Below are 57,671 nucleotides of genomic sequence, written 5' to 3'. Positions count from 1 at the left end.
TACGGCTGGGCGGCAGCGGGACTTCATCCGTGAACGGATCGGCGTGGCCTACGACATGGAGAAGGCCCGGGAGGTCGCTGCAGTGGCGATTAGGGAGGCCGTGCAGACCAAGGACAACCCGGCCGACCTGATCAACGTGGCGCTGGAGAAGCTGGTCAAGGCGAGGATGGAGCTGCCCGGCTACAGCACGCTGGACGAGATGGCCTCGGCGATCAGGACCGAGGCGAACGAGGACTTCTTCGCAGCGATCGTGTCGCGGATGGACGAGGTCGACCGCGCCCGGTTGCTGGGACTGCTGCGGGTGCCTGCGGGCGGTCGCACAGGTTCGACGAGCTGAATTGCCCGGCGAAGGCGCCGACGGTCTCCCACCTGCGCGAGCACCTTGCCCACCTGGACAGGCTGGAAGCGATGGGGGCGACGGCGACATGGCTTCAGGGGGTTCCGCCGGGGAAGGTGGAGCACTTCGCTGGGCAGGCGAAGGTGCTGGATGCCGCCGAGATGTCCAAGGTCGGCATGGTGAAGCGGTTTGCGCTGCTGGCGAGTCTGCTGCACATGGCGAAGGTGCGGGCCCGGGACGAGCTGGTGACGATGCTGTGCAAGCGCATGGGGTCGATCACGAAGAAGGCAAAGGAGGATCTGGAGAAGATCCGTGAGCGGCACCGGGCGGAGTCCGAGCGGCTGATCGCGGTGCTGGGTGAGGTGCTGGAGGCGGCCAGGGACGCGGTCGGCTTCGACGGGGAGTCGGTCACCGTCCCCACCAGTGTCCGCAAGCAGAAAGCGGTGCACGCCGAGTGCGGCAAGGCGGTGCTGGAGCGGCTGGAAAAGGCCGGCGGGCTGGCCAAGCTCTCGGAGGACCACGAACTGGTCTCCGCCCACCACGGCGACAACTACGCGTCGCTGATGCGGCGGCACTTCCGCAGCCACCGTAAGGTTCTGCTCGACCTGACCGAGACCTTGTCGATGGTCGCCACCTCCACCGACGACACGGTGCTCCAGGCGGTGGGGTTCTGCCAGGCCATGCGGCACCGCGGCAGCCAGTGGGTGCCGGTGACCTACACAGTCGCCCAGGAGGACGGCACTGAGCTTGTCTTTTAACCTCCGAGGCTGTCGCGTTCGATGATGCTCTCGGGTCGCCTGGTCGTTTTCCCGACGTCATAGCGGGTCGCGGGGCGGCGATTCTTGGAGCCGAGCGGCCTTCCTGGACCGGGTGTTGAGGGTTTCGGTGCACGGGCCGGACAGTGCAGGTGCGGGCGGAGGTTCCGAAACCCCCGGCGGACACGGGCCGGGCTGAGCCGTGCGGGCTCGGCCGGCCTCTCCCAGGGGCGGCGGAGATCCGCCACGGCTTCGCGGGTGAGCCGGAGCTGGGTGTGGGCAGCGATCACGAGCCACGTCCAGCGGTCTCCGGCCTCGGGGGTGCGGAGCTTCGGCCGGGTCCACCCCAGTGTCTGCTTCATCAGCCGGAAGGTGTGTTCCAGGTCGAAGCGCCGCAGGAACGCCTGCCAGCGCACGTCGACGTCCTCGCCACTCAGGCCGGTGGCCGACGACCACAGCCAGAGCGGCAGCGGGTCGTGGCCACCGGGCAGACGGTCGACCTGGAGACGAATCAACGTGCCTTCGATGACCGGGAGTTCGCCGGTGTGGTCGATCCACGCGGAGCGGGTGGTCAGGCGGGGGTGGATGCGGTCCCAGGCCATCGCTCGGGCGGTTCCGTGCCGGTCGGTGACCTGCACCGTGGCCGCGTCCGGATCACCCCAGGTCTCCGGCTTGGCGAAGCGGAACTCTTTGCCGTGCTTCGGCGGCCGCCCACCCTGCGGCGGGGAGATCCACGGAACCGGGACGGGCTTGCGCATCACCCGGTCCGTACGCATCCGGCCCAGGACTTCCACCGGCAGCCCGGCCAAGAGGTGGGCCATGCGCGGGGCGTCGTAGCCGGCGTCGAACACGATCAAGATGTCCCGGTCGCCAGGGTGCCAGCGGCCCATCTCGATCAGATCGACGACCACCCGGCGGACCTGGGCGGCGGTGACCTCGGCGGCGTCGTCGGCCGGGCCGAGACGCACGGCATCCAGCAGTTGGCACCAGGACGTCCGGCCCGATTCCAGGGCGGCGACGAACGAGTACGGCCAGCCGGGCACGAACTGGTCCGAGGACCGTCCGTTACGGCCGTAGACGTGGCAGAACAGGCGATCCGCGCTGGTGGGAGCGTTGGGACGGAGCCAGTTGCTGACGTCGACCGCGAGGACCAGGCGGCCGTCGCCGGCCTGCGGCATGGGCAGGCCGGCCAGCACCTGCCGCAGACGGGGCACGTCGACGTTCCCGCTGTTCAGGGCGTCATACATGGCGCCGTGCCCACGCCGGTGCTCAGCCACCAACGTCAGGTCCACCGGCGCCCTCACCGGCCCGTCCGCACACAGCAGCGCATCCGTGAGGTCGAACAATTCATCCCCGCGAGCGCTCAGACTGTCGAATAAGTCCTCCCGGAAGCGTGACGCTTTCGCGAACGCATCCCCTGGAATCTGATCAGGCAGCAGACTCACCTTCACGGCCTTCGTCGTGGTCACGTGCACCTTGGTCGGAGCACATGATCAGATGAAGGCCGCCTCAGCGTCCGGCGAACACCCAGGTGAGCGGCCTAGTTCGAGGAGCATTTCGACTCATCGATAGCCTGCATGACCATGATGCGCGCTTGGATCCTGCCGATGCTGCTTGTGCTCAGCGGCTCAGCCGTCGCGACTGGGCAGATCTTAAAGGGGAGCCCTGGCACAGCCGCAACACTCCTGCTGGCGTTCCTCGCGCTCGCCGGCGTCAACTCACCCCTGATCTTCCCAAGGCCGATCGGCGCGCTGGAGGCACAACGCCGCAGTGCGGTCGACGGCCGACCGGTCGTCTTCTGGCGGCCGGGCTGCAAGTACTGCATACGACTGCGCATACGGCTGGGCCGCAGCGCCCGTCAGTTGCACTGGGTCAACATCTGGCGCGACCCGGCAGGAGCCGCAGCGGTGAGAGCAGCCAACGACGGCAACGAGACCGTGCCGACCGTCGTCGTGGCGGGCCAGCCACACACCAACCCCGATCCCAAATGGGTGCGCGAACAGCTTTCCCCGTCCGCGTGATCAGAAACCGCGCCCCGCGGAGAAGCACCCGTAGACCCAAGCGGACAGAGGTTAAAAGACAAGCTGAGAAGACGAAGACGGTCTCGGCCGAGCCTCGCAGATGTGGCAGCGCATTCTGTTCGACAAGCACAAGCCGGGGAAGATCAACCGGCGGCACTTCGAGGTGTGCACGCTCTTCTACCTCACCCAGGAGCTGCGGACCGGAGACGTGGCGGTCATCGGCTCGGAATCGTACGCCAACCTGCACGACCAGCTGCTGTCCTGGCAGGCGTGCGAGCCGCTGGTTGCCGACTACTGCGAGCAGGCTGGGCTGCCCGCCACCGCCCCGGCGTTCACCGCGGCGCTGAAGCAGAAGCTCACCGCCACAGCCGCGAAGGTGGACGCCGGGTACCCGGATAACGCGGACCTGACCATCGACACCGCGTCGGGGAAGATCGTGCTCACCCCGCGCAAGGGCAAGGACCGCCGCAAGTCCGCGCAGGACCTGGAGGCGGAGATCCTGCGCCGGCTGCCGGAGTGGAGCCTGCTGGACGTGCTCGCCCGCACGGCGTACTGGATCCGGTGGTGGCGGCACTTCGGCCCGGCCTCCGGAAGCGATCCGAAGATCCGCGACAAACTCGCCCGCTATGTCCTGACGGTCTTCTGCTACGGGACGAACGCGGGGCCCGCGCAGGTCGCCCGGCACATGCGGCAGAAGGTCTCGGTGCACGAGCTGTCACTGGCGGGCAACCAGCACATCAGCGCGGAAAAGCTGAACGCCGCCTCGGCGGACGTGATCGACATGTTCATTCAGCTCGACCTGGCGCACGTGTGGGGCGATGTCGGCAAGGCCGGGATCGACGGCTCCCAGTACGACACCTGGGAGAACAACATGCTGGCCGAGTCCCACATCCGGTATGGGGGATTTGGCGGCATCTCGATGAGGCACGTGTCCGATACCTATATCGCGCTCTTCAGCCACTTCATCCCGTGTGGCGTGTGGGAGGCGGTGTATCTGTTCGAGGGCCTGTTGAAGAACCAGTCCGAGGTGACCGTGGACATCGTCCACGGAGACACGCAAGGCCAGTCGCTGCCTGTCTTCGGGCTCGCGCACATGCTCGGGGTGGAGCTGCTGCCGCGCATCCGCAACTGGAAGGACCTGACCTTCTACCGGCCCAGCGCCACGATGAAGTACCAGCACATCGACCCGCTGTTCGGCGACCCGCAGAAGGACGTCATCAACTGGCGGCTGATCGAGAACCACTGGCAGGACCTCATGCGCGTGGTGCTGTCGATCCGCGAGGGGCGGCTGTCCTCGGCCGCCCTGCTGCGCAGGCTGGGCAACGAGTCCAGGCGCAACCGCATCTACCAGGCGTACCGCGAGCTCGGCCGGGTCATGAGGACGATCGTGCTCCTCAGGTTCTTGTCGGAACCGGAACTGCGCGAGTCGATCCAGGCGATGACGAACAAGGTCGAGGCGTTCCACAAGTTCAGCAACTGGCTGATGTTCGCCTCCGACGTGCTCCAGGACAACGACCCGGACCACCAGGAGAAGACCATCAAGTTCAACGAGCTGCTGGCGAACTGCCTCATTTTTCATACCGCGGTGGACATTACGAAGGTGGCCAATGACCTCATCGACGAGGGGTGGGAGGTGGACCCGGTGGACTTGGCCACCGTCACCCCGTACATCACCAGCAAGACCCGCCGCTTCGGTACCTGGCACCTGGACATGGAGCCGCCCGAGAACGAAGCGGTAGGGCGGCTGCGGATGGCCGCGTGACGGTGTGGTCCATGCCATGAACTGCGCCAGTACAGCCGAAGGGGCACCCGAGTTCCAATGGCGCGCTCTGCAACCACCTTGTCGAAGACGGCCCGCAGCTTCGGCTCACTGTCGGCAGCTGCTTGTCGAAGACCCTATTGCTGGCCGGGGTGAGTCCGTGGCCATGGTGAGCGGTCTCGCTGACGTCCATCCCGAGGAAGACGCACACGTCGCCGATGTCGACATCGTGCTCCCAACTGCTTCGGTGTGGTACTGGCCAGGGAGCTGGAGACAGCTCTGGTGGCGAACTCCCGGCCATGGATGCACTCGGTCTTGATCAGCATGATCGCGGTCGGGACGGCCATCGGGCCTGGCAAAGTGCGCAGGCCGGTGATCACGCCTAACGTGGAAAGGGCGAATGGTGCAAGAGGCCCCAAACGGTGTTGGGTTGCGTGCCCTGCCGAAGGGAACCGACCTTCGCCCCCGAGGTCGGGTGCTCGCACTTCGGCCGCGCTCACGCCGACCCGTCCGACCGACGAAGTCTCGACGGCAGGGACGTTCCGATGGACATCGAAATCATGAAAGCCGCACAGCGCATCACAGCCGGCCAGGCGGTCCGCACGACAGGATCAGGCACCGTCACCCCTGCTATCAAGACGGATGAGTTGCATACCAGTCCGTTCTTCGGGGTTGCTCTGGAAACGGTGGATCCCCCACACAACGTCAAAGTCAGAGTTCAAATAAGTGGTGTATTCACCCTTCGCAGCCTGGGCCCCGATAAGCCCGGCGCGGTTGGCGCGGTTGGCATCGACAGTTCGGGACAGCTCGTCCGCGCTGCAAGTAAGAAATGCGTGAGCGCTCCGAACTGGATCGGCGACTGCGATGCTTCAGGCACGGTGACAATCCGCCCCCGCCGCGACACGCGCCTGAGCGTGCTCGACTTCGGAGCAGTGGGAAACGGCAAAACCGATGAAGGCGCCGACGACGCGGACGCGATCCAAAGTGCCCTGGACTGCGCGATGCGATTCGACACTACTGACGGCAGTGTCGTCTACCTCCCTCCGGGAGACTACCGTATTAAGAAGCCTCTCCGTATCTCGAACGGTTGCATTCTGGAGGGTGCCGGCCTTGCTTATCATGACGAAACCAGCCGCATACTCGCAGATGTCAAATCCGGAAATTTCAACCTCTCTGTCTCGACTAAAATCGGTGAAGTCGGCGGGGGGACAGCGCGGGAGACCGTTTATTGCGCAATTGCCCTGGTGGGCTATGAGACCGGATTGGCCATGACGCCCCCTCGCGGCCGTGCGGACTATGCTGTGCTTCGTCAGCTCGCCCTCCATTCGATCCCCGCTCAAGGGACGCCTGCCGCCAGCTTCCAGGCTCCGCAGATGGATGGCATACGGGTTATGGCGACCGGCGCATGCATTGAGAGAATGAGCGTTGTCAGTTTCAGGCGCAACGGGATAGAGATATCCTCAAGCGAGGTCGCACCGGTGGTTAACGCCAGCGGCGTGCAGATACGTGATTGCCGCCTTACCAGCAATGGCCAAAATGGGCTCGACATCGGCAGCCTGGGCAACGACAACGCCAGTACCATACTAGTTATGAACGTCGATGCCACATCAAATGGGCGTGATGGAATTTGCGACAATTCACGATTTGGCTCCACCTTCGTTTCATGTCACACTGCAGCAAACCGACGCCGAAACTATAGCTGTGACGGCAAATCGAGGCCCTCCGTGTACGTCGGCTGCTACGCCGAAGCCGATGCACCATCGGTATTCAAGAGTAGGAATACCGCTGTCATTGGAGGCGATATAGACACTACCTCCGACTCAGTGTTTTGGGGCTTCAACTCTCTCGGCAAGGGACCTTCTGCACTCCGCGTGGTAAATGACTATTCCAAAGTGCACAAGTATTGGATCGCCGATGCGGGGGTCGATATCGAGGAAGGCGAGGAGCAGACGCCCCAGAAGGGACCCGGGAACGGATACAAATATCGAGCAATTCACGCCGGGCATACTTATGGAGTGAACGGCCTACCTCGCGAAAAGAAGGGCATGCCCGACTTCAAGCCGGATACAGACCTGGTAGAGCTCGATGGTTTGGTGTGGAAGTGTGAGGGAAAAAATGAGCCTCAGGTCACAACGTCCAACACCCTCGGCAGCTATGGTGAGGATCCCACGATCATTCATGATTTTCAGATCGTGACGGTGGACGGCAAGTTGCAACCCGCGGGGGACTCCCTCTTCCGTACCCAAGTCCAGACAGGCCCCCCGGGTACCAAGGGCAGGGTTGAAGTGTCCCTTCTGAGTCATGGGTTGCCTTTCCATACTTACTATCAAACCGCGTACGAAAACGGTCCACTTCCCGGCAAACTGATGCTTCCGGAAGCGTGGATTGGAAAACCTGATGATGAGCGGCGAATCGGTGTTGTTTATAGCGGAACTCCCTTCGATACCTCTGTGGGTAGCTGCTACTTCTACAGCCCGGGTGATCTGATCCTCAATGCCCTCGATGATTCAACGCGCCGAGGCCCGATCGGGTGGGCGGTGCAGGCTGCGTGTGGAAGGTGGAAACTGGCTCTTCCCTGGACTCGGGGGACGCACTACCACATAGGGCAAACCGTCAGGCCGACGCACGCCAATCACTTCCTGTATCGGCTGACCGCCTACATCACCGATGGCCCGTTGGACCCGGGGCTCAATGTCTCCGGTGAGGAGGATCCCTGGCCCCACGACCAGGACCAGAGGGTTGGAAGCCTGACTAACGACAAACACCTAGTTTGGCAGACGATCTATGACTTGGATGATCCCGCAAACCAATGGTGCATTGAACCGCTTCCACAGCGCGCGGAAAAACAGACGAAGTCGAATGCGACTAGCATTGACCAGCTGAAGAATGATTTCAATGCACTTCTTGACAAGATGAGAAAGGCGAACCTGTTGGAATAGGCGGAGGCGCGGACGGAACTGATATCGGGCATGCCGCATCTCATCGAATCCGACAGTGGGTCAGCTGAGCGTGGTGAACGTTGACGACACAGCGGGCCGGTGGCGCTTCGAAGGCGGCGAGTGTTCCAGGATGAATCCCGTGTCGCCAACGCCACGCCAACCATTCATGGGAGCACACAGGGCGTCGTGACGGTATGACACGTGCAGGGTCGCATGAGCGGCGGTTCTGCTTACCGGACCTCCCGCGCCTGTTGGCTCGTCAGGGTGGTGCCGCGGTAAATACCGGATTTGCTGCGGCAGGGCCTCTACCGTGATCACCACGACCTGCGGCGGGGTGTTCCGGCCACCGGGGGAGGTGTACGCATTTACTGCGGCAGCGCTGAGTGGGGCGGGGCGGGCGTGACGATCGAACCAGTGACCGAACTCGGGGCCGGGGGCGTGCTTCGGTTGCCGCGCGCCCGGGTGGTGCCGCTGTCCGCCCCGCCGGCGTCGTACACCGCGGCGGTCGAGCGGTATGACGTGGGGGTGGATGTTCACCGGCGAACCCGCGCCGACCGGAGCCGCCCGCCGGGGCGCGAAGCCGCCCGTCTTCCTCGTCGCGGCGATCGACGACCCGGCGCTGCCGGAGGTGCTGGCCGAACTGGCGGCGGCGCGGGCGGACGAGATGGACGCCGATACCGTCAACCGGGAACTGTCCATCGCGCGCAAGGCGATCGGCTGGTGGCAGCGTCAGGGCTGGATTGAAGGCGATCCCACGATCGGCATCGAGCGGCGGCCGGCGCCGCCGGACCGCACCAAGGCCCTGGCGGACAATCAGATCGCTGCCCTGTGGCGCCTGGACGTCTCACTGCGTGAGAAGACGTTCTGGAAGATGCTCTACGAGTCCGCCGCACGGGCCGACGAGGTGCTGTGCCTGAACGTGGAGGACCTGTACCCGCAGGGCAAGCGCGGCAAGATCACCGCCAAGGGCGGCGCGACCGAGTGGATCCACTGGCAGTCCGGCACCGCCCAGCTCCTGCCCCGCCTGATCGCCGGCCGCACCCGCGGGCCCCTGTTCCTGACCGGTCGCAAGTCCCCAGCCGGAACCGCGACGCTGGACGTCTGCGAGGAGACCAGCCGGGCCCGGCTCTCCTACCGCCGGGGGTGGGAGATCTTCGAGGAGTCCACCCGGCTGCTGGCGAACCCGCTTGCCCGGCCCGAGGACGTCGAGGACCTGGCGGGATGGACATTGCACCGGCTCAGGCACAGTGCGTTGACGCACGACGCGGAGTACGGCACGTCCACGCAGATGCTGCTGGCCCGCTCCCGCCACGCCTCCGTACGGTCCCTGGAACGCTACGCTCGCCCCGGCGTCGACGCGGTCGCCCGGCACGTCGCTGACGCGACCCCGCCGCCCGCCGTCGGGGTTGACCCCTACGGCACGTTTCTGGCGTATTCCGGCCGCCCTCCGATGAGGTGCGCGATGGAATCCCTGTCATCCTGCCCTGCACGGAGAGAGGGGCCCGCGTGGCGGCGCCGGCCTAACGGACGATCACCTGGAACCAGCGGGCTCGCCGAGCGATCTTCACCCGTTTGGCCGGTTGACTCGAGCGCCCGGCTTGCCGATCAGCGTGAGCCGCGCGAACGCTGGAACGGAGGGAGGGGCATGAACGCCCGTCTGGGCGTGGGAGAGGAGAAGGATCACATGTCTGTTCGAAGCATGGCATCAGCACGGCTCACGGACGGCCGTCCGCAGCTGTTCGCGGGAAGCAGCCAAGGGGTGTTCACCAATTGGAAGGTAACCGAACTCCCGGACGCCGGCTGGACCGGCTGGCAGCCGTTCGACTTCGTCCACGGCCACGTGGTGTCGCTCGCCGCAGCCCCGCTCACGGACAATCGGCCGCAGATATTCGCCGTGACTGACGGCGGCGAGCTGTGGACCACCTGGAAGGTGACCACCGAACCGAGCGCCGCCTGGGCCGAATGGACGAAGTTCAACGGCCTGCCGGGATCGGCCCGCAGCGTGGGCGTGGCCACCCTCACGGACGGCCGTCCGCAGATCGTGGTCGGCACCGACACCGATGCGGTGTCCTCGTGGAAGGTGAGCACTGACCCCAACGCCGCCTGGTCCGACTGGTCCTCCTTCGACGGTCCGCCCGCCTGATCCCGAGACGCACAACGCCACCCGACCGTGAGGTGGCTGCCGATCGTCCCAGCGACCTCGGCGTGCGAGAGGTCTGCGTCCACCCAATCATCGGGCAGCGGACATCCGACGGCCACGGCGCCGGCAGGGAACACGCGTTGAGCCAGTCCGCGACCTGGTCGGGACACTTCGGTCCGCCGGTGAGCAGTCTGCTGTTCCCCCTGTACAGGCGCAGCGGGCCGGCCCGTCGTGAGGTGGGTGGGCGCGAAGCGATGAGAACCAGCCGGGCCAGGCGTGCCTGGGCGGGCCGGGTCGTCGAATGCCGCAGGTCCGAGGTCGGCATACCTGGCGGTCAAAGGGCCGTGGGCTGGGGCGTGTAGAGACGTTCAGGCACCTCGGCAGCGTGGCGCCGGACGGTACCGGGCCCTGTCGGGTGTCATGGCGGGGTGAGGAGCAACTCTGGTGCCTTCCCCGGGCGGCAGCGGCTTTTCCCCGGCCGCGCGCAGGGTGCCGTTCGTTCCGCTCACCGCGCTGCCCGGCCCGGACGCGGGCGCGCCGAGCGATGGCACCTTCGCCCTGGAGGCGCTCGGACGCGTCTTCCTGTACGCCCTGGTGCGTGGTCGCCCGGCCCTGACTCGACAAGGTGGCCCGTTTCCGACCCATGCGGCACCAGTTGTGACGACTCAGGCTTGCTGGCAAGAACCAGAGCAGGCTGCCGGGGCAGCAGGGCTTCGCGACGTAGAGCTGTGGCGTGTCGATGACGGCGTCCTGGTGTTGCCGCTCACCCGGCACCGGGAGACGATGGTCAGTGGGTCCCCGCCACACTGTCTCATCGCACACGCAGAGGCGCATCATGGGCATCTCCGACGAAGAAGTCGCCCGGGCCAAGAACATCAGCGTCGAGCAGGTGAAGTTGCTCCGCGAGACGCGGGGAACCACCAACGAGACCCTCGAGGGCCTGTCCACCGGGGCGATACGCAAAGCGCTGCGCCGGCTGGACTTCCCCGACTTGCCCAACGCGCGCGGGCTGTTCAGACTTCAACAGGAACGGGGTGACGACGGGCGGGTCCCCGCTCACCCCTGGGGCACGGCCCGCGAGCAGGCCCGGACCCGTCTCCACGCCGCCGCGCAGCCGGAGACGGCCGGTGTGCCGACCGGCCCCCATCCCGCGCCCGGCGAGCACGGCGTGACGCCCACGGCGGGGCTGGCGCTCGCCCGCTGGAAGTGGCTCGGCCCCGGGAACATCGGAGGCCGCACCCTCGGCATCGTGATCCACCCGGACCACCCGGAGCGGATGTGGGCCGCGAGCGCGGGCGGCGGGGTCTGGCACACCGGGGACGGAGGCAAGGCCTGGAGGCCCGTGGACGACTTCCTCGCCAACCTAGCCTGCGGGGCCCTCGCGGTGGACCCCTCCGACCCGGACACTCTGTACGCCGGCACCGGGGAGCTCCTCAACATCGACGCCCTGCGCGGCAACGGAGTCTTCCGCACCACCGACGGCGCCACCTGGAAACCCCTGGCGGCCACGCAGACGAACGACTTCCGCGCCGTGTCCGGGATCGCGGTGTCCGCGTCCGGCGAGGTCGTCCTCGCGGCCACCTCCACCGGCCTCTTCCGCAGCTCGGACCCGGCGCACGGCGACTGGACACGGGTCCTCGGCGTCCCCGTCGGCACGGTCGTCTTCGACCCCGCGGACAGCGGCCGGGCGGTCGCCGGAGCGCTGCGCGGCGCCAAGGCCTGGTTCACCGAAGACGGCGGCAAAACCTGGCAGGAGGCGGCCCACAGCACCTGGCAGGGCCGGGTGTCGGTGGCGTACGCGGCGAAGGACCCGGCGGTCGTATACGCCTCGGTGGAACTGGACGGCCTCGGCGGCATCTGGCGCTCCGACGACGGCGGGCGAACCTACCAGCCCCGGCGCGGCCGCGGCCCGGACGGCAAGCGGGCCGACTACCTAGGCGGCCAGGGCTGGTACGGCAACGCCGTCTGGGCCGGGGACCCCACGGACGAGGACCTGCTCGTGGTGGGCGGCATCAACCTGTGGCGCAGCACGGACGGCGGCGACCACCTGGCCGAGATCAGCACCTGGGAGGTCGCGCCGGAGTCGGCGCACGCAGACCAGCACGTCATCGTGTCGCATCCCGCCTACGACGGGGTGCACCACAGAACCGTGTTCTTCGGCACCGACGGCGGGGTGTTCATGGCGGACCTGGCCAAGGTGGGGACCGAGCCGAAGGCGCCGTTCGTGCGGGGCTGGACCGAACTGGTCAACAACTACGGCGTCACCCAGTTCTTCGGCGGCGCCGGGAACCCCGTCACCGGAAGGATCATCGGCGGCGCCCAGGACAACGGCTCCCTCGTCCTCGACCCGGAGGCCGGCACCGAGGGGTGGCAGGAGTTCTCCGGCGGGGACGGCGGCTGGTGCGCCTGCGAACCCGCCGACCCAGGCGTCTTCTACGGCGAGTACGTAAACCTGAACATCCACCGCAACACCGACGGCGGCGCCACCGAGGACGACCCGCACCGCTACATCAGCGGAATGTTCTTCAACGAGCAGAAGCACAAATGGGACTGGAAGCCGGAGCCGTTCCGGATCCCCGACGCAAAGGACGGCACGGCGCTCTTCATCGCGCCGTTCGTGCTGGACCCGGGCGAGCCCGAGCGGCTGCTCGCCGGCGGCCTGGACTTGTGGCGGACCGACAACGCCAAGGCGCCCAACACCCCCACCTCGGGGCCCGCCTGGCACTCGATCAAACCCAGGACCGGCCCCGACGCCGAGGGCAGCGCCCCGATCAGCGCCCTGGCGATCTCGCCTGCCGACTCCGATGTGGTCTGGGTGGGCCACAACGACGGCCAGGTCTTCCACTCCACCGACGGCACCACGGCCGCTCCGGCCTGGCGGCGCGTCGGGGTGGGTGGCCCGAACCCGCTGCGGCCGAAGCGCTATTGCGCCTGCATCACCGCCCACCCGACCGACCTGGACACCGCCTACGTCTGCTTCGGCGGCTTCGAACCGGACAACCTGTGGGTGACCCACGACGGCGGCGCGCGGTGGGCCGACCTCTCCGGCACGCTGCCCGACGCCCCCATCCGCGCGGTGACCGTGCATCCACGGCGCGACGTTCTCCTCTACTGCGGCACCGAGGTCGGTCTCTTCGCCAGCGAGGACAAGGGGGCGACCTGGTCGCCGACCAACGAGGGCCCGACCAACTGCTCGGTCGACGACCTGTTCTGGATGGACGAGACCCTGGTCTGTGTCACCCACGGCCGCGGAATGTTCGAGATCGACCTGTCCGCGGTGTGACGCGGCCGACCGAAGGCGAAGGTGACGACGATGATGCGGAACGTGCGCCTGCGCGGCCGGATCGAGGCTGTCCTGGCCGTCGTGAGCGGCCTGCTGTGCCTCCTCACCCTGTTCTCGCCCGACTGGATCGAGGAGGTCTTCGGGGTCGATCCCGACCAGCACAGCGGCGCCCTCGAATGGGCCATCGCCGTCGTCGCCCTGTGCGCCACGGCCGTCTTCTCCCTGCTGGCCCGCGCCGAGTTCCGCAGGGCACGTACGCCGGTCGGAGACCAGTAGCGCCGCGCACGGCGAAGGCCGCCTCGTGCAGTTCACGAGGCGGCCTTCGGGGTCACTGCTTGTGCGGAGTGCACCCCGGGGGATCGCAGCTGAGCGCGGCGAGGCGGGCTCTGCTCCAGGCGGGGTGCGCCATCCTCTGCGATTGAGCAGTGTTTGGCGGCTGAGGCGGCGTACGCCGGGTCGGATGCTCAGATAGTGCGGGTCAGCTCGTCTCTGAGAACCGGACTGATGTCGTCGACGTACGTGACGTCGCGCATCCACACCGTCGAACGCACCCTGGGCTGGCTGATGAACCACCGCCGACTGGCCCGCGACTACGAGGCCAAACCTCATCGCTCCGAAGCCATGGTCCACCTCGCGATGATCAACCTCATGACCCGCCGACTCGCTGCAGAATCCACCCCGAGCTGGCGCGGCACCTGAACCGCACCCAACCGGGCAATCCGGGATAAAACAGCGGGACAAAACGCCCTCTGAGGGTGCAGGTGAGCCCAGACGTGTTCCGGACGGCGGCGCACTGGGCGGTATCCAACCTCTGCCAGGCGACTCGCCGCCATGGTGGGCAACTGGGGGCTCCAGTGGTTGGTCGGGCGAGTTACGGCGACCTGTGACGGCACACCGAGAGAGCTCCGACCTGGGCGGAGCGCTGGAGAGGCCGGAATGCGCACACATGGGGCTCATCTGCGGATATTACATAGAGTCACAACTGTGATGCTTTGCGTGTACAGCAATAAGCGGGTAAGTGCGTCACTGAAGCGATGGCGGCGCCATGGCATCTGGTTGGGAGCAGCCGCGGCCGCGGGGATCGTTGTGATCCAAACGTGGGGAGAGAGGGATAACCCCGCCTCGGTCACAGCCGTTCTTGGCTTCGGAGTGTCCGTCGTCGGCCTGGCCGTGAACCTGTGGCGGGAAAGCGTTGCCAGAGAGCGAACCGAAGAGACCCTGTCGCAGGAGCGGCTGCAGAATCTGGCCAACCGGCTGGCCTCGGCGGTGCAGGAGCAGTGGCAAGCGGAGTGGAGGCTGCGGAGGCTCCAGGACCCGTCCCCGCTCCAGGTGCAGTGGGCGCCTGCTGAGGAGTGGCTCGCAGATGAATGGGACGGTGGGAGCCGAACCGCTGGGCCGGAGGGCGAGCTTGAAGGAGTCGCGGACGTTTTCGACACCGTGCCCTCGCGACGGATGGTGGTGCTCGGCGGTCCGGGCAGCGGCAAGACAGTCCTCGCGGTCCGCTTCACCTTGGACAAGCTCGCACAACGTGCCTCCGGTGATCCTGTCCCGGTGGTCTTCCCACTGGCCGGCTGGCAGCCCGATCGGGAGCGGCTACGGGACTGGATGTCAGCTCACATGCGCACCACTTACCCAGGGGCGCATTGGAGCCGGGACTTGTTGGAGGCCGGGCTCGTCCTGCCGGTCCTGGACGGGCTGGACGAGATGGCGGAGTCGTTGTGCGGTGCGGCGCTGCAGCGGCTGAACGCCGAACTCGATCCGGGGCAGAGTGTGCTGCTGACCTGCCGAACGCAGACGTATGTGAAGGCTGTGGAGAGCGGAAACGTGTTCGCCCAGGCTGCCGTCGTTGAGCTGCAGCCGCTGGCCTTCACCTCCGTCAGCGCCTATCTAGTGCGTACCGCCCGGCCGGTGCGTGGTGCGGGCGGGAAGCGGACCACGCGGTGGGATCCCATCTTTGCTTATCTGCGCGAGTTTGATGGTGGCGATGGCCCGGGCCGTTTACGGCGATGCGGGCCGGGACCCGGCCGGACTTCTCGAGAAGCGGTTCGCCGATCCGGCCGTGCTGGAGCAGCATCTGCTGGAGGCGTTCGTGCCGGCCGCCCTCGCCGACAGCCCATATGTCGAACGCGCGCCTGAATGGCTCCGTTACCTTGCCGGCATCATGCAGCGGCGCGGCACTCGACGGTTCGCCTGGTGGCAATTGCGCCTGGAGTTGCCGTGGCTCCTGCGCAGGCTGGGACCGCTCTTGGTGGTTGGCTGCGCGGCCATGGCCCTCAGCCTGCTGCTGGTCCCGGCACGCGGCCTGTTCGACACGTATGGACTCTGGACACTGCCTAGTAGGGCTTGGTCAGGTTGGTATCGGTTCTGGCATGTCGCGGTGAGAGGTGGGGCAGGCGCTGGTCCTGACCGCGAGGAGTAACTGCAGTTCGCGGGCGACTTGGTAGAGGCTCAGGCCGGCGCCGTCTCTTTTGGGGACCGGGTGATGCGCTGGAGGGTGCAGAAGGCTTGCGCGAGGGAGACGAGGGTGACGTGGTGGTGCCAGCCTCTCCAGGTGCGGCCTTCGAAGTGGGCCAGGCCCAGGGCTTGCTTCATCTCGCGGTAGTCGTGCTCGATGCGCCAGCGCAGTTTCGCGGTGCGCACGAGGGTGGCCAGCGGGGTGTCGGCGGGCAGGTTGGACAGCCAGAACTGGACGGGTTCGGGTTCGGTGGCGGGCCACTGGGCCAGCAGCCGGCGCGCCGGCAGTTCCGGGCCGTCGCAGGCTTTGCGGATCTCGCGTCCGGCGGGCCTGATCCGCAGGGCCACGAAGCGGGAGTACATGCGCTTGACGCCGCTGCGGCCGCTGCCCGGCCGGGAGCCTTCCCGCCACTGCACCGCCTTCGCGGCTCGCTTCCCGGCCGCGGTGACCAGCTTCTTCACCGTCTGGGCCGGCTCGGGGTAGGACGGGGCGGGCCTCGGACCACGACCGCTGTAGGGCGGGATGTGCGGCCGGGCTTCTTCCGGGTGGGCGGTGGTCGTGGTGGAGATGCCGACCGCGTAGCTGAGTTCGCGTTCTTCCAGGCCGAGGCGGAAGGCTGCGGTATCGCCGTAGCCGCCGTCGGCGACGACGAGCGGGACGTCGATGCCCCACGACCTGGTCTCGTCGATCATGTCCAGGGCCAGCTGCCACTTCTCGACGTGTCCGACGTCGGTGGGGATGCCGCACCTGGTGCGGCGGGCCACCTTGCCCGGATCGGCCTTGGGTGAGGCGGGATCCCAGCTCTCGGGCAGGAACAGACGCCAGTCGACAGCAGCCGACGCGTCGTCGGAGGCCAGGTGCAGTGACACCCCGGCCTGGCAGTTGGTGACCTTGCCCGCGGTGCCGGTGTACTGCCGGGCCACACACGCCGAGGCGTCCCCGTCCTTGAGGAAGCCTGTGTCATCCACGATCAGCGCGGTCGGTTTGATCACGTGCTGCATCCGCCAGGCGAGGCGGGCGCGGACATGCGTCGCGTCCCACGGGCTGGTGGTGATGAAGTTCGCCAGGGCCTGCCGGTTGCCGTCTTCGCCCAGGCGGGCGGCCATCGGTTCCACCGACTTGCGCCGCCCGTCCAGCAGCAGGCCCCGCAGATAGACCGTTCCCCACCGGCGTTGATCCGCCCGCGCGAACGGCTCGAACATCTCCGCCGCGAAGTCCTCCAGATCGCACCGGACCGCGGCCAGCTCCCCACCCATCACAACAGGTCAACGGAACAAGCGATCAAACGGACACGCCACCACCGAGTGAACCTGACCAGGCCCTACTAGGCGAGGGGTGATTTCTAGGCGCGGGCGTTGGTGTCAGTCGTCGCGACCCGATGTCATCTGCCGTGACCCGTCGCACCGGTCTCCGCGAGATTCGCTTCCGGCCCCGGGATGTCAGTGGCAGCCGGTACGGTGTTGTCCACGGGCCGCGCACCGGCCCAAGCTGGCCCCTTGCCCATGACTGGGAGCCCTGGGGCGAAGGTACGCGGGACCAACGGGTCCGGGCGCATCAGTGCGAAGAACACTGCCGCTTGGCGCAGTACCGATCACCGCAGTCATCTCTCATGCGCGTGTTCGGGTCATGGGTCCGTGCACGCCAGTCGAGGACTGTGATGGTCAGGAACCAGCGCAAGAAGAGCCGGGACAAGGCCCGCGCCGTACGCACCGGAGCCTCCCGGGCATCGGCCGCGACGGGGAACGTCCACCGCCACGACCCCGTCCCGGACATGACGATCCCTTCAGGGCCTGCCCCACTCAGCAGGCAACAAGCTCAACCTCGGCTTCGCCAGCCGCCTGGTGGCCGCGGCCAGGTCAGGGTGCGGCCCGTGCCAGAGTTCACTCACGGGCAAGATCGTCCAGGGCCACCGGGCAACCCTCTCGGCGCTCGCCGGAGCCGTCTACGGGATGGAGCTGAACGCGGGTGCCCAGCACTCGCCGAGCGTGTCGTCCGCGACCAGGTCGTGGTCGCCGCTCGCCCGGTCAGCCGCAGAGTCCGGCGACGGCACCGCGGCCTTCGCGGCCGTAGCACAAATGGAAGAGACGCAGGCCGCCGAGCTGCTGGACGACGCGCTCACCCACTGGGCCGCCGGAGGCGCCGGTCCGGACGTCTTCCAGTTCCTCGACCTGAAGACGGACCTGGACCCGCAGGGAAGCGCCTCCAAGTGGGTCGACGGGACCGGGCCCGGCTCGAGCCCCATCGGCAAGGCCGGTCTGCCGTCCGACCCCGACGGCGTCCCCGCCTACGCGGTCATGCTCGCCACCACCCACATGCCCGACGGGCGGCCGCTGCCCATGCTCATCCTGGAGTGCGAGACGGCGGGTGCCGGGCTTGCCGACCTGGCCCGCCGGACGGACTGGCAGGCCTGGGACGGGAGCCAGCTACCGCAGCCCGACTACAACTGGCGGCTGCGGGTGGACATCGCCACAAGGTCGCTGGAGTGCCTCGTCCAGATTGATCCCGACGGCTACGACGTGCTGCCGCACCTGTGGGACGCGAGCGAGACCGTGCCGCTGCCGGAACCGTTCTGGGACCTGCTCGACCGTGCCCAGCACGTACTGATCGCGGGACCGGTGAAGCACGGCGAGGACCAGGACGCGTTCCAGCGGGCCGCCGACACCGGCGAGCTCCTGGCCGTCGTCGCCCGCGTCCGCTTCATGTGACGGGGGCCCTCCATGAATCCCTCCCAGGTGAACCTCTCCCAGATCGCCCGGCTGGCCGGTGTCGGCCGTGTGGCGGTCGTCAACTGGCGCCGCCGCCACGGCGGTCTCGACGCCACCGGCGGGACCGAGGAGAGCCCGACCTTCTCCCGCGAGGCCGCCGAGCAGTGGCTGCGCGCCCTCTGCAGGCTCCCCCAGACCACCCCGGCCGAGCCCGCCACCCTGACCTTCGAAGGCGGCCAGACGATCACCGTGTACGCCCCGGACCTGCGCGTGCCCGCCCCCGGGAACCGGTACGACCGGTACGAGGAATTCGGCGGCTACATCCACGCCGAGGGCCGCGACGGCATCCCCTGGCCCCAGGCCACCGTCCGCATCGAGGCCCCCGGACAGACCCCGTACACGGTGACCGACGCGGACGTCGACATCAGCTACGCCACCAGCACCATGCAGTACCTGAGCCTGATCTGGCCCCCCGAGCGGCGCCAGTTGCAGGCCACCGCTCCCGCCCTGGCACCGGCGCAGACGGAGGAGGACCGATGACCGAGACCACCACGAAGACCACACAGCCGGCCGCCGAGGAGGGGTCGGCGCTGCCGGAGGAGCTGGGCGGCTGGCGGATCGCGGGCCTGCTGTCGCAGCGGCTGGGCATCGAGGTGACGATGGCATGTACGCGACGGCGACCGCGCTCACCCTCGACGAGAACCTGGTGCGCGCCGTGGTGTCCGAGCGGCTCGCGTGGGAGGCGGCGAGCCTGACGTGGGATGCGGCAGCCGAACGGATCGGCTGGCACTGGCGGGACATTGAGCGGATGGGCGCCGAGGGGCGCATCACCCAGGGCAAGGGCGGCCGCTACCTGGTCACTGACGTGGATGCGCTGGCCGCCGAGGCGGACGGCGAGCAGTACATCACCGCGCAGACCGCCGCCGAAGACGTGCTGGAGATTAGGCACCCGGCCGACTGGAAGTACGTCGAGGCCGCCGGATGGATCACTCCCGCGACCACCTACGAGCGCGAGGTCGGCCGGCACCGCACCGTCACCGTGGCGCTGTACCGGCTCGCCGACGTACGCGCCGTGCGGGACATGCCGGGCGTGGACTTCGAAGCGGTACGGGGCCCTGCCCAAGGGCGCCATCTCACCGCTGCGCGAGGACGCCGCCCTCGCCCCCACCCGGGCCGCCGTGGTGAAGGCATTCGCGCAAGGACTGGCCGACCGGCACGGTACGACGGTGTGGGCCTGGAACTCCCCGTACTCCGGGGGCTGGGAGCTGGACTGGGAGCGCGTCGACGGCGGCCCGACCGAGGATGAGGTCCGGCGGGAGTTGCTCGCCGACCCGGCGGCCGCCCCGTACGCCAGCGAGATCACCCTGTGCCCGGCGTGGGGCGAGGTGACCCGCATTGCGCGCGAACTCCTTCAGCCGGACGCCGCGGTCGTCATCGACACCGAGACGACCGATCTGCCCGGGCAGATCGTCGAGGTCGCCGCGATCGACGCAGCTACCGGCAAGAAGTTGCTGGACACTCTGGTCAGGCCGACCGAGCCGATCAGCGACGGCGCCCGTTGGGTCCACGGCATCACCGACGAGATGGTGGCCGACGCCCGGCCCTTCGAGAAGGTCCTCCCGCGGCTGCGCCAAGTCACCAAGGAACGGGTCATCTGCGCCTACAACGTCGACTTCGACAGGGGAGTCGTCCTCGGCGACGTCCGGCGGGCGGGGAAGAAGCCGATGCACCTGGAACCCGAGGACTCCTGGTTCTGCCTCATGGAGGCGTACAAGGACTGGGTCGGCTCTTTCCGGTGGCTGCGGCTCGGCGGCCGTCACCGCGCCCTCGGCGACTGCGAGTCCGCGCGGAAGGTACTGATCGGCATGTCCAAAAGCCGGGGCTCCACTTCACGCCGACCGCGCCCGCACCGGGCGACGCCGTCCCCGGACCACCTGCCGGGTCGGTCCTCGTGGCCACGGCCCTGACCACGGACGACAGTTAGCGAGTACGGAGATCTGGGCACAGGCCGAAGCCGTGGACCGTGCCTGGCAGGAGCTGGGAGTCCTGAAGCATTTGGCCGACCGGATCGGGCTGCCGGTGGTCTACGACACCAACATGTTCAACTACTGGAGCCAGCACGGCGACATCCCCTGGCGAAGGGTCCTCAAGAACCAAGGCGAGAGTGCGAAGCTGTGCCGCCTGATCGTTCCGCTGGCAGTCATCGACGAACTAGACCGCCAGAAGTACGGACAAGGCCAGCTCGCGAAGAGGGCCGCCACCGCGATCCGCTACCTCGAGCGCGCACTGAAGGACAACGGCCCGGGGGACCAGGTGCGGCTCCGCGAGGACGTGACGCTGGAGATGTGGGTCGACACCGACGAGCGTGGCGGCGATGCAGACTTGGCGATCCTCCGCTGCGCCTCCGACCTCGACAACCTCCATGCCCCCCAGATCCGGCTGATCTGGCACCCGCCAGAAGACCACCCCGCGCAGGGAGCCCGAGTCCTCACGGACGACTTCGGCATGCGGCTGCGCGCTCAGCAGATGGGGCTGACGGTGTTGAGGCTGCCCGAGGAGTACCGGAAGAAGGGCACTGCACTCGATGACGGTTCGAGGGCCTAAGTATTGTGACGGCATAGGGTCCATCCGAACCACACGGTCAAGACCCGCGAGCTGCACACCTACCTGCCCTGGCGCAACACCAAGTCCGCCGCCCCGGCGTCCTGGCGGGCAGCGAATGCGCGCTGCCTCGCCCGGTCGACCCGTGGGCAGTGCGTTGATTGGCCCGGAAGCGTGCCCGTCGCGCGCCCGAGTTCCAGCCCGACGGCGCCCCCGGTGCCGTAGCCGACGGTGGCGACCGGTTGGGGTCCATTCGGTGCGCAACACCTCGAGCTCCGCATGACCGATGCCCACATCCGTTCGGGATCAGCGAACAGCGGTAGGCGACTGCCAGCATCTCCTCGGGGTCGCCCATATAGCGGCTGCCGTGAAGTCGAAGGCCAGCGCTACGTATCCCAGCGTGGCCGGGGCGCGCGCACAGCGCCGCGTAGGCCACCACCTGAGCCCAGTGAGTGGGCGACGACGACCCTCGTGTCCGGGCCGATCTGGTCGGTGACCCGGGCGAGAACCCGCGCTCGTAGACCAGGGTCGGTGAAGTAGCGGCTGACTTGTTTCAGGTCGGACACCATCGCCTGCAGCGCGAGGCCGGCGAAGAACCGCGAGTTGGACAGTGCCCGCAGTGCGGCCTGAACGCGGGCCCGACTTCCGCCGTGCTGCCGTGCAGACGTACCGATCTTGTCGTCTTCTTACCGATTGCTCCCCTTCTTCTTTCAGTTCTTATAAAAATCTTAAAACGGTGCAGAGGGTGTGGTCGCAGGCTCAACTGCCTACTATCTTCGGCTCGAAGTGCATGAAGGCAGGCCAATTGGGACGACCGGGGGCTACTGCCGCGAGCAGCCCTTTAATGCTTCTTGGTGACTTACAGGGCAAGATTTGAATATCTGGCGGACTTTCAGTGGCCGAAATCTGACCCTCTTGTGAAGATCAGCTCCGTTTCTGTTGACTCCGCATTGCGGGGCGTAGGGGAGGTAGCTGATCGTGCGTCACAGACCCGTGGCCCATGGCAGATCTAGACGGGGCCGAGGGCGCCAGGCGCGACGGCTGCGGCAGATAGCCATCGGCGTCGTCATGCTGTTCGCGACCGAGGCAGCACTGGTATCGCAGGACACCGGCATCGCGTTCGCCACGCCGACTACCGATGTCTCGGCGGTGTCGTCCACCGAGTCGCCGGGTCCGGCGGAGGCGCAGGATGAGGCGTCGGCGGTGCTGATGGCCCGGTTGCAGGGCCGGAAGATTGAGGTGCTGTCGCAGCGGGCGGCGGACTCGACGACGTACGCGCTGCCCAGCGGGGAGCTGGAGACGGCGGCGTACGCGGGCCCGATCCGGGTGAAGCAGGCGGGGGTGTGGAAGGGCATCGACACCGCGCTGTCCGACACCGGTGCCGACCTCACCCCTACGGTGGCGGCTGCCGACATTGCGGTCTCGGACGGCGGCGACACCAATCTGGCGTCGGTGACCAAGGGCACGGAATCCTTCGGATTGGGCTGGCAGGACAAGCTGCCCACGCCGACGGTGAAGAACAGCACCGCCTCGTACGACCTGGGGAGCGGCCAGACGCTCTCGGTGACCGCGCTGGCGCAGGGCTTCTCCGAGAACATCAAGCTGGCCCAGCAGCCCGGTGGCGATGCTGTGTCTTATCGGATCCCGCTGGACCTGGACGGGCTGAAGCTGTCCCAGGCCGGCTCCGGGCACCTGCTGCTGAAGAACAGCGCAGGTGACCTGGTCGCCGAGGCGCCGGCGCCGATGATGTGGGACGCGTCCAAGGACCCGGCGTCCGGCGAGTCCGCCCACCAGGAGCAGGTAACAACCAAGGTCGAGACCGCGGACGACGGTGCACAGACCCTGGTGCTCACCCCGGACCATGATTTCCTGGCGAGTGCGACCTACCCGGTGACCGTCGACCCGACGTCCACGCTGGCGGTGACCACGGACACGTGGGTGCAGACCCCGGACTACACCGACTCGCAGGTCTCCTCGACCGAGCTGAAGTCGGGAACGTACGACAGCGGCAGCGACATCGCCCGCTCGTATCTCAAGTTCGACGTGTCGAAGTTCGCCGGCAAGCACATCACCGACACCAACCTGGCGCTGTACTCGTACTACTCCTCGACCTGCTCCACCTCGGGCGCAGGCACGCAGGTGCGCCGGATCACCTCCTCGTGGTCGTCGTCGGACGTCACCTGGGCCGTCCAGCCGTCGACCACGACCACCGGCGCGGTGACCAGCACCGTGGCCAAGGGCTACTCCAGCACCGACTGCCCCGGCGGCACGGTGAACTTCGACATCGACGCGATCGTGCAGGCGTGGGCAAGCGGGTCGGCCAACTACGGGCTCCAGGTCCGCGGTGCGGACGAGAGTGACTCGCTGACCTGGCGGCGCTTCCGCTCCGCGAACTACATATCCGGCGACAACTCCGTCGAGCCGCACCTCACGGTCACCTACAACTCCTACGCCACCACCAGTGCGCTCGCGATCTCGCCGAGCAGTGTGAACGCCTACAGCGGCAAGCGGTACGTGACCACCTACACGCCGACCCTGTCGGCGAAGGTCACCGACACGGACGGATCCTCGGTCAAGGCCCAGTTCGAGATCACCAACGATCCGGCGTACTCCGGGGAGACCGCCTACTCCTTCACGGGCACCTCCTCCTCGGTAGCTTCCGGTGGCACAGCGAAGCTGACGATCCCGGCCGCGTCAGCGGTGGCGGCGTCACATCTGCGGTTCCGGGTGCGAGGCTATGACGGGACCGACTACGGATCATGGTCCGGCTACACCACTTTCGTACCCAACGTTGCCAAGCCCGGCGCGCCGACCGTCTTGTGCGACAGCTACCCGGTGAGCACATGGACGGCCCGCGCCGACGGCGCGGTGACGTGCACCCTGGACACCTCCTCCTCGGACGGTGCTGGCTACTACTGGGGCCTGGACGATTCACTCACACCCACACACCTCTACGACACGGACGACGGCAACGGCGGTGATCCGCTGACCGTCTCCATCAGCCCGGCAGACGGCTGGCACAAGCTGTACGCCAAGACTGTCGACTCCGGCGGCAACATTTCCACCGCTACCACCACGTACGAATTCGGCGTCGGCGCGGACGGGGCCGCGCTGCTCACCCCCGCCGAGGGCGACACCGCAGCGCGCCGGGTCAGCCTGTCCTCCACCGGCAAGCCGTCCTACACGGGAGTGATCTACCAGTACCGGCGCGGCGAGACCGACACCACCTGGCACGATGTCCCGGTCGGTGACATCAAGTCCTCCAAGGGATCTACCATTTCCGCCTGGCCGGTCGCAGTCGTCAGCGGTACTCCGGCCACTCTGGTCTGGAACATCACCTCGTCCTTGTCTCAGGACGGGCCGATCGACATCCGGGCGGCGTTCACCGACGGCACCACCACCGGGTACAGCCAGACCCGCACCATCACGGTGGACCGGGAAGCCGGCACCGCGCCGAGTGACACTGTGGGACCCGGTTCGGTCAACGACCTGACCGGTGACTACACGATCTCGGCCACGGACGTTTCGGTCTTCGACCTGTCTGTCTCCCGTACCGTCTCCTCGCGTCATCCCAGCGTGGGGGCGGATGCTGAGGGCCAGGTCGCCATCTTCGGCCCGCAGTGGACAGCGGGGATCAGCGATGAACTGACCCAATCGAACTGGTCGTACATCCGCAAGTCCTCGGCCACCTCGGTCGCCCTGGTCGACGGAAGCGGTGAGCAGACCGGTTTCACCAAGACCACAGCAGGCGGCTGGAGCCCCGAACCCGGCGCGGAGGACCTCACCCTTACCGGCTCTGTCGACGCTGCCTTCACACTCAAGGACAACGACGGAACCGTCTCGACATTCGCCAAGGTCAGCTCCTCGGCCACGACCTGGCAGCTCACGGCGACACGCCTGACCACGGATAATTCCACCACCACAGTGGTCCCCGAAGCGGTCCCTTCGGGCACCAACACGCTGGCACGCCCCAAGTTCGTCATCGCCCCCACCACCGCAGTCAGCGCGGCAAGTTGCCAGACCGCGATCGAAACAGCGGTGGCTGCTGGCAACGACTGGTTCACCAACACCAGCACCACGGCCGGGTGCCGGGTCCTGCAGTTCGTCTACGCCACCTCAACGACAGCCACCGGCTCCTCGCTCGGGGACTACAGCGGGAGAGTGCAGCAGATCAAGGTATGGGCCACATCCCCGGGGGACACCAAGACCACGGCCACACCGATCGCCCGCTACTCCTACGACACCGGCGGACGCCTGAGCCAGGAATGGGATGCGCGGATCTCCACCCCGCTCAAGACCACATACGCCTATGACAGCGCAGGCCGGATCATCACGCTGACACCCCCCGGAGAACTGCCCTGGACCCTCGTCTACGGCAAGGCGGGAAATGCTGCCACCGCCGGTGACGGCATGCTTCTGTCCGCCTCGCGGCCGAACCTGGCCGCAGGCAGCAAGAGCACCCTGGCCGGCACCACCGCCACGACCACGGTGGTCTACGACGTTCCGCTGTCCGACACCAAGGCCCCCAACGCCATGGGCCCTGACAACGTGGACGACTGGGGCCAGACCGATGTCCCCACGGACGCCACCGCGATCTTCCCCGCCGCTGTTTCTGCCAGCGACGTCACTCCGGCGTCCAGCACCGGCTCCGACCTGTCGGCCTCCGACTACACCCGGGCAACCATCTCCTACGCGGACGCCTCGGGCCGGGAGGTCAACGTGGCCACCCCCGGCGGCTACATCGCTACCAGCGAGTACGACCAATTCGGGAACTCCACCCGCCAACTCACCCCGGGCAACCGGGAACTGGCCCTCGCCACCGACACCGCAAGCCCGCTCTACGACGAACTGACCGCGCTTGAGATTGTCGGCATGCCGACCGCCGACCGCGCCCAGCTGCTGTCCAGCACCTCTGCATACACCCACGACGGACTGCGGGAGACGGACGCGTACGGCCCCTTGCACCAGGTGACCCTGATCTCGCCCCTCAAAGCCGGTTCCGGCGGCTCCGATCTGCCGGCCGGAACCCGGATTCCGGCCCGGCAGCACACCACAACCAGTTACGACGAAGGCCGTCCGACCGACGGCACCGCCACCGTCGCCAACCAGCCCACCACGGTCAGGACCGGGGCGTTCGTGGACGGCTACCCGTCGGACGCCGACGTGAGAACCACGACCACCACCTACGACTGGGTCAAGGGGCTGCCGACGAAAACGGCCAGCGCCGACAAGCCGACGCTGGCCAGCACCACTACGTATGACTCCCAGGGCCGGATCGTGCAGACCACGCTGCCGAAATCCAACGGCACCGACGCCAACACGACGGTGACCGCGTACTACTCGGCGACCGGCACCGGCGCATGCCACGGCCGACCGGAATGGGCCGACCTGATCTGCACCACCGGCCCCGCCGGCGCCATCACCGGCGCCAACTCCAATCCAACCCAGCTCCCCGTCAGAACAGTCGAGTACGACCGCTGGGGCAACACCGCCAAGGTGACCGAAACCGTCAGCGGCGTCACCCGCACCACGACCACCTCAACCGACGCAGCAGGGCGCGGTATCAGGACCTCGGTCTCCGGCGGGGTCGGCACAGCAGTTCCCGACGCAGTCACCACCTACGACGCCGATACCGGCGAAATCGCGTCCGTAGCATCCGGTGGAAAGACCATCACCCATACCTACGACGCCCTCGACAGGGAGATCTCCTACAACGACGGGTCGGGCAACACCACCACCGCGGCGTACGACGCTCTGAGCCGGCTGGTGAAGAGCACGGACTCCGCCCAGTCCGCCACCACATACGCCTATGACACGGCAAAAGAACCCCGCGGCCTGACAACGTCACGTACCGACTCCGTCGCCGGCACCTTCGCCGCAACCTACAACGCCGACGGCGGTCTGACGACGGAGTCCCTTCCCGGCGGCTACACCCTGAACGTCACCCGGAACGAAGTCGGCGCCCAGACGTCCCGGGTCTACACCAGGGACAGCGACAGCACCATCGTCGCCTCCGACACGGTCGACCGATCGGTCCACGGTGAGACAGCCGCCGACACTGACAGCAACGGCCAGACCAGGAGCCGCAGTTACGGCTACGATCCGCTGGGCCGCCTGATACGGGCGGACGAAACGAACCCCGACGGTTCCTGCACCCGCCGGGACTACTCCCTCGACGACAACAGCAACCGGACGGCGCTGGCCGCCTCGACCGGTGACGTCGGTGCGGAGTGCACCAGCACCGGCGCGGTCACGACGGCCTACACCTACGACAGTGCGGACCGGCTGACCAACAGCGGCACCGTCTACGACGCCTTCGGCCGCACCACCACCCAGTCCAGCGGCGCCACCATCGCCTACTACGCCGACGACATGGTCCGCCAGCAGACAGCCGGCAACAGCCGGCAGACGTGGACCCTGGACGCCGTCGGCCGCCTGGCAGCATGGACCACCCAGGACAAAAACAGCGACGGCACCTGGACCCAGACCGGCTCCCGGACCAACCACTACGCGGCCGACGGCGACGGCCCGAGCTGGACCGCGGAAGACGCCAACGGCACGATCACGCGCAACGTGCAGGGCCTCGACAACGGTCTGGAAGCCACTACCGGCAAAACCGGCGCCACCGCGCTGCAACTAACCGACATACACGGCGACATCACCGTTCAGGTCCCCCTGGCCACAACCGGAGCGCCGACCGCACTGGCCTACGACGAATACGGCAACCTCCAAGGCGAAAGCCCCAGCACCCGCTACGGCTGGCTCGGCACCACACAACGCGCATCCGACACCCCCACCGGCGCGTTGCTGATGGGCATACGCCTCTACGACCCGGCCACCGGCCGGTTCCTGAGCGTGGACGCCATGGAAGGCGGAGGCGCGAACGCCTATGCCTACTGCTCCGCAGACCCGGTCAACTGCACAGACCCGACAGGCCTGTTCGACTACGAGATCACCTATGACATCGGCTGGTCGAAGGTGTCCGCGAAGAGGTTCTTCACGTTCGTCAAGGCGAATTTCGGCGCGGTCTTCCCCATCGCCGGACACCCGAACAAACTCCCCGGAGTCGGCACACGGATCAACCTCCACGTCGGCCCCGCACCATTCCCCGTACGCGTATCCGCCATGAATTCCCACTACTGGAAGTTCGACACACTCAAGGGCCATCCCGACTACCCAGGATGGATCAGCTTCAACTTCAAGCGGAAGAAGAACGGTCACATGCTCATGATCGTTCACGGGCATTCGAGGTTTTCTCTCGCGGACATCTTCGTGGGCGGGTCAACCTACGAGAAAATTGCCACGGATATGTGGGCCAAATTCTGGAGGAACTTGCAGAACCTCGAAGCCCAGATAAACCACTATTATTAACCGCGCCAGGCATGGATCTACGCGATCTTGCCCGCAAGAGAGAAGTGAGAGGCAGGCCATGGTAGGCCGAGTTGTATCGTCTGCATACATCCTGACGGTTGTGGTCCTGGCCGTCGCGGATGTCGCATGGAACCCGGGCGCCGGCCTGGTCACCGAGATCGTGATGTGGATCACCGCGCCGACGTCGATCCTCATCGTGCTGGGGGCGACAATGGCATTCCTCAACCAGAACGACAGCCAGGACCATGCAACCGTCGGAGACAGCGGACCATCGGTGACTCTGGCCGTCCTCTGGGTGTGCTGTGCGGTAGTCCAGGTCTTGGCTCTCCGGTTCGCCGCGCGCAAGCTGAGCAAGATGAGCTAACGCCGCAGCCGTGCTGCGCAGGATGTTCACCAAGTAAAGATCAGAAAAGTCTACACATGGTGAATTAGGATCAATGGCCCGTTGGCGACAGAACGCAGCTTCTGTCGCCAACGCGGCAATCTCAGATCTCTATCCGTCGGCTCATCTACAGAGGCGTCAGCCCTGTGCGCGCCGAGAATCTCGTCCGTGCAGATGACCACTCGTGCTCCTGCGTCTCGCCTGATCTGGACAACGGAGTTCTTGGCGACTTCGGTCGTCGGTTCCCGCGTCCGAGCGTAGGGCGGTAAGGTGCGGGCAGTGGCCGTCGCATCGGCCCAAGCCAGCGGCCTGGCCCATGACCGGGATGCATGACGGCAGAGGTGCCCGCGGGCCCCGTGCAACGGGACCGGACTGTGCGCATCAGTGCGATGGTGAACATCAACTCTTAACGGCTTTCCAGCTGTTGAAGCCTTCCGCATGCTGCTCTTCGACGCGCGCATCGGATCATGGGGCCGGGCACGGGAAGATGAGACATGACCAAGGGCCACGGCCGTAAGAGCCGGGCGCGGAAAACAAGCCGGAGTCGAGGGGCCGCGTACACCGCCGCCCAAGCCGGCACTCTCCACCAGCACACCAGCGGCCCGACCGACAAGGACCTCCAGCCGGACGAGCCCGGCCGATGGGGAATCGACGCGGCCCCGGACCTGCGGACCGCGTCCGCGCTGATCAGCGCGCGCATCGAGCAGTGCGCACCGTGCCAGACCTCCCTGGCCGCGAAACTCCTCGACGAAGACCCGATCGTGCTCGCGGTGACGGCCGGGACCGTCTACCGCCTGCATGAGGCCCACGAGCCGGACGGAGGAGGCCTCACTTCCGACGTCTCCCAGTTCTTCCTCATGGTCGTCCGGGCGTCGGCGCCAGGCAAAGAACACGTCATGCTCCGCTGCGTCGAGCTGCTGCTCCCGGAAGACCGGGCGGCGCTCCTGGAGGAGTCGCTGGGCTTGTGGACGTTCTACGGGACCGAGCCCACCGGGCTTCTGCAGGGCAATAACAGCGGCACGACGGACGCGTCGCGGGCCGCCATCGCTGTCACGGGCGGGAAACCCGAATCAGGCGGTAGCCCCGAGCCATCCGGCCTCGGCACGGTGGCCGACCCTTCCGGCCTCGCTGTTGAAGACCGGTCAGGCGGGCAGCGTCCGGCCCGGCATCGTCCGGTTCCTGGACGCCACCTTCCTGCCCGACCAGCCGCACTGGGAATGGCGCCCGCATCCCCACCACGTGACCAGCACTCTCCGAGGAGAACCGGATCAATGACCGAATCCATCGAACAGCATGCGGAGGGCGCGGCGCGCTCCCTCGTCGAACTCGTCCGCACCCTTCAGTACCGCGGTATCGAGTACCCGGGGGAGGCGCACCGCGTCCACAGCTATCTCACCCGCTGCGCCGGCGAGTTGCGGACCGCCATCGAGCTGATCGAGGCCTCCGTGCAGCAACTGCAGGACAAGGACCAGCTGATGAGCGACTGCCGGGGCGAACCGCTCGACGATGTCCTGCAGCGCTTCACGGAGTCCTCCGACGCGGCGAAGGACCTCGCGGGTGCGCTCCACGGCAGGCTGAGCACGGCCTACTCCGCCATCGGCCGCGTCGCGTACAAGGACGGCCCCGGAGAGCAGGAGTCGGCCACGGGGAGCTGAGTCCGCCGGTTCGGCGGATGTGATCGTCTGCGGACGGTGCGGAGCGAAGGCCGGGGCCGGTGGTCCCGGCCTTCCCGCTGGGCGGCTGGGGCACCCCGACCGGTCAACACAGAAACCGCAGGGTCACCAATAGTGAGTGATATTCACGAATAAAGTAGTCACTTTACAACGTTAACTAGGTGAATATTACTATGATGATGGGCAGTTGCGATTCCAGGGAGGGTGAGTGAGCCAGTCGTCACAGGAAGAGGGCGCGATCAACGCGACCACAGCGCGGAACAGCCTGTACTCGCTGGTGAAGCTCGCCGAAGAAGAGGGGCGCACCACGGTGATCACCAAGCACAAGGTGCGCGCGCTGCTGGCGCCGCTTGACCGGTTCCCGGCAGCCCGGAAGACCGACGCTTTCCCGGCTCACGTGCTGAGCGTGGCGCAGAGGGATTTTGGTGACCTTGTCGCGCTGGCGGCGAAGGGGCAACCGCAGGTGCTCCTGCGCAACACCACCCCGGTCGCGGTGCTGCTCCCCGCCGACTCCTCTCCTGACGCCCTCTCGTCCGACATGGCCGCGCACCCCGGCGCGGCGACCGCAGGAGGTGCGGTGAACAGCCAAGGCAACCAGGACCGCGGCAGCACGCCCCGCAGGCTCGCCACGCTCGGCGATGCCATCGGTTCCGTCCTCACCGACGGCCCGGTCAGCGGCCCCACGTTCGGGCTGCCGGGCCTGGACGCTGCCACGGGCGGTCTGCAGCGGGGCAAGCTGACGCTCGTGGCGGCGCGTCCGAGTGTCGGGGGGAGCCTGCTGGGGCTGGCCGCCGCGCGGACGACGGCGCTCGTCGACCAGGCCATGGTCCTGTACGCGGCCTCGGGACCGAACCGGGACGACATCTTCCGCCGGATCATCGCTGCCGAGACCGAGGGCGAGTACGCGCGTCTGAAGCAGGGCCGCCTGACCGAGCATGAACAGCAGGTCGCCCGTCAACTGGTCCAGGCCGGAGACCTGTTGATGATCGATGACGGCAGTGATCTGAGGGCCGAGGACATCGCGGACACCGCCCCGCACATGCAGGGCCTGGCCCTCGTGGTCGTGGACCGGCTGCAGGCCGCCCACAGCGCCCGCCTCCCGCTGTCCGGGGACCGTCTCCCGGCCGCCTCCGAAGTCCTGGCCACTCTCGCGCGCACCCTGCACGTGCCGGTCCTCGCCATCGTGGACAGCGACGATCCCGCACTCCTGGGCCTCCTGGACGCCGACATCACGCTGACACTCACGCCGACCGAGGACCCTGCCCGGGTCCAGGTGACGGTCGCGGAACGCGGCTTCGGCACGATCGGCTCCGCCTACCTGAAGCCCGACCTGATCCACGCCCGCTTCCTCGACGCCGGCACCATGCCCCATGAGCGCGCCGACACCCCGGCGGGCCCGAGCCGCTCGACGGCTACCGGTGGAAGGGCGGCGCTGGAACTGGCGGAAGCCGCCCTTCCCTACACGTCCGGCGGGCACCAGGGGATCCCCGCCGCCCTCACCCGCGAGCTCGCCGCGTGGCGGACCGCCGTCGCGGGCGGCGACCACGAGGCGCTGAAGGAGATCCTGCCGACGCTCATCCAGGCGGCCGCGACGGTCTCGCAGTGGCCGGACACCCATGAGGGACACCGCCTCGCCAACGCGCTGCGCCCCTACGGCACGCCCGAGTCCGCCGACACCACCACAGCCGCCGGGCAGTCGCCTGCTGCCGGTGCCGCTGTCCAGACCCTGGCGGACAACCGGCAGGCGACGGCCGACGTGGTCGAGGACGAGTGGAGCGGCGTCTTGGCCACGGACATCGCGCTCCTGGGGGCGAGGACGGAACCCGCGGTCAGCCTGGTGGACTCGTCGTCCTCGTGGGACGGCGCGTGGGGACTGTCGAAGCCGGCCGCGTCGTGGACGCTGGTCCTCAGGAACAAGGCGACCGGGGCCACTGTGCGCACGCTGTCCGATGGCGCCGCGCACGACGCGATCCATACGTCCTGGAACGGCAGGACGTCGAACGGCGCGTATGTGCCGAACGGCACGTACAGCTGGACGCTGACGGTGGCCCCGGCTGACAAGCAGGAGGAGCCGCTGCGCCGCGCGACGACGAGCGCGTCACCGACGACGCCGAGGATCGTGTTCTCAGAGGTGCGGGGGAACGCAACCTCGTGAGTGGGCGAGTCGTAGGCACCCTTGGCATACACCCGCACCCGGGACGTGCCGTACCAGCTGACCAGGTAGTCGGATCCGACCACGGTGTCCGAGTTCGCCACCAGTGGAGACAAGATCGTGGCCGCACCGGTCTCGGCATCCACCCAGGCGTAGTGGAGGACATGGTCCGGGCCGTTGTAATTGACGAGGATGCCGGAGGCGGAACCCCTGGGAAAGAAGGGGAAGACCGTCCCGTCCGGGAATCCGGTCACGGGCTTCTGCACCGTGCTGCCGTTCTCGTTGTGCAGCAGGAACAGCTGAGTCCGTTGTCCACCGGTCGACGTGCTGGTCAGGACAGTACGTCCGTACGTCTGCAGATAGCTCTGGCCTGCTGGGATGGCCACGGTCTCCGTCGTACGGGTTCCCATGTCCCGGAGCAGGACCTGCCCACCACTGCTCTGGGTCGGGCCAAGGGCGACGATGTCCGAACCCGTGCCGTACGAACCCGCAGTGCGCGGCCCGAGTCCCTCGCCACCTTCCACCGGCTTCCGGCTGCCGTCGTAGCTGGTCCACCAGAGGCCGGAACCCTCAGCGGTGGAGCGGTACTCGAGGAAGCCGGAAGCCCCCGCGCTCTGCAGATACGCCGTGCGCGGGGTCGTGCGCATGGTGGCCGGAACGATGATCTCCGTTGCGGTCTCCGCGTGCGCCGGCGCCACCAGCGGCACGGCGGACACAGAGAGCGCCAAACCGATGATCGTGGCAAGGGAGCCACGCATGAAGGTACGACGAGTCACTTGCTTCCCCTCCCCGACGGAGGGCCCCATCCCCCCGAACAAGCGGGCGAATACTAGCAGTTGTTCAAGACGGATGACCTTGGCGAACTGGTTGGCTGGCCCGTGTGCGGATGGCGCGGCCGTCCGCGTGTACAAGCCGCGGAAGACTCCCGCACGGCGAGGCAGGGCACGTATTGCCAACGCACGATGCAATCTTCGGCAAAGGCTGGCACGACGGCACGGTGGAGAAGGGGATGTTCCTGGCAGGCGGGTTCTACGTCACGTCGATGTAGTCGCCGGCGGCGTTGATGGCCGGGGTGGTCGTGGTGCCGGGGAAGGAGTAGCGGTAGTAGCCGTCGGCGGTGGCCGTCACGGTGGTCTTCAACTCGCCGGTGCTGGTGGTGGTGACGGTCTTGAGGGTGGTGTAGGTGGTGCTGTTCTTGGGCCGGTACTGGAGCTTCACTTTCTGGCTGCTGTAGCCGGCGTACTTGTGGGTGTCCCAGTTGGCGCGGGAGAGCTTGCCGGTGACAGTGAGCGTCTTGCCCTTCTTGACCGGCTCGGGGGCGGCGTTGGCGGTGAGCTGGGACGTGCGCTGGACCTTGGTGGTGGCGTAGGAATCGATGGTGGTCTGGACGCGGTTCTTGGAGAAGGCGCTGGCGTAGATGTGCCAGGTGCCGGCCTTCGCATTGGACACAGTGTTGGTCATGTCGCGGGTGTCGGCCTTGACCTGGAAGTTCATGGTGCACGTGGTGGTCGTGGCGCTGTCGGCATGGCAGGTGGGGGCGTCGTAGGAGATCGCGCCCGTGCGGTTGTCGCGGGAGGTGCCGTACCACAGCTGCACGTCCGCCACGATGACGCCGGACGGATCACTGGCCGTGATCTGGGCGCTGAACTTGGTGACGGCGGTGGGGCCGACCAGGATGTTCTTGCCCTTGTTGACCACGACCTTGGTGATGACCGGTCCGCCCTCGGCGTGCACCGGAACAACGGCAACAGCAGTCAGCACAAGGGCGGCGGACGCTGTCCCAGCGGCCGCCGCAGCACGTATACGCATGTGAGTCCCATGAGAACAGGGCCGGGTGCAGCAGCGCGCTGCTGCACCCGGCCGTAGAGAGTCGGGGAGCCGTTCGGCTCGGGTGATCAGACTGTTCGCGCGGGCCGACGGTTGTAGGGGTGAGCCCTGGAGCTGACCACGATGGGCAGACCAGCTCAGTGTTTGCGCAGTGGTTCCCAGGGATCGGGGAGGGGGGCGTTGGGGTCCTGGCCTTCGGTGGGCAGGCCGACGTAGGCGCGCAGGGCGGGGCGGGTGCCGGGGAGGCCGTACCGGGTGAACCGCTCGTGGAGATCTGAGCCGAAGGGCACGGGCTGGAAGTCCTCGGCGGTCAGCAGCTCGGCCAGGGCCCTCAGCAGCTGCTGGCGGCCGGGGGAGAGCTCGGTGAACACCGGCACGGCGTCCGCGGGTTCGAACAGGGCGTCCAGCAGGTTCCCGGCACGGGCTGCCAGCGGGCGGGGCACGACGGCGGTCTCCTTGATACGGGGCAGGGCGCGGACGATCTCCAGGAGGACCCCGTCCAGGTCCTCGGCCGCGTTCATCAGGTGGAGCAGGCTGCGGACGGTGTAGCTGTGCAGATCGCCGACGTGGTGGACGGTAGCGGGCTCGGGGGCGGGCCCGGCGCCGAAGGCCGCCAGCTCGGCGGCGATGCGCTGCGCCGGCGGCAGTCCAGGCGCGGCGGCCGGGTGCGCGACCAGCACGCGGGCCAGGGCTGTGGCGGCGGCCCAGCGCGGCAACGGGTGCTCGTGATCGAGATGGTGGCGAAGCCGGCCGTCCGGGTCGTGGTCGGCGAGCAGCCCGACCGCGACCAGGACCGTGGCGGCGCAGACGGGGTCCCGCTCGCCGTCGAGGCAGGCCAGCAACGCGGGCAGGGTGGCGTCGGCCTCCTCGGGGAACCAGCCCAGGAGGTACGCGGTCCTGGTGCGGAGCTCCGGATCCCGATCGCCGAGCAGTTCGAACAGGACGGGAAGCTGGGCGCGGACCGCGTCATAGGAGCGCAGTGCCCCCTCGCGGGCATCCACGGGGTGCCCGGCCGCACAGTCTGCCTGTGCCTCACGCCAGCCCTTCAGCTGCTCCTCGTCGGTCTCGGCGGCGATCTGCTCGTCGTACCAACGCAGGGTCTCTTCGGGGCTGATGGCCGCGGCGCGCCACGCGGCGGTGTCGATGCCGAGCGGGAGGCTGTACTCGTCGTGCCAGTCAACGGCCAGACGGGTCAGCAGCCCCAGGGCGTCGACTCGGGCGCCGGCCGGGCCTGCGACAGCGATCCGGGTGAGGAACGGCACGGCGTACGGAGAGGCCGAGTACCGGGTGCCCTGGTGGAAGATGTTGCCGAACAGGCTGCGGAAGGCGCTCTCCCGGGCCTCCTCATCCGGCCCGCACACCGCCCGGAGCTGGCCGGGCACGTCCTCGGCGCTGCCGTAGGCGTGCCCCAGGGCTGCCCAGTCGATGTCGTCCAGCCCTGCCAGGAGATCATCCGATCGCTTCATGATCCGAATGCTCGCAGGCAGCACTGACACCGATCCCGCAGACGATCGATCGAGGGCTGCTGCGCTACAGCTGATACCAGCCGTCGCCGCCGTCTCGAAGGCAATGGGTGAGGTAGTCCTGGAGGTTGCTTGCGACCCAGCGGCGACTGTCGCTCTCGTGTTCCCAGACAAAGATGTCGGGACGCTGGGGCGTCTGTACGAAGGCGAACTGGTCGCCGCCTCCGTTGTCCCCGAAGAAGAGGAAGGGGGCGAAGGGCATGTAGAGCTGCGCGAACGTCGGGTCGGACCAGAAATGCAGGTTCGTCTCCACGATCTGATCGGCGGGCCAGACGGTGTCCACGTGCGTGCGGCCAATGATGCCGTTGCTTTCGAGGAGCAGTTGGTGAAGCTCCGAGGGCAGCGTTCGCCCAAGGTGCGTCTCCGCCGCGGCGAGTTCACCGGCCTGCGCGGGTTCACGCAAGCCAACGCCGGGAAAGACGGCTGCCGCTGCTTCTCTCCACATGATCCGGAGCTTAGTCCTGCAAGTGGAGCTCCCGATCCCGCCTGGGGTTGCGGCTGCCGTCGGCGCGGGCAAACCCGTCCGCATCGACGGCTCCACAGGGCGTCTTCCGTAGAACGGCAGGCAGGAGCTCTGCTCGCGGAGGAGACTTCCTGCCTCGAACTCAGGGAGGCGCGTTGAAGATCGAAGAGCGGGGCTCTGCCCACCGCTACACACTGCCGACAAGGACTGGACACTGGAGTCTGCCGAGATGACGTGGCAGGGCATCACCACCTACATCGACCGATGGATCAAAGAGGGCACCGACATGACAGTGACCGTGGTCTGGGTGCACTCACCCGACGTGTATCCCCACCCCTACTGGGCCAAGGGCCACTGGGAGGCCGAGGGGCAAAAGGGACGCATTGAGTCGATGATGTCCGCGTCCCACGTGCCGAACGTGAGTCTCCAACGAGCCCTGGACGGTCACGCCCTCAGCCCGAACATGGCGTCGTGAAACTGACTGGGTCTCAGGCGGTTGGAGGGCGGCCAGTCATCGTCAAGACCTGTGGATGGGGTGCCCGCCTGCACTGACCCACCGCACCCGGTGGCTTCCACCGCGTCCGGCAGGCGTTGCTCACACGGCTGTGACCAGCTGGTTATGGAAGCAGGCCGGTCCAGTCGTGACGATCGAGGCGATGCTCCCGGTCTCCGTGCGCCCCAGCCATACAACGCTCCCTCCTCCGGTCGGGAACGTCACGAGGTCGGCTCCGAGAGCCTCGTCGCTCACCCGCTCGAACGACTCGCCCAGAGACTCGGTGGCCCGGGATGCATCCGGCTTGCCCGCATCGACGTCGAGCCAGAACTGGCGGAACGGCTCGGTCAGCGATGGCCAGGCGGTGGCGTCGGCGAAACTCCCCATATTTTCCTCTGAGTCGAAGGTCGGCCGCTCACCGGGGACGATTTGCTCGATGCTCTCACCGACACCGAGGGCCACTTCCCAGCAGGCCACCGGGGCATCGCTGACAAGCAGGCGGACGGCGACCTCCTCGCGGCCGTCGAACTGCTCGCCGTTGTACTCGTACGGCGCTTCCGTCCAGGAGGCCTGCACCCGGTGAACACCAGGGCGGATCCGGTCCTTCAGTTCCCGGCCGGCCGGGGTGGGCAACTCCCAGTCGGAATCATCTGGCCAGGGTGAGGCGACGACGAGCCGGCCGCTCGGCACCCGGATCGGGCTCACCTCCGCCACCTCGACGACGTACACGGGTCTCGCCGGATCCTCGGCATGCGTGCCCACCTGCGCCCCCAGTGTGAACACCGCCTCCAAGTACCGGCTCTCTTCCGGACCTGCCGCCAGACGCTCATCTGCTGTATATCCCATGGCCGAACAGTAGAGGGCACCACCGACAGAGCCCGACGTCCCGGCACCTCCCATCCCGCTCTCGTTACACGAGTGGCCGGCGGGACCTTGCGGTGGCGGTGCCCCGTGTGATGAGTGGGGGGCCGGCCGGCCTCGGTATGGGCGGGGCTGGCTGTCACACGGCGACGAACAGTTGTGGCAGGGAGACCGCAGCCTCCCACGCGGACTTCCGGGCGGCGTCCAGGACCCCTTTCTGTGCGATCTCCTCAAAGAGTTCCACGCGTGCCCTCTCCAGCATTGCAGCTGTCGCGCACTCATGGCCCACCTCCCACCCGCGCTTCGGGGCGGCGCCAGTACACCTCACACCGTCCTGCTGGAAGGTGAACTCGTCGGACCGACGGCTTGATCCAGGCCGACATCTCATGGTTATTGGTGCAGTAGCCGGCCTGCAGCGAGCATCAGAACTCTCCGAGGAACGGACGCTGCCTGCGCTGTCCAGGAGCCGCAGCGCTCACGTGAGGAGGGGGGTGAGGGCTGCGGTGATGGCGGCGGCGAGGGTGATCGCTGTGGTGAAGGTGAGGGCGGCGCGGGTCAGGGCGCTGGGCCAGGTGCTGCCATCGAGGCGGGCCAGAGTGGCGGCGCCGGCGGCGGCCATCAGCGCAAGAACGGTGACGACAGCGACAGCGAGGAGGACGACGGCGACGGTCACGGCAAGCTCCCTGCACACGGTGGGTGTTGACAGGGATCAACCTCCCGGAATGCCTGTGCGCCATGGTTCAGCGAGACGAAAATGAACACGGGCGCACACACCACCCGGGGGGCCAGCACATGCACGAGGCGGACAACAGCCGCAGCCCGGCACTCGCTGAGCTGCGCGGACGGCTGGAAGAGGCACGAGCCCGGGCCAGGCTGAACCAGACAGAGCTCGCGGGGTTAGCCGGGCTGGGCCGAGCGACGGTGGGCAAGGCTCTTGCGCTTGATGAGGGCGTTCCGTCAGCGAAAACGGTGGCCCGTCTGGCACGCGCGTTGAAGCTGTCGGCGGGGGAGCTGCTGGAGTTGCGGCGGACCGCGATGGAGGAAGCAGACGGGCACCCAGCTGACATGTCCGGGCCGGGGCGTCCGATCGAGCAGTGGGAGCCGCACGACCTGGAAGTCCACCCGGCCGGTCCGGGCACCATCGCGGTCGGCGAGCGGGCCCTGCCGGGATACGTGGAGCGCCGGCATGACGAAGTGCTGGCCGCGGCGGTACGGGAGGCGGCTAAGGGCCGCAGCCGGATCGTGGTCCTGGTGGGCAGCTCGTCGACGGGCAAGACGAGGGCGTGCTGGGAGGCCGTGCAGCCGCTCGCCACGAAGCGCTGGCGGTTGTGGCATCCCTTTGACCCGACCCGGGCGGAGGCCGCACTGGAAGAGCTGCACCAGGTCGGTCCGCGCACCGTGGTGTGGCTGAACGAGGCTCAGCACTACTTCGGCGACCGGGCCTGCGGCGAGCGGATCGCGGCGGCCGTGCACCGGTTGCTGACCGACGAGGAGCGCGGTCCGGTCCTGGTGCTGGGCACGTTGTGGCCCGAGTACGCCGACCGGTACACGGCACTGCCCGCTCCGAACGGGAACGATTCGCATACCCGGGTGCGGGAACTGCTCACCGGCCGCACCGTTGCCGTCCCCGACGCGTTCGACGCCGCGGCCCTGGCCGCCGCGACCCTCCTGGCCGAGGAGGGTGACGCCCTGCTGGCCGATGCCCTCACGCGCGCACGCGAGGGCGGACGGATCACCCAGGACCTGGCTGGAGCCCCCGAACTCCTGCGCCGCTACGAGCAGGCCACCCCGCCAGCCCTCGCCCTGCTGCACGCAGCCATGGACGCCCGCCGCCTCTTCGTCGGCCCCCACATCCCCCAAACCTTCCTGACCGACGCGGCCTCCGACTACCTCTCAAAAGACGACTACGACCAACTCACCGACGACTGGGCCGAACAGGCTTACGCCGAACTCGCCACACCAGGGCACGGCAAACAAGCCCCGCTACGTCGCGTACGACCCCGCCCTCAACGACGCCCACTCGGCCTATCGCAGCCAGCCGACCACCCCGAGCCCCAGCCCAGGGGCACGATGTACTGGCTCGCCGACTACCTCGAACAACACGGCCGCTCTACCCGCCGCTCCCTGTGCCCGCCGGCCTCGTTCTGGGATGCCGCCCACGCCCACCTCACCAACCCAGATGACCTGGACGTCCTGGTCGAGGCAGCCGAGGACCGACACCGCCTGGAATGGGCCCACCACCTCCGCCACCGCGCGGCCTCCCTCGGCAGCGTCAACGCCCTCTATGTCCTGGCTGGGATGCGGGAGGACGTGGACGACCGGGAAGAGGCTGAGAATCTCTATCGGCGGGCAGCCGACCTCGGCGATACCGATGTCCTCTTCAACCTGGCTCTATTGAGGGAGGCAGCGAATGACAGGGAAGGCGCTGACGACCTTGCACGGCAGGCCGCTGACCTCGGAAATATCAAAGTGCTGTCCGACCTGGCGGAGTTGCGGGAAGAGGCCGGGGACCACGAGGGCGCTGAAGCCCTGGGCCGACTGGCCGCCGATCACGGCAGCACCACCATCCTGTACCGCCTGGCCATGATGCGGGAGGAGGCCGGAGACAGGGCGAGTGCCGAGAGCCTCTACGAACAGCTCGTCGAGCACGTCGGCGCCGATGCCCTGTACTGCCTGGCCGTGATCCGAGAGGACAGGGGAGACCAGGCCGGCGCAGAGACGCTCTATCAGCGCGCCGACGACCACAGCGACCCTGATGCCTTGTGCCGCGTGGTCACGGTGCGAGACATGGTGGGCGATAGGAAGGGCGCTGCAGCCCTCGCGCGGCGGGCCGCAGGCCGCGGCAGGCCTGACGCCCTGCACAGCCTGGCACTGTCCGTCGAAAGGGCGGGGAACGTAAAGGAGGCTGACAGGCTCTATCAGGAGGCCGCCGATCACGGCATCACCGAAGCCCTCTACCGGTTGGGCCGATTGCGGGAGAAGGCCAAGGATCTGAAGGGTGCCGAGACCTTCTATCGGGGGGCCGTCGAACACGGCATCACCGAGGCGTTTTTCCCGTTGGCTGTTCTGCGGGAGCGGGCAGGGGATGGGGAAGACGCGGAGAATCTCTACCGGCAAGCTGTGGACAACGGCAAGTCCGACGGTCTGCGCCGCGTGGTCACGTTGCGCGTGAGGATGGGGGACAGGGAAGGCGCTGAAAGCCTGGCACGTCAGCTTGCAGACAACGGCGACCCTAATGGGATGGGCTACCTGGGCCACTGCCGGGAAACGGCGGGGGACAAGGACAGCGCCGAAAGTCTCTACCGGCAGGCCGTTGAACGCGGCAGCGTTTTCGCCCTGAACCGCCTGACCAGGCTACGCGAGCAGGCGGGGGACCTGAAAGAAGCAGAGCGCCTTGCCCAGCTGGCCGATGACCTCGGCAGTCCCGACCCTCTGTACCGGCTGGGCCTGTCGCTGGAGAAGGCGGGTGACCGGGAAGGCGCCGAACACTTCTTCCGCCAGGTCGCCGACCGTGGCCACGCGCGCAACATGCCTCCTGATGGATCAGCCTTCAGTGCATGGTGGCCCGATGGTCTGGACCCGGATGGACAGCCCACACCACCCTGGCGGTGAACTGCGGCGCGCGACGACTACAGACGCCGGCGTACCGCAGACCGTGATCCACCCCAACGGCCGCACAACGACAACCACCTACCGGAGCCCGCTGGCCGACGGCAGCAATACGCGCCTCGCGTCCACGACGCGGCCACGCTGGCTTCAGTCCAACCCGCGCGCAGTGAGGCCGGATGGAGCCGGTTGACTGGTGTGGCCATGGTGGTCGCAAGTCGGTATCAGGGAGTCGGGTATGGGCGCGAGTGAACGCGCTGAAGCACCGTAGTTTCCGCCCTTCGTCACAGCAGCGTCAGCAGCTCCCGCAGTACCGCGCGGAGCCGGATAGACGCGGGCAGGTCGTCCATGGTGAGGGTGGAGTTGCTCTTGCCGAGTGAGCCCGGGCAATGAGCCTCACTCGAAGTACTGGTCGAGCAGCCCGGACGGGAGTGGAGACGGCGTCGCGCTCGCCTGGAGTTCCCGTACGACCTGGTTGTAGTACGCCACGTCGTGCGGCTTGAGGACGTAGTCCTCGATCTGCCCGTCGGGCTGGGGCGCCTGGAGCGTGAGCGTGCTGCCGCTGAGCGTGCCCTTGAGCGCGGTCTTGCCAGCCTCGAAGTCGACGTTGAGGGTGACGCGCTCGCCGTTGACGGTCCCGCTCACCCGCCCGTGCTGGTGTGTGACGTTGGCGCCGTCCGCCTCGCTGGTGTCGAGCGTGCCGGTGACCGTTTTGCCGGACGTGTCGGTCTCCAGCATGGTGACGGAGTTGTAGTCCGAGCCGACGAGCGTGTGTGGCAGCCTGTGGCCGCCACCTCCAGTGAGGCCGTCGGTGCCGCAGCCCGCCGTCGCGAGGAGGCAGATGAGGGCGGCGGCCAGCGCCGCGGTTCTGACGTGCATGGGTCCCCCCGGGGTGAGGGCGCCACCGTAGCGCCACTTCGCCACCTCGCCCAGTTGTCCTCCGGGTCCGTGACAAGTCCGAGTCATCCTCGGGTTAGTCGTTCTCAGTCTTCGTGGTTGCGGTGACCTCCATTTCTCTACTGCTGGGAGACGCCCGTGCAGACGAGATCCGGCGCCGCGCTCCAACGCCCGTTACTGCGTGAGCGCTTCGCCGAGGTGTGAGAGCGCGCTGTTTCCCGGCGTGCGCCGGCCGGCAGAACTACGCTGTCACGGTGACTATCTCGGCTCCCCAGATTGCCCGGTTGCCCGCCGATCCCTCGTTGATCAGCCTCAGGTACGACCACGAACACCCCGTCCAGGCGTACGAGTTCGAGAACACGCTGGAGGTGTGGACGGTGTCTGCCCGGATCGACGCGGACGTCCTGGCGGAGGAGTTGGCTGCCTACAGCGATATGGACCAGGAGGCGCTGGACGCGGTCCAGGACGTCACGGTGGGCCGCATGTCGTTCGTGCGGGTGCGGATGTTCGGCCCGGACCATCCGTGGGAGGCGATGGACTCCTACACCGGGGACGTCTCCCGCATCGGCGAGGTGGTCCTCGACGTCGCTGACGGCCGGTGGGAGCCGGCCTTCGAGGCCGCACTCGCCCACCCCGTCGGTGACCTGCTCATCATGGACCGGGTCATCCTGGAACCCCTGTGGCGCGGACTGGGCCTGGGCCCAATCCTGGCAGGCGCCGCCATCCGCCGCCTCTCGCAGGACTGTGTCGCGGTCGCGTGCGAGCCCGGATCGGCCGACGGCCGCGAGCTAACCGAGGAACAGCATCGCGAAGCCGCCGCCAAACTCGGCCGCGTATGGGAGCGGATCGGCTTCGAACCCTTCCAGGACGGCGTGCACATCCTGGACTGCCACCTGCAGCGGCCTCAGGACCTCCTTGCCGAACGCCAGGAAGAGTTCACCGCGCTGTGCCGCGCCTGGCGGGAGCACCGGTCGGTCAGGTGACAGCAAGTTCGGGGTGCTCCGCGTCAGGCGGAAGGGTCACACCGAGCTGCTCCACGGGCATCCGGAACGCCTCCTCGTGCCGGCCGTCGAGGTTCGTGCAGGTCGCGGTCCAGCGAAGAGCAGCGGCTCCGTCGGTGGAGGGACAGCCGTACACCACGACCGGGGGCAGCAGCACGTTCGGTCATGTCCCCTGTGGTGGTGTAGCTGATCACTCGGCAGTGCCGGGCAGGCACGTGGTGTTGTCCGGATAAAGGCTGTCCATGCTCTCGATGGAGAGGTAGCGGCGGGGGAACGCGATCCACTCGTCGTGGAGCTCGACGAGGACGGCGGTGGCCAGGCGGTTCACCGCGTCGGTGTTCGGGAAGACCTGGACGACGTCGGAACGGCGTTTGATCTGCCGGTTCAGACGTTCAAGAGGGTTGGTCGACTGGATCTTCTTCCAGTGCTGATGGGGGAAGTCCGCGATGCGGTCAGGTCCTCCTTGGCATAGAGGAGCATGTCTCTGACCTTGGGGAACCGCCGGCCGAGCATGTCCGCGACGGTGTCGAGCTGGGCCCGGACCGCTTCGGCGGTGGGCTGGGCGAAGACGGTGCGGATCGTCGCGGCGACCATTTCCGCGGATCCCTTCGGAATCACGGAGAAGACGTTGCGCACGAAGTGAACGCGGCAGCGCTGCCAGGCTGCCCCGATCATGACTTTGCGGATGGTTTTGACGAGGTCGCTGTGACTGTCGGAGAGGACGAGGCGGACGCCGCTCAGGCCGCGTTCGCGTAGCGAGCGCAGGAACTGGGTCCAGAAGGCCTCGGTCTCGCTGTCGCCGACCATGACGCCGAGGACTTCGCGGCCGCCGTCCTCGGTGACACCGGTCGCGATGACGACGGCCTGGGACACGATCTGGTGGTTGAGGCGGGCCTTGACGTAGGTGGCGTCGAGGAAGAGGTAGGGGAACCGGATGTGATCGAGGGGCCGGGTCCGGAACGCGTCGAGCTGTTCGTCGAGGCCGGCGCAGACCCTCGACACCTCGCTCTTCGATATGCCGGTGTCCGAGCCGAGGGCTTTGACCAGGTCGTCGACGGAGCGGGTGGAGACGCCGTGGACGTAGGCCTCCATGACGACCGCGTAGAGGGCCTGGTCGATGCGGCGCCGGCGTTCCAGCAGGCTGGGCAAGAAGCTCCCGGCCCGCAGTTTCGGGATGGCGAGTTCCAGGTCTCCGGCCTGCGTGGTCACGGTCTTCTCCCGGTGCCCGTTGCGGTGGGCGGTGCGGGTGTCGGTGCGTTCGCCCCACTCGGCGCCGATCCTGGCGGTGGCCTCGGCCTCGATCAGTTCCTGCAGCAGCCGCTCGGCGACTTCGCGGACGAGTTCAAGACCATCGGCCGAACGTAGTGACTCAAGCAGGCGAAGTAGGTCATACTGGGACAAGGCCACCGGGCACCTCCTTGGACTGAACTGGCCGTTCACCAAGGACAGTTGCACGGTGGCCTGCCCCGTTTTCAGGGAGCATTCACGGCAGTCGATGCACGCGAGGGCACGGAAGCGGCGCACTTCCCAGCCAAGATCAGCTACACCACGCCGTGGGACGCCATCGGAACGGCTGTGCCGTGGCGTTGTAGCGGTCTTCGAATGCTCGAAGCCGATGCCTGACCTGGGTCAGGTCCGTGAAGTCGTTGGGTGAGACGACCTTGCGTTGCACGATGGAGAAGAAGACCTCTATCTGGTTCACCCAGGAGGCGTGGACCGGGGTGTGGACCAGGACGGCGCTCGGGAACCGGGCGGCCAGGCGGTCGACGGACTTCTTGCCGCGGTGCGAGGAGCCGTTGTCGACGACCCAGAAGACGCGCTTCGCGCTGGCGTAGGGCTCCTGTGTCATGACCTGTTCGACCAGGGTCATGAACGGCACGATGCCGGTGGTGGCCTCGCAGCGGCCGAAGACTGTGGCCTGGTGGACGTCGTAGGCGGCCAGGTAGGCCACGGCTCCGCCGCGGCCGTACTCGTGGCTGACCCGCATCGCCCTGGCCTGTCCGGGGCCAGGGTGGGATGGCAGCGGCAGCGGGCCTGGATCGAGGTCTTCTCGTCGCTGGAGATCACGTACTCGTCCTCGCCGAGCGGCTCGCCTTCGTAGGTCCGGGCGTACAGGTCAAGGACGCGTTGGGCCTTGGCGCGGAAGTTCGGGTCGCGGATGAAGATCCAGGACCGGTACCGCCAGGGCTTGAGTGCGTCCTGGCGCAGCCAGCGGCGCACGGTGGATGCGGAGATGCTGCCGGTGACGCCGCGCGCGGTCAGCTCGGCGGCCAGTTCCGGGCACGACCAGTGCGACAGCGGGACCCCGGTCTCGGCCGGGAGCTGGCAGGCCAGGGCCTTGACCTCGGCGACCTGCACGGGGGTGAAGCGGACAGGTCGCCCGCTTCGCTTGCGGTCGGCCAGGGCCGGCAGGCCGCCGTCGGCGAAGCGGCCCCGCCAGGTGCGCACCGTGTCCAGGTGCAGCCCGGTCTCGTGGGCGATGCGGGCGTTGGAGCGTCCCCGGGCCGCGCACAGCACGACCTGCGCGCGCATCCGGGCCTGGTGAGCGGTCTTGTGGCCGTAGGCCGCCTTCTTCAGCCGGTGGCGCTCGGCGGCGGTCAGTACGATCCTGGCGGCGCCGGCAACGGGCACGGGGGCAGGCATACCAGGACACGATCCTGCCCACCGGCGGCTTCGCCGCAACCCCCGAGGACGCTCTCGACTGCGCCTGCGTCCTCTACCGCCGCCAACCCGGCCAGTAACCCGATCCCCGCGCACACCCTGACGCCACGTCAATCCCGGAAGCCTGGCAGTCAGGCGACCGCTGAACGGTCAGGCGGCGGGAACCGTCTGCGGATAGAGCACGCTCGGGTCGGCGGACAGGGCGGCCTTGAGCTGGACGGAGTTGTCGTCGGCGAGGATCTCCATCCTCCCGGCCTCGATGCCGTCGAGGGCGGCGCGTACGACGTCGGCGGGGTCGTTCTTCTCCACGTCCCACCCGGCCATCATGTCCGTGTCGGTGCTGGCCAGGTACAGGCCTGCCACCGTGGTCCCCTGGCCCGCGAGTTCGAGGCGGATGCCGTTGGTGAGGCTCCACGCCGCCGCCTTCGACGCGCTGTAGGCGTTGGCCCCGTCGTAGGAGAGCCAGGACATCGCCGACAGGACCCCGGATCGGTTGTTCTGTGCCGAACCTGAAGGCGACCCCATGACGGTGTATCCGAACGAGCACCAGGAGGTATTCGGCATGAGTGTGTTCCATCAGGTGGACGGGCTGTCCGACCTGCCCGCGAATTTCGGCGGTACCGTATTCCGGCCGCAGGACAGCGGCTTCGCCGAGGCCGCGAAACTCTACAACGGCCGGGCGGCGGACCAGCCGCCGGCTGTGATCGTGCGGTGTCTCGACCCCGACGATGTGGTCGCCGTGGTGCGCAGCGTGGACCACGCCATACCACTTGCCGTTCGCGGCGGCGGGCACAGCATAGACGGGTCGGCAGGAGCGGCTGGAAGCATCGTCGTCGACCTGTCGCAGATGCGCGCGGTGACCGTCGACCCGGTGGCCCGAGTCATCCGCGCCCAGGCGGGCGCTCTGCTCGGTGATCTCGACACTGCAGCCCAGCGTCACGGGCTGGTCGTTCCTTCCGGCACCAACAGTGTCACCGGAATCGCGGGGCTGACGCTCGGTGGTGGCATCGGTCATCTCATGCGCCGCTTCGGAGCGACCGTGGACAACCTGCTGGCCTGCGAGGTCGTCACCGCCGACGGGCGTGTGGTGCGGGCAGACGAACAGACGAACCCAGATCTTTTCTGGGCCCTACGAGGCGGCAGCGGCAACTTCGGGATCGTCACCCACTTCGAGTACCGGGCTCATCCCCTCGAGTCCGACGTCGTCAGCGGTCATATCGTCTTCGACGGCGAGCAAGTCTCCGGGATCCTGGAGGGTCTCCACGACTACATGCGATCGGCCCCCCGTGAGCTGAGCCTGCTCGCCACGGTCGTTGCAGCACCGCCACTGCCGTTCCTTCCCGCCGAGGTCCACGGCACGACCGTGCTCATCATGACCCCCGTCTACAGCGGCGATCTCGAGAACGCAGACGAGATCATCGACTCGCTCCTCGCCCTGGGCCGCCCCCTGGTCAACCTCGTCACCCGGCGGAGCTGGATCGAGACGAACAGCCTGCTGGACGCGATGGCTCCTCCAGGCAGGCGCGTCTCCCAGCGCGGTGGGTACCTCGCCGCCCCCACCAAGGACACAATCGCCACGGTCATGAGTGACGTGGCGGACACTCCTCGGCACGCCGGTACGATGCACGCTCTGAACCTGTATGCCATGGGCGGAGCCATTTCCGAGGACTTCGCCGAGGACTCCGCTGCCTTCTCCCGCCAGGGCGCGGGTTGGATCTGGGAGAGCCTGGCTCTGTGGGACGCACGCGAAGAAGACGATGGCCATGACGCATGGTCCAACCGGGTCTACGACCACCTCAAGCCCCTCAGTCTCTCCAACGGATACATCAACCTGACTCAGGACCTCGGTCCGTCCTGGCGCGGCCGCGTCTACGGTGACGTGGCCAAATACCAGCGCCTGGCCGAGGCGAAGCGGACGTGGGATCCGACCAACCGTTTCGCGTACAACAAGAACATCGAGCCGGCGTGAGGGGTGAACTTCCTGTGACCAGCACCCCGAGGACCACAGCCAGACCGGCTTCGGGTCGCGGTCACCGGGCAGGTGGTCGACCTTCAGCCGGATCAACGTGCGATGGATCAAAGGGAGTTCGCCGCAGTGAGCGGTGTGCATCGTGAAGTCGCAGGTTGCGGGTCTGGTGTGAATGACGAGTGGGGTACTCACGGCGACCGATGACCTTGGTGTAGATCATTGGGTGGGTCCGGTTCCGGTGGGATGCCTGGTTCGGCTGCGCCCGCGACTTGCCCCCCGCCTACGATCCGTCGGCAGGTCGGCACGCCACGAGATCGCGGGAGGACCCGGGATGCAGGAGCGGCAGTGGATCACCGCCCGCCGGAACGAACTGGACGCCCTCGCCGAGGAGTTGACCAAGCAGCTTCAGGAAGTCCAGGTCGAGCGGGACGAACTGGCGATCGCAGAGCGGGTGTTGAACCGCCTGGCCGAGCAGGTCCAGGCCGACGCCGAGGCTGTCGCTCCGGTATCGGCGAAGGTGGCCGGGCGGGCAGTCCTGCTCATCCCGCACCGCAGCGACGCGGCCGACGAGGGCGCGCTGCCCGGCGACTACCGCAGGATCCTGGCGATCGTGCGGGAGGCCGACGGCCCGGTGCAGGTCAGGGCGGTCGGCAAGCGGCTGGGCCTGGACGCCTCGGTGCGCGGCAAGCTGGAGCCGCTGCGGGCGAAGATGACCAAGCTCGCCGATCGCGGCTGGCTGCACAAGCGAGGCGACGGGCGGTTCACCGCAAGTCCGTAGCCGCGTGGGGCGCGCCGTAACTAACGGGCTCCCGACGGCAGTTAAGTTTGGTGTGGAGAAAAACAACGGTCTCGCCGAGGGCCCTGACGGCCTTGTTTACACCGCCCGTCTGCCGCTGTCGAGCGCGACCTTGAACTATCTCGCCGGCCTGATACGCGGCCACCTGAAGAAGATCGGCTCCCGGTGGCGGGCCCTGCCCGCCGGAAAGATCGCCGGCATCGTGCTGGCGGTGCTGCGCTGTGACCAGCGGCCCGGCGATCTGGCCGGTGGGAACGGGGTGCACCGCACCACCGTGAGCCGGTGGGTGCGCGAGGTCGTCGGCCTGCTGGCCGGCCGGGCCCCGCGTCTGGACCGCGCGTTGAAGAAGATCGCCCGAAAGGGCGGCGGCGTGGTCCTGCTGGACGGCTCCCTGATACGCACCCGTCGTCGCACCGGGGCGGACGATCGGCCGAACTACTCGGGCAAGCACAAATCCCATGGCCTGCTCGTGATCGCGCTCACCGACGACCGCGGCCGACTGGTGTGGATCTCCGCGGTGCGGCCCGGACGCACATCCGAGATCACCGCCTGCCGACACGACAAGCTCACCGCCCACCTGCGGGCCGCCGGGCTCGGTGCCATCGCCGACCTGGGATTCATCGGCCTCGACGACGGTCCTCCTGACGCCGACCCGGCGGTGATCTGCGGCTACAAGGCGGCCCGGAACCGGCCCCTGACCCGCGGCCAGAAGCTGTCCAACAAGGCACTGGCCGCGGTGCGGGTCCCGGTCGAGCACGGCTTCGCCCATCTCAAGAACTGGCGCGTCCTCGGCAAGGTCCGCACCGATCCGAAGTGGGCAACCGCGCTGGTGCGAGCCCTGCTCGTGCTGACGAACCGGGAAGTCACCCGCTGACGGATGATCTTGACGCTGGACTATCGCCCCGGACCTGCCCAAGCCGCCCGACGCCTATGCACACCAGATCAGATGACGTGCAACTTTCACGATGCACCGGGCCCACTCAGGCGCGGTCCACTCAGAGCCGGCGCTTTGGAGGCTGGCTTCTACCCCGAACGGGGGTGCTCCGATCCACCGAGGCTGGGATCGGCCCTCGTGATCCCGGCTGGCCGCAAGGGCCGATCGGCTTGCCATCACCGCAAGCAATGCTCGTCGCGCTGTCATTACATGCGGCGCGGCTACACGTTGGTGGGACGGTCGGCCCAAGACCGCCCCACCCATGCCAAACCCCCGCTACACTCCCCACCCCCAGGCCGTTGACCAGGAGAAATACAGAAGTCCGGCTGGAGTACTAGGCCGCCGAAGAAGGACAGTCCGCTGGGGTCGCTGTTGTTGACGGGGTCGCCGCCCGCGTACAGGTACGGGTTCTTCTCCTGTCCGGAGGGGTCGGGCTGGGTGAAGCGGCCGAGTTGGGGGTCGTAGTAGCGGGCGCCCATCTTGTACAGGCCCGTGGGATCGAGGTAGGCGCCGCTGTAGCGGAACGGCTGCGGGACTGCCTCGGTGGTGGTCCCTCGGGGCAGACCCGTCGGGCCGTAGGCGTACGTGTGGGTGCGCTTGCCTGCGTCGTCGACCAGGCCTAGCACGTTGCCGGTGGCGTCGGTGAGGTCGTAGTAGGACTTCCCCCCAGTCGTCATGGAGTTCAATGTGCCCGCCGGTTCGCGGATGTATCCGGTGTCGACGCCGTTGGTGGTCGTGGACGCCAGGCCGAGCGCGGTGTGGTGGAACCAGGTCGAACGCAGCTTGGTGCGCTCCGAGTTGTCGGTGCCCGTGTGGACCAGGTCGTAGTTGGTGCCGGCGACTGTGACGGTGGAGAGCTGGCTGTAGTCCGTCCAGGCCTCGTCGGTCCGCGCGGAGGCCGCGACGCGTCCGCCGGCTGTTTCGTTGCCGAGCTTGTCGTACGACCACGGCGTCGCCGAGCCGGTCTGGCTGGTGAGCTGGCTGGCGTCGTTGTAGGTGAACACCGCGCTGCCGGGGCAGGTGGAGGCGGTGCCGTCCTGGGAGGTGAGGTTGCCGGCCTTGTCGAGGCAGTACAGCCAGGACGCCTTGCGGGTGCCGGCCGAGTCGGCCTCCAGCGCGTAGGACAGTCGGTCCTGGGAGTCGTAGGTGTAACTGGTCTTGTACTTGGTGAGGTTGTCGGTGCGGGTGCGGATCTTGGTGGTGTCCTTGCCCGCGTTGGCGTAGCTGTAGGCCAGGTCTACCAGGGTGGTCGTGCCGGACGTGGTCCTGACCGACTTGGGGCGGCCGTCCTCGTCGATGCCGACGGATTGGGTGGTGCCGCCGGGGTAGACGGTCTTGGTGCGCTTGTCGTTGTCGTCGTAGTCGAAGTCGGTCTTCTTGCCGGCCGGGTCGGTCAGGTAGTCCAGGCGACGGGCCTTGTCCCAGGTGTAGTCGGTCTCGCCGGAGGGGTCGGTGTAATGCGGTGACCGTCTCGACCGCGCACAAGGCCAAGGGCCGCGAGTGGGCCCGGGTGAGAATCGCCGACGACTTCGCCCCGTCCAAGGACAGCGACCAGGACGACGGCACCGGCCGTCCTGTGCCCGTGCCTTCGACGAGGGCGAGGCCCGCCTCGCCTATGTCGCCGTCACCCGTACTCGCCGCCGGCTCGACATTGGCGGCCTGTCCTGGATTCACGACCATCCTGATGGATCCGCCGGGGCGCCCACGTGGATCGAGCCGCGTGCCCAGCCCGCCCGTGCGGATGCGGTCAAGTGAGCACCAGCTCACTTCTGCCGCGCCTGGCCAGAGCCAGGCGCGGAGCCCGGGTGACGATCGCCGGACCGGCCGGACGTATGTCTGTATCTGTGGGATGGCTGGCCATATCGCCATGGCGCGGCGGGGGCTGCCGGCGCCAGGCTGAAGGTGGCGCCGCCGAGTGGACGGCGAGCGCACATCAGGAAGGCTGACACCATGGGAATCGACGGCGCCGCGGTGGCGGACGTGGACGTACCGGGAACGAAACTGGCCCGCGAGGCGACGGAGCTGATCCGGGACACCACGAGCGAGCTCATCTACCACCACTCACGCCGGGTGTACTTCTTCGGCAGCCTGCAGGGACGCAACCGCGACCTCAGCTTTGACCCGGAGCTGCTCTACATCGGCGCCATGTTCCACGACGTGGGCCTCAGCGAGGCCTTCCACGGCAGTGGCCGCCGCTTCGAGGTGGACAGCGCACAGGAGGCGAAGCGGTTCCTCAAGGCGCACGGGATCCCGGAAGACGGCATTCGCCGCGTCTGGACGGCGATCGCCCTGCACACCACGCCCGGGATCCCGCAGTTCATGGAGCCGGAGGTGGCCCTGGTCACCGCCGGGGTGGAGTACGACGTCCTGGGCATCGGCTACGGTGCGATCCCGGAGGCCGACCGGGCCGAGATCGTGGCCCTGCACCCGCGCCCCGACTTCAAGCGTCGGATCCTGGAGGCGTTCACCGACGGCATCCGCCCGAAGCCGGACACGACCTTCGGCAACGTGAAGGCGGACGTCCTGGAGCACTTCGTCCCCGGCTTCCAGCGCGGCGACTTCGTCCGTACGATCCTCGAGTCCCCGTGGAAGGAGTAGGTCCGCCGGTGCCCCACCCCCGTCACACTGTGGCCGTCGTCGCCTTCGACGCCGTCCAGCTCCTCGACGTCACCGGCCCGGTCGAGGTCTTCACGACCGCCAATCGCTACGGCGCGCACTACGACGTCCGCGTCGTCTCACCCACCGGTGCCGACGTCGTCACCTCCTCGGGACTGGTGGTCGGCGTCAACGGCCCGCTCTCCTCGCTTCCCCGCCGGATCGGCACTTTGCTGGTGCCCGGGCGCAGCGACTGGCGGGCCGCTGTCGGCGACACGGACCTGGTGGAGTCCATCACGCGCCTGACCGGCCGGGCCGCGCGCGTCGCCTCCGTGTGCGCGGGAGCGTTCGTCCTGGCCGCGACCGGCACCCTGGACGGCCGGCGCGCCGCGACGCACTGGGAGCTCGCACCGGACCTGGCGGCCGCCTTCCCCCAGGTCCGGGTGGAAAGCGATCCGGTCTTCGTCCGGGACGGCCACGTGGTCACGTCGGCCGGCGTCACGGCGGGCATCGACCTTGCGCTGGCCCTGGTCGAGGAGGACTGGGGGGCCGGGCTGGCGCGCAGCGTGGCCAGACAACTGGTCGTCTTCATGGCCAGGCCCGGCGGGCAGGCGCAGTTCAGCGCCCGCATGGCTCCCGGCCCGCCCCGGCACCCGGCGGTGCGACGGGTGATGGACCATGTGGGCGCCGACCCCGCGGCCGAGCACACCCTCGATTCCCTGGCCGCCGTCGGTGGGGTGAGTACCCGGCATCTGGGACGGCTCTTCCGCACCGAGATCGGCATGCCGCCCGGGCAGTACGTCGAATCCATCAGGGTGGAGGCCGCTCAGGCCCTTCTGGAGAACGGCAGCGGCACGGTGGAAGACGTGGCGCAGCAGGCGGGGTTCGGTTCCTCGGAGTCCCTGCGCCGGGTCTTCCAGCACACCCTCGGCGTCTCACCGACGGCCTACCGTGCCCGCTTCCGGAGCACCGCGGGCAGCCGCCGCATCGTCGCGGCCTGAGGGCGGGCTGGTAGTCCGGACCATTTTCAGTTTGGCTTCCAAACCGAATAGCGTGGCAGTATGGAGGCATGGTTGCCCGACGTGATCCCCAGACCGTTGCCGGCCGGCCGTGCGCCGTCGCGGCGTCCGTGCAGCTGATCGGAGACCGCTGGTCGATGCTGGTGATCCGGGAAGTGATCTTCGGTAACCACCAGTTCAGCCAGATCGCCCGCAACACGGGTGCCCCGCGCGACCGGCTGACAGCACGGCTCCGCGACCTGGTCGAGGCGGGGGTGCTCGAACGCCGCCCTGTGAGCGAGGGCGCCCGCCACGAGGGCTACTACCTCACCGAGGCCGGCGAGGACCTTCGCCACGTCCTGCGGTCACTGCTCGCCTGGGGCGACAAGTGGGCCGTAACCACCCCTCCGATGCGCCTGGCCCACCACGATCACCCGCTGGAGCTGGAGAGCCACTGCTCCGCCTGCGGCGAGAAGGTCGACGACGCCGATCTCACCGAGGAAATGCTCGTGCCCGGGTGGGACATGCGAGGACGACTGGACGAGGTGGTGGCCGAGGCGTGAGGGCGGCGCCGCCGGCGCGGGCACGGCGGCCTTCCCCGTCGCCCCGGGCGGGGCTCGCGATCCGGCCCCGCGCCGCGATGAATCTGATGCCGTTGCGGAGCCTTTCCGGCCATGCGCCGCGGATCTGCCGCCGGTGCGCGGCAGACCGGTCGGACGGGCCCGAGGGGCGCTAACGCCGGGTCGAGCGCACCGTGACCTCCTCGGGTTTCACCTCATGTCCCGCGGCGCACATCAGCCGTGCGGCCACCGGCTCGTCGCAGTCCGTGTGGTGCAGAGTCAGCGGGGGCCCGGAGGGGCGGGGCACGTGCTGGTCCCCCCACTGCATGAGCGCGACCAGAACCGGCTGGAAGTCCACGCCGGCCGGGGTCAGCACGTATGCATGACGGGTGCGCTGTCCGGGCTCCTGGTAGGGGCGGCGCTCCAGAAGCCCCGCGGCCACCAGTTCCCGCAGGCGTGCCGCCGCGACGGCCTCCGTGATGCCGACGCGTTGTACGAAGTCGTCGTACCGGGTGGTCCCGTAGTGCGCCTCGCGCATGATCAGCATGGCGGACCGGGTTCCCAGAACGCGCATCGTCCCGTCGATGGAGCAATCGTCAGCGGTCCACGTTGTCCGGTCGGCCAATTCACCCACCAGGGTCATGTGCGTCGATTCCATGACCACCTCCTCTGGCTGCAATTTTACATAGCCAGCAGGGAAAGGTACGGTTCTGGCTATGGTATCCCAAAGTCAGGTGGCCGTGGAGCCCACATCCAGCCGGGCGCGGCAGCGACCGGGCATCGTACTGACCGTGCTGTGTGCGTCCGGCTTCATGGCGGGCCTGGACGTGTTCATCGTGAACGTGGCTCTCGACGACATCGGCCATGACTTCCCCGGCGCCTCCCTGGCGGACATGAGCTGGATTTTGAACGCCTACGCCATCGCCTACGCCGCGCTGCTGGTGCCGCTGGGCAGCCTGGCCGACCGCTACGGCGCCAAGCGCGGCTTCCTGCTGGGCCTGACGGTGTTCACCTCGGCCAGCGCCGCGTGTGCGGCCAGCCCCTCACTGTGGGCCCTAATCCTCTTCCGGGGCCTGCAGGCGGTGGGAGCGGCGGCGCTGACCCCGGCCAGCCTGGGCCTGCTGCTCGCGGCCACGGCCCCCGAACGGCGCACCAGGGCGGTGCGGATCTGGTCCGCCTCAGGTGCCCTGGCCGCAGCCGCCGGACCGGGTTTGGGCGGGCTGCTGGTGCAGTCGTCCTGGCGGTGGATCTTCCTTGTCAACGTGCCCGTGGGCGTGCTGGCACTCGTTGCCGGCGCCCGTGTCCTGCCCGATGTCCGCAAGACCGTGACGGGCAGGATCCCCGACGCCTTCGGGGGCCTGGTCCTCGCGCTGTCGATCGGCTCGCTCAGCCTGGCCCTCGTCAAGGGCCCCGCCTGGGGCTGGGCATCGCCCGCGACCGTGGAGTGCCTCCTGCTGGCCGCCGCGGGAGCCGCCGTGTTCACCCATCGCACGGCACGCCACCCTGCGCCACTGGTCGAGCCCGCCCTGCTCCGGGTGAAGGCGTTCGCCTGGTCCAATGCCACGGCGCTGCTGTTCTCCGTCGCCTTCGGCGCCAACCTGCTGGCCATCGTCCTGTGGACGCAACAGGTGTGGCACTACAGCGCGGTCAGGACGGGACTTGCTGTCGCCCCGGGACCGCTCATGGTGCCGCTGTTCGCCGCGCTTGCGCACTACATGACGCGTCGGGTGCCGGCCGGTGTGATCGCCACCGTCGGCAGCCTGCTATACGGGCTCGCCGCCGCGCTGCTGGCCCTGCGGATCGAGACGCATCCCCACTACGCCGCCGACCTGCTGCCCAGCATGCTCATCTCGGGAGCCGGCGTAGGGCTCACCATGCCGACCATCCTCGCCTGCGCCACCGCCGACTTGCGCCCTACCCAGGGCGCCACGGGCTCGGCCATGGTCAACATGAGCCAGCAGATCGGCAACAGCCTCGGCATCGCGGCCCTGGTCGCCACCCTCGCGGCCACCACCGCCTCCGGCGACGCCGCACGCCCCTCCCCGCACGGCTGGTGGCTCGTGTCGGGCGCCGCACTCTTCGCGGCGCTGTGCGCCCTGGGCATGACCCCGCGTGGCAAGACCGTCGACGTCACCGTCGTGGAGGAACCCGCCCGGGCTGGCTCCGCAGCACCATGACGGGCTGAGTATTTTCTCGCCTTTCCGGCAGAAATGGGCAAGGTCCGCACTCGCATGCGACGTTACGCCTGCACGCGCGGTGAAGAGCTCATCGCGATGGCAGGTTCCTCCACTTTTGTCCCTGCTCTCTTCTCCTTTCATCCCCTGCCGGGGACCGCAGGAAAACCCTCAACTGGCGTGCCCCTGGACCAAAGTCAGGGTGGTACAGGCAGGGCCAGGCACCAACAACACGTGAAGAGGCTGAATAGGCTTATGAGTTCAACCATCGATCTCAGGGAATTTCTCAAGGACCGGCGATCCAGGCTCGCGCCTGAAGACATCGGCCTGTCAACCGGTGGTGGACTTCGGCGGGTGGCGGGACTACGACGTGAAGAAGTCGCACAGGCTGCCGAGATCAGCGTCGACTACTACACCCGTATGGAACAGGGACGTGTTTCGGCCGTCTCGGCGGACATCCTGGACTCCCTGGCCCGCGCCCTGCGTCTGGACGACGAGGAAACCCGCCAGCTGCACCGGATCGCCGGGGCAACCCCTCACTCTGGGCACCGCCAGAGCGCTGACCGCCACCAGAAGCAGCCCGTCCGGCCGACGCTGCGGAACATGCTGGACTCCCTCATCGGACACCCCGCCCTGGTGATGGGACGTGCCATGTCCGTACTTTCCTGGAACCGGGCAGCCGCCGCACTCCTGGGCGACTTCGGCGACCTGCGGCCGGCCGACCGCAACATCGCGAAGATGACCTTTCTCGACCGGAACTCCAGGGACCTCTATGCGAACTGGAAGGAACACGCCCGGGAAAACGCGGCCTGTTTGCGCGTGGAAGCCGCTCGTTACCCAGAAGACCCCCTCCTGACCTCTGTGATCGGCGAGTTGGCCGTCAAGAGCCCAGAATTCCGTTCTCTGTGGGCCGACCACCGGGTACGGCACAAGACATCCGGCGCCAAGGGCTTCCACCACCCCGTCGTAGGAGATCTGCGGCTTTCCCTCGAGACGCTGCGCGTGGTTGATGATCCACGTCAGACCCTGGTGGTCTATTCTGCAGCATCCGGCAGTTCTTCGGCGGACGCTCTCCGTCTGCTTCTGGACTGGACGTCCGATTCCCCGCACGACGCGGTGAGTTCCTGATAAATCAATCGCCTTGAAGGCGCCGCTGTCTGCGCGTCTGTCGGTAAGGACCCGAGCACTTTATGAGCCCGGTTCACGGCGACGCTTTCGAGACCGGCAAGCCCATCGTCGAGACGGTGCGTGAAATCGCCGGCCGCAAGCATCACCCCGGGACAGCCGGCTCCCGGGCCTCGCCCCAGGGAGAGGAGATCGTCACGATCCCGGCACCAAGAGGGTCGTCCACCCGTAGGAGAACCTCGGGGATTCCGGGCCGGCCCAGGCTGTGGGTGCTTTCCGGCACGTGTGGTGGGTGTTCGGCGCGCTGGGCCTGGTCAGCGGGCTGATCGTCTGTCTTCCGGTACAGGCTCGCGGTACCGGCGGACTGGAGCTGGTCGGGGCCGTCGGCGAGTCGGCCGGCATCTCGCATTGAATCGTTCGGAGCCACCGTCCGCCCCGCGATGACCCTGCTCCGCCGTCTTTCTGCTGCCTGTGCAGGCGGCAGAAATCCGGGCGGGGGGGGGGGGGGGGGGGGGGGGGGGGGCCCCCCCCCCGGGGGGGGGGTGGGGGGGGGGCGGGGGGGGGGGGGGGGGGGGGGGTGGGGGGGGGGGGCGGGGGGGGGGCGGGGGGGGGGGC

At 67.9% G+C, this 57,671-nt stretch carries 44 protein-coding genes and 5 pseudogenes (1 of these 49 running past the window's edge); 32 read left to right on the top strand and 17 right to left on the bottom strand.

Annotation, left to right across the window (positions count from 1 at the left end; translation table 11 throughout):
* Together ACIRP7_RS36270 and ACIRP7_RS36265 are read left to right on the top strand one after the other, a co-directional pair.
* A protein-coding gene (locus ACIRP7_RS36270) for a DUF4158 domain-containing protein (RefSeq protein ID WP_403668381.1) crosses the window boundary here: on the top strand, positions 1-337 show its 3' portion. It extends 278 nt beyond the left edge of the window; 337 of the gene's 615 nt are visible here — the last part of the coding sequence; its start codon lies beyond the left edge, outside the window; the stop codon is at positions 335-337.
* A gap of 116 nt (positions 338-453) precedes the next feature.
* A complete protein-coding gene (locus ACIRP7_RS36265) occupies positions 454-1,095 on the top strand; it encodes a hypothetical protein (protein WP_403668378.1) in 642 nt (213 codons plus the stop codon).
* On the opposite strand, the gene ACIRP7_RS36260 is transcribed toward ACIRP7_RS36265, so the two are convergent.
* Positions 1,092-2,537, bottom strand: a complete 1,446-nt coding sequence (locus ACIRP7_RS36260; RefSeq protein WP_403668689.1) for an NF041680 family putative transposase — start codon at positions 2,535-2,537, stop codon at positions 1,092-1,094. The two genes, ACIRP7_RS36265 and ACIRP7_RS36260, sit on opposite strands and share 4 nt — an antisense overlap.
* 138 nt (positions 2,538-2,675) lie before the next feature.
* On the opposite strand from ACIRP7_RS36260, the gene ACIRP7_RS36255 reads away from it, so the two are divergent.
* Positions 2,676-3,113 carry a glutaredoxin domain-containing protein gene (locus ACIRP7_RS36255; RefSeq protein WP_403668375.1) on the top strand — a complete coding sequence of 146 codons (438 nt, stop codon included), beginning with the start codon at positions 2,676-2,678 and terminating at the stop codon, positions 3,111-3,113.
* Between the two features lie 100 nt (positions 3,114-3,213).
* Positions 3,214-4,875: a transposase gene (locus ACIRP7_RS36250; protein WP_403668372.1), complete on the top strand. Its 1,662-nt coding sequence runs from the start codon at positions 3,214-3,216 to the stop codon at positions 4,873-4,875.
* A 65-nt stretch (positions 4,876-4,940) separates the two neighbouring features.
* Here ACIRP7_RS36250 and ACIRP7_RS36245 read toward each other — a convergent pair.
* Positions 4,941-5,065, bottom strand: a pseudogene (locus tag ACIRP7_RS36245) (IS110 family transposase); the annotation flags it as partial.
* Positions 5,066-5,417: 352 nt separating this feature from the next.
* On the opposite strand from ACIRP7_RS36245, the gene ACIRP7_RS36240 reads away from it, so the two are divergent.
* The 6 genes and pseudogenes from ACIRP7_RS36240 to ACIRP7_RS36215 all read left to right on the top strand — a co-directional run bounded on the left by ACIRP7_RS36240 (position 5,418) and on the right by ACIRP7_RS36215 (position 15,370).
* A complete protein-coding gene (locus tag ACIRP7_RS36240) occupies positions 5,418-7,811 on the top strand; it encodes a glycosyl hydrolase family 28-related protein (RefSeq protein ID WP_403668369.1) in 2,394 nt (797 codons plus the stop codon).
* Between the two features lie 514 nt (positions 7,812-8,325).
* Positions 8,326-9,954, top strand: coding sequence for a tyrosine-type recombinase/integrase (locus ACIRP7_RS36235; RefSeq protein ID WP_403668367.1), 1,629 nt, complete (start codon positions 8,326-8,328; stop codon positions 9,952-9,954).
* 832 nt (positions 9,955-10,786) lie between these two features.
* Positions 10,787-13,234 (top strand): hypothetical protein, encoded by a 2,448-nt coding sequence (locus tag ACIRP7_RS36230; RefSeq protein WP_403668365.1) that lies wholly within the window; start codon positions 10,787-10,789, stop codon positions 13,232-13,234.
* Between the two features lie 30 nt (positions 13,235-13,264).
* Positions 13,265-13,510: an ABC transporter permease gene (locus tag ACIRP7_RS36225; protein ID WP_403668362.1), complete on the top strand. Its 246-nt coding sequence runs from the start codon at positions 13,265-13,267 to the stop codon at positions 13,508-13,510.
* A gap of 258 nt (positions 13,511-13,768) precedes the next feature.
* Positions 13,769-13,933, top strand: a pseudogene (locus ACIRP7_RS36220) (IS5/IS1182 family transposase); the annotation flags it as partial.
* Between the two features lie 297 nt (positions 13,934-14,230).
* Positions 14,231-15,370, top strand: coding sequence for an NACHT domain-containing protein (locus tag ACIRP7_RS36215; protein ID WP_403668359.1), 1,140 nt, complete (start codon positions 14,231-14,233; stop codon positions 15,368-15,370).
* A 312-nt stretch (positions 15,371-15,682) separates the two neighbouring features.
* On the opposite strand, the gene ACIRP7_RS36210 is transcribed toward ACIRP7_RS36215, so the two are convergent.
* Positions 15,683-16,945, bottom strand: a complete 1,263-nt coding sequence (locus ACIRP7_RS36210; RefSeq protein ID WP_403668356.1) for an IS701 family transposase — start codon at positions 16,943-16,945, stop codon at positions 15,683-15,685.
* An 819-nt stretch (positions 16,946-17,764) separates the two neighbouring features.
* On the opposite strand from ACIRP7_RS36210, the gene ACIRP7_RS36205 reads away from it, so the two are divergent.
* From ACIRP7_RS36205 to ACIRP7_RS36185, 5 genes are all read left to right on the top strand, one after another.
* Entirely contained in the window at positions 17,765-18,394 is a 630-nt protein-coding gene (locus ACIRP7_RS36205; RefSeq protein WP_403668354.1) for a hypothetical protein, read from the top strand.
* 12 nt (positions 18,395-18,406) lie between these two features.
* Entirely contained in the window at positions 18,407-18,934 is a 528-nt protein-coding gene (locus ACIRP7_RS36200) for a hypothetical protein (protein ID WP_403668352.1), read from the top strand.
* 124 nt (positions 18,935-19,058) lie between these two features.
* On the top strand, positions 19,059-19,700 hold the full coding sequence (locus tag ACIRP7_RS36195; protein WP_403668350.1) for a hypothetical protein: 642 nt from the start codon (positions 19,059-19,061) through the stop codon (positions 19,698-19,700).
* Complete coding sequence (locus tag ACIRP7_RS36190) at positions 19,621-20,361, top strand: 3'-5' exonuclease (RefSeq protein WP_403668686.1); 741 nt, start codon at positions 19,621-19,623, stop codon at positions 20,359-20,361. Before ACIRP7_RS36195 ends, ACIRP7_RS36190 begins: the two co-directional genes overlap by 80 nt.
* Positions 20,362-20,410: 49 nt before the next feature.
* Entirely contained in the window at positions 20,411-20,998 is a 588-nt protein-coding gene (locus ACIRP7_RS36185; RefSeq protein WP_403668347.1) for a PIN domain-containing protein, read from the top strand.
* 105 nt (positions 20,999-21,103) lie between these two features.
* Here ACIRP7_RS36185 and ACIRP7_RS36180 read toward each other — a convergent pair.
* Positions 21,104-21,421 (bottom strand): annotated as a pseudogene (locus tag ACIRP7_RS36180) (dienelactone hydrolase family protein); the annotation flags it as partial.
* Positions 21,422-22,063: 642 nt separating this feature from the next.
* Here ACIRP7_RS36180 and ACIRP7_RS36175 point away from each other — a divergent pair.
* The 4 genes from ACIRP7_RS36175 (at position 22,064) to ACIRP7_RS36160 (ending at position 32,576) form a co-directional block, all read left to right on the top strand.
* Positions 22,064-28,366, top strand: a complete 6,303-nt coding sequence (locus ACIRP7_RS36175) for a DNRLRE domain-containing protein (RefSeq protein WP_403668344.1) — start codon at positions 22,064-22,066, stop codon at positions 28,364-28,366.
* Between the two features lie 100 nt (positions 28,367-28,466).
* On the top strand, positions 28,467-28,730 hold the full coding sequence (locus tag ACIRP7_RS36170; protein WP_393606053.1) for a hypothetical protein: 264 nt from the start codon (positions 28,467-28,469) through the stop codon (positions 28,728-28,730).
* Positions 28,731-29,242: 512 nt separating this feature from the next.
* Positions 29,243-30,403 (top strand): hypothetical protein, encoded by a 1,161-nt coding sequence (locus tag ACIRP7_RS36165; RefSeq protein WP_403668341.1) that lies wholly within the window; start codon positions 29,243-29,245, stop codon positions 30,401-30,403.
* A gap of 226 nt (positions 30,404-30,629) precedes the next feature.
* Entirely contained in the window at positions 30,630-32,576 is a 1,947-nt protein-coding gene (locus ACIRP7_RS36160; RefSeq protein ID WP_403668338.1) for a DnaB-like helicase C-terminal domain-containing protein, read from the top strand.
* Positions 32,577-33,602: 1,026 nt separating this feature from the next.
* On the opposite strand, the gene ACIRP7_RS36155 is transcribed toward ACIRP7_RS36160, so the two are convergent.
* From ACIRP7_RS36155 to ACIRP7_RS36145, 3 genes are all read right to left on the bottom strand, one after another.
* Positions 33,603-34,382, bottom strand: a complete 780-nt coding sequence (locus ACIRP7_RS36155) for a calcium-binding protein (RefSeq protein WP_403668335.1) — start codon at positions 34,380-34,382, stop codon at positions 33,603-33,605.
* Positions 34,383-34,537: 155 nt separating this feature from the next.
* On the bottom strand, positions 34,538-35,866 hold the full coding sequence (locus ACIRP7_RS36150; protein ID WP_403668332.1) for a HEAT repeat domain-containing protein: 1,329 nt from the start codon (positions 35,864-35,866) through the stop codon (positions 34,538-34,540).
* A 64-nt stretch (positions 35,867-35,930) separates the two neighbouring features.
* Positions 35,931-36,368: an SMI1/KNR4 family protein gene (locus ACIRP7_RS36145; RefSeq protein ID WP_403668329.1), complete on the bottom strand. Its 438-nt coding sequence runs from the start codon at positions 36,366-36,368 to the stop codon at positions 35,931-35,933.
* 247 nt (positions 36,369-36,615) lie between these two features.
* On the opposite strand from ACIRP7_RS36145, the gene ACIRP7_RS36140 reads away from it, so the two are divergent.
* Positions 36,616-36,861, top strand: a complete 246-nt coding sequence (locus ACIRP7_RS36140; protein ID WP_403668327.1) for a hypothetical protein — start codon at positions 36,616-36,618, stop codon at positions 36,859-36,861.
* A 120-nt stretch (positions 36,862-36,981) separates the two neighbouring features.
* On the opposite strand, the gene ACIRP7_RS36135 is transcribed toward ACIRP7_RS36140, so the two are convergent.
* Together ACIRP7_RS36135 and ACIRP7_RS36130 are read right to left on the bottom strand one after the other, a co-directional pair.
* Positions 36,982-37,608: a DUF4241 domain-containing protein gene (locus ACIRP7_RS36135; protein ID WP_403668324.1), complete on the bottom strand. Its 627-nt coding sequence runs from the start codon at positions 37,606-37,608 to the stop codon at positions 36,982-36,984.
* A gap of 607 nt (positions 37,609-38,215) precedes the next feature.
* On the bottom strand, positions 38,216-38,413 hold the full coding sequence (locus ACIRP7_RS36130) for a hypothetical protein (protein ID WP_403668321.1): 198 nt from the start codon (positions 38,411-38,413) through the stop codon (positions 38,216-38,218).
* Between the two features lie 119 nt (positions 38,414-38,532).
* Here ACIRP7_RS36130 and ACIRP7_RS36125 point away from each other — a divergent pair, with 119 nt between their 5' ends.
* Positions 38,533-41,352, top strand: coding sequence for a tetratricopeptide repeat protein (locus ACIRP7_RS36125; protein ID WP_403668319.1), 2,820 nt, complete (start codon positions 38,533-38,535; stop codon positions 41,350-41,352).
* 390 nt (positions 41,353-41,742) lie between these two features.
* On the opposite strand, the gene ACIRP7_RS36120 is transcribed toward ACIRP7_RS36125, so the two are convergent.
* Entirely contained in the window at positions 41,743-42,225 is a 483-nt protein-coding gene (locus tag ACIRP7_RS36120) for a hypothetical protein (RefSeq protein ID WP_403668316.1), read from the bottom strand.
* A gap of 272 nt (positions 42,226-42,497) precedes the next feature.
* Here ACIRP7_RS36120 and ACIRP7_RS36115 point away from each other — a divergent pair, with 272 nt between their 5' ends.
* Positions 42,498-43,226, top strand: coding sequence for a hypothetical protein (locus ACIRP7_RS36115; RefSeq protein ID WP_403668313.1), 729 nt, complete (start codon positions 42,498-42,500; stop codon positions 43,224-43,226).
* On the opposite strand, the gene ACIRP7_RS36110 is transcribed toward ACIRP7_RS36115, so the two are convergent.
* The 5 genes and pseudogenes from ACIRP7_RS36110 to ACIRP7_RS36090 form a co-directional block, all read right to left on the bottom strand.
* Positions 43,219-43,401, bottom strand: coding sequence for a hypothetical protein (locus tag ACIRP7_RS36110; protein WP_403668310.1), 183 nt, complete (start codon positions 43,399-43,401; stop codon positions 43,219-43,221). The two genes, ACIRP7_RS36115 and ACIRP7_RS36110, sit on opposite strands and share 8 nt — an antisense overlap.
* 33 nt (positions 43,402-43,434) lie before the next feature.
* Positions 43,435-44,645 (bottom strand): annotated as a pseudogene (locus tag ACIRP7_RS36105) (IS256 family transposase).
* Between the two features lie 136 nt (positions 44,646-44,781).
* Positions 44,782-45,195, bottom strand: coding sequence for a transposase (locus tag ACIRP7_RS36100; RefSeq protein ID WP_403668307.1), 414 nt, complete (start codon positions 45,193-45,195; stop codon positions 44,782-44,784).
* On the bottom strand, positions 45,111-45,875 hold the full coding sequence (locus ACIRP7_RS36095; RefSeq protein ID WP_403668304.1) for a helix-turn-helix domain-containing protein: 765 nt from the start codon (positions 45,873-45,875) through the stop codon (positions 45,111-45,113). Before ACIRP7_RS36095 ends, ACIRP7_RS36100 begins: the two co-directional genes overlap by 85 nt.
* Positions 45,876-46,055: 180 nt before the next feature.
* Positions 46,056-46,469: an SDR family NAD(P)-dependent oxidoreductase gene (locus ACIRP7_RS36090; protein WP_403668300.1), complete on the bottom strand. Its 414-nt coding sequence runs from the start codon at positions 46,467-46,469 to the stop codon at positions 46,056-46,058.
* On the opposite strand from ACIRP7_RS36090, the gene ACIRP7_RS36085 reads away from it, so the two are divergent.
* The 3 genes from ACIRP7_RS36085 (at position 46,468) to ACIRP7_RS36075 (ending at position 49,544) form a co-directional block, all read left to right on the top strand.
* Positions 46,468-47,874, top strand: a complete 1,407-nt coding sequence (locus ACIRP7_RS36085) for an FAD-binding oxidoreductase (RefSeq protein ID WP_403668298.1) — start codon at positions 46,468-46,470, stop codon at positions 47,872-47,874. The two genes, ACIRP7_RS36090 and ACIRP7_RS36085, sit on opposite strands and share 2 nt — an antisense overlap.
* A gap of 331 nt (positions 47,875-48,205) precedes the next feature.
* On the top strand, positions 48,206-48,652 hold the full coding sequence (locus tag ACIRP7_RS36080) for a hypothetical protein (RefSeq protein WP_403668295.1): 447 nt from the start codon (positions 48,206-48,208) through the stop codon (positions 48,650-48,652).
* A 52-nt stretch (positions 48,653-48,704) separates the two neighbouring features.
* Entirely contained in the window at positions 48,705-49,544 is an 840-nt protein-coding gene (locus ACIRP7_RS36075) for a transposase family protein (RefSeq protein WP_403668292.1), read from the top strand.
* Positions 49,545-49,825: 281 nt separating this feature from the next.
* Here the strand turns inward: ACIRP7_RS36075 and ACIRP7_RS36070 are convergent, their stop codons facing one another.
* On the bottom strand, positions 49,826-50,608 hold the full coding sequence (locus ACIRP7_RS36070; protein ID WP_403668289.1) for an RHS repeat-associated core domain-containing protein: 783 nt from the start codon (positions 50,606-50,608) through the stop codon (positions 49,826-49,828).
* Between the two features lie 458 nt (positions 50,609-51,066).
* Between ACIRP7_RS36070 and ACIRP7_RS36065 the strand changes: the two are divergent.
* The 4 genes and pseudogenes from ACIRP7_RS36065 to ACIRP7_RS36050 all read left to right on the top strand — a co-directional run.
* A pseudogene (locus ACIRP7_RS36065) lies at positions 51,067-51,359 on the top strand (3'-5' exonuclease); the annotation flags it as partial.
* Between the two features lie 195 nt (positions 51,360-51,554).
* Positions 51,555-52,202, top strand: a complete 648-nt coding sequence (locus ACIRP7_RS36060) for an HD domain-containing protein (protein ID WP_403668286.1) — start codon at positions 51,555-51,557, stop codon at positions 52,200-52,202.
* An 8-nt stretch (positions 52,203-52,210) separates the two neighbouring features.
* The gene (locus tag ACIRP7_RS36055; RefSeq protein WP_403668283.1) at positions 52,211-53,200 is read left to right on the top strand and encodes a GlxA family transcriptional regulator; all 990 of its coding nucleotides are present in this window, start codon (positions 52,211-52,213) and stop codon (positions 53,198-53,200) included.
* A gap of 68 nt (positions 53,201-53,268) precedes the next feature.
* On the top strand, positions 53,269-53,760 hold the full coding sequence (locus ACIRP7_RS36050) for a winged helix-turn-helix transcriptional regulator (protein ID WP_403403522.1): 492 nt from the start codon (positions 53,269-53,271) through the stop codon (positions 53,758-53,760).
* Positions 53,761-53,929: 169 nt separating this feature from the next.
* On the opposite strand, the gene ACIRP7_RS36045 is transcribed toward ACIRP7_RS36050, so the two are convergent.
* The gene (locus tag ACIRP7_RS36045; protein ID WP_403668280.1) at positions 53,930-54,331 is read right to left on the bottom strand and encodes a winged helix-turn-helix transcriptional regulator; all 402 of its coding nucleotides are present in this window, start codon (positions 54,329-54,331) and stop codon (positions 53,930-53,932) included.
* A 142-nt stretch (positions 54,332-54,473) separates the two neighbouring features.
* On the opposite strand from ACIRP7_RS36045, the gene ACIRP7_RS36040 reads away from it, so the two are divergent.
* The 3 genes from ACIRP7_RS36040 to ACIRP7_RS36030 all read left to right on the top strand — a co-directional run bounded on the left by ACIRP7_RS36040 (position 54,474) and on the right by ACIRP7_RS36030 (position 57,468).
* A complete protein-coding gene (locus tag ACIRP7_RS36040; protein ID WP_403668277.1) occupies positions 54,474-55,934 on the top strand; it encodes an MFS transporter in 1,461 nt (486 codons plus the stop codon).
* Between the two features lie 252 nt (positions 55,935-56,186).
* A complete protein-coding gene (locus ACIRP7_RS36035; protein WP_403668274.1) occupies positions 56,187-57,059 on the top strand; it encodes a helix-turn-helix transcriptional regulator in 873 nt (290 codons plus the stop codon).
* A gap of 280 nt (positions 57,060-57,339) precedes the next feature.
* Positions 57,340-57,468: a hypothetical protein gene (locus tag ACIRP7_RS36030; protein WP_403668271.1), complete on the top strand. Its 129-nt coding sequence runs from the start codon at positions 57,340-57,342 to the stop codon at positions 57,466-57,468.
* Positions 57,469-57,671 lie beyond the last annotated feature (203 nt).

It is taken from the genome of Streptomyces sp. NPDC102270, from assembly GCF_044766405.1.
In the GTDB taxonomy this organism is placed as follows: domain Bacteria; phylum Actinomycetota; class Actinomycetes; order Streptomycetales; family Streptomycetaceae; genus Streptomyces.
This window is presented reverse-complemented; position numbering and strand designations above follow the sequence as displayed.

Excerpts from the sequence above, each read along its gene's own strand:
- ACIRP7_RS36255 (WP_403668375.1), top strand. The coding sequence starts at position 2,676 with ATGATGCGCGCTTGGATCCTGCCGATGCTGCTTGTGCTCAGCGGCTCA.
- ACIRP7_RS36250 (WP_403668372.1), top strand. The coding sequence starts at position 3,214 with ATGTGGCAGCGCATTCTGTTCGACAAGCACAAGCCGGGGAAGATCAAC.
- ACIRP7_RS36240 (WP_403668369.1), top strand. The coding sequence starts at position 5,418 with ATGGACATCGAAATCATGAAAGCCGCACAGCGCATCACAGCCGGCCAG.
- ACIRP7_RS36235 (WP_403668367.1), top strand. The coding sequence starts at position 8,326 with ATGACGTGGGGGTGGATGTTCACCGGCGAACCCGCGCCGACCGGAGCC.
- ACIRP7_RS36230 (WP_403668365.1), top strand. The coding sequence starts at position 10,787 with ATGGGCATCTCCGACGAAGAAGTCGCCCGGGCCAAGAACATCAGCGTC.
- ACIRP7_RS36225 (WP_403668362.1), top strand. The coding sequence starts at position 13,265 with ATGATGCGGAACGTGCGCCTGCGCGGCCGGATCGAGGCTGTCCTGGCC.
- ACIRP7_RS36210 (WP_403668356.1), bottom strand. The coding sequence starts at position 16,945 with ATGGGTGGGGAGCTGGCCGCGGTCCGGTGCGATCTGGAGGACTTCGCG.
- ACIRP7_RS36205 (WP_403668354.1), top strand. The coding sequence starts at position 17,765 with ATGGAAGAGACGCAGGCCGCCGAGCTGCTGGACGACGCGCTCACCCAC.
- ACIRP7_RS36200 (WP_403668352.1), top strand. The coding sequence starts at position 18,407 with ATGAATCCCTCCCAGGTGAACCTCTCCCAGATCGCCCGGCTGGCCGGT.
- ACIRP7_RS36195 (WP_403668350.1), top strand. The coding sequence starts at position 19,059 with ATGTACGCGACGGCGACCGCGCTCACCCTCGACGAGAACCTGGTGCGC.
- ACIRP7_RS36175 (WP_403668344.1), top strand. The coding sequence starts at position 22,064 with ATGCTGTTCGCGACCGAGGCAGCACTGGTATCGCAGGACACCGGCATC.
- ACIRP7_RS36165 (WP_403668341.1), top strand. The coding sequence starts at position 29,243 with ATGACCAAGGGCCACGGCCGTAAGAGCCGGGCGCGGAAAACAAGCCGG.
- ACIRP7_RS36155 (WP_403668335.1), bottom strand. The coding sequence starts at position 34,382 with ATGCGTATACGTGCTGCGGCGGCCGCTGGGACAGCGTCCGCCGCCCTT.
- ACIRP7_RS36150 (WP_403668332.1), bottom strand. The coding sequence starts at position 35,866 with ATGAAGCGATCGGATGATCTCCTGGCAGGGCTGGACGACATCGACTGG.
- ACIRP7_RS36145 (WP_403668329.1), bottom strand. The coding sequence starts at position 36,368 with ATGTGGAGAGAAGCAGCGGCAGCCGTCTTTCCCGGCGTTGGCTTGCGT.
- ACIRP7_RS36140 (WP_403668327.1), top strand. The coding sequence starts at position 36,616 with ATGACGTGGCAGGGCATCACCACCTACATCGACCGATGGATCAAAGAG.
- ACIRP7_RS36125 (WP_403668319.1), top strand. The coding sequence starts at position 38,533 with ATGCACGAGGCGGACAACAGCCGCAGCCCGGCACTCGCTGAGCTGCGC.
- ACIRP7_RS36120 (WP_403668316.1), bottom strand. The coding sequence starts at position 42,225 with ATGCACGTCAGAACCGCGGCGCTGGCCGCCGCCCTCATCTGCCTCCTC.
- ACIRP7_RS36085 (WP_403668298.1), top strand. The coding sequence starts at position 46,468 with ATGAGTGTGTTCCATCAGGTGGACGGGCTGTCCGACCTGCCCGCGAAT.
- ACIRP7_RS36090 (WP_403668300.1), bottom strand. The coding sequence starts at position 46,469 with ATGCCGAATACCTCCTGGTGCTCGTTCGGATACACCGTCATGGGGTCG.
- ACIRP7_RS36080 (WP_403668295.1), top strand. The coding sequence starts at position 48,206 with ATGCAGGAGCGGCAGTGGATCACCGCCCGCCGGAACGAACTGGACGCC.
- ACIRP7_RS36060 (WP_403668286.1), top strand. The coding sequence starts at position 51,555 with ATGGGAATCGACGGCGCCGCGGTGGCGGACGTGGACGTACCGGGAACG.
- ACIRP7_RS36050 (WP_403403522.1), top strand. The coding sequence starts at position 53,269 with ATGGTTGCCCGACGTGATCCCCAGACCGTTGCCGGCCGGCCGTGCGCC.
- ACIRP7_RS36045 (WP_403668280.1), bottom strand. The coding sequence starts at position 54,331 with ATGCGCGTTCTGGGAACCCGGTCCGCCATGCTGATCATGCGCGAGGCG.
- ACIRP7_RS36040 (WP_403668277.1), top strand. The coding sequence starts at position 54,474 with ATGGTATCCCAAAGTCAGGTGGCCGTGGAGCCCACATCCAGCCGGGCG.
- ACIRP7_RS36035 (WP_403668274.1), top strand. The coding sequence starts at position 56,187 with ATGAGTTCAACCATCGATCTCAGGGAATTTCTCAAGGACCGGCGATCC.